53 protein-coding genes and 6 pseudogenes (2 of these 59 running past the window's edge) are annotated in these 57,671 nt (G+C 31.4%); 6 read left to right on the top strand and 53 right to left on the bottom strand.

Going from position 1 to position 57,671, the window contains the following annotated elements:
* Together topA and dprA are read right to left on the bottom strand one after the other, a co-directional pair.
* Positions 1–852 carry the 5' portion of a type I DNA topoisomerase gene (gene topA / locus RCG18_RS28345; RefSeq protein WP_308039317.1) on the bottom strand. It extends 1,287 nt beyond the left edge of the window, so only the first 852 of its 2,139 coding nucleotides appear in the window; it begins with the start codon at positions 850–852; the stop codon falls past the left edge of the window.
* A gap of 347 nt (positions 853–1,199) precedes the next feature.
* Positions 1,200–2,288, bottom strand: coding sequence for a DNA-processing protein DprA (gene dprA / locus RCG18_RS28350; RefSeq protein ID WP_308039318.1), 1,089 nt, complete (start codon positions 2,286–2,288; stop codon positions 1,200–1,202).
* A 342-nt stretch (positions 2,289–2,630) separates the two neighbouring features.
* Here dprA and RCG18_RS28355 point away from each other — a divergent pair, with 342 nt between their 5' ends.
* Both RCG18_RS28355 and RCG18_RS28360 read left to right on the top strand, forming a co-directional pair.
* Positions 2,631–3,434, top strand: coding sequence for an MBL fold metallo-hydrolase (locus RCG18_RS28355; RefSeq protein ID WP_308039319.1), 804 nt, complete (start codon positions 2,631–2,633; stop codon positions 3,432–3,434).
* Between the two features lie 20 nt (positions 3,435–3,454).
* A complete protein-coding gene (locus tag RCG18_RS28360) occupies positions 3,455–4,273 on the top strand; it encodes a TIM barrel protein (RefSeq protein ID WP_308039320.1) in 819 nt (272 codons plus the stop codon).
* A gap of 258 nt (positions 4,274–4,531) precedes the next feature.
* Here the strand turns inward: RCG18_RS28360 and RCG18_RS28365 are convergent, their stop codons facing one another.
* Entirely contained in the window at positions 4,532–6,055 is a 1,524-nt protein-coding gene (locus RCG18_RS28365; RefSeq protein WP_308039321.1) for a YifB family Mg chelatase-like AAA ATPase, read from the bottom strand.
* 439 nt (positions 6,056–6,494) lie between these two features.
* On the opposite strand from RCG18_RS28365, the gene RCG18_RS28370 reads away from it, so the two are divergent.
* The gene (locus tag RCG18_RS28370) at positions 6,495–6,863 is read left to right on the top strand and encodes a YraN family protein (RefSeq protein ID WP_308039322.1); all 369 of its coding nucleotides are present in this window, start codon (positions 6,495–6,497) and stop codon (positions 6,861–6,863) included.
* Positions 6,864–7,028: 165 nt separating this feature from the next.
* On the opposite strand, the gene RCG18_RS28375 is transcribed toward RCG18_RS28370, so the two are convergent.
* The 22 genes and pseudogenes from RCG18_RS28375 to pta form a co-directional block, all read right to left on the bottom strand.
* Complete coding sequence (locus RCG18_RS28375; RefSeq protein ID WP_374119002.1) at positions 7,029–7,889, bottom strand: ribonuclease HII; 861 nt, start codon at positions 7,887–7,889, stop codon at positions 7,029–7,031.
* Between the two features lie 58 nt (positions 7,890–7,947).
* Positions 7,948–8,790 carry a ribosome biogenesis GTPase YlqF gene (gene ylqF / locus RCG18_RS28380; RefSeq protein ID WP_308039323.1) on the bottom strand — a complete coding sequence of 281 codons (843 nt, stop codon included), beginning with the start codon at positions 8,788–8,790 and terminating at the stop codon, positions 7,948–7,950.
* Between the two features lie 22 nt (positions 8,791–8,812).
* On the bottom strand, positions 8,813–9,361 hold the full coding sequence (gene lepB, locus RCG18_RS28385) for a signal peptidase I (protein WP_308039324.1): 549 nt from the start codon (positions 9,359–9,361) through the stop codon (positions 8,813–8,815).
* 50 nt (positions 9,362–9,411) lie between these two features.
* Positions 9,412–9,759 carry a 50S ribosomal protein L19 gene (gene rplS, locus RCG18_RS28390; RefSeq protein WP_178910772.1) on the bottom strand — a complete coding sequence of 116 codons (348 nt, stop codon included), beginning with the start codon at positions 9,757–9,759 and terminating at the stop codon, positions 9,412–9,414.
* 175 nt (positions 9,760–9,934) lie between these two features.
* A complete protein-coding gene (gene trmD, locus RCG18_RS28395) occupies positions 9,935–10,666 on the bottom strand; it encodes a tRNA (guanosine(37)-N1)-methyltransferase TrmD (protein ID WP_308039325.1) in 732 nt (243 codons plus the stop codon).
* Positions 10,657–11,145 (bottom strand): ribosome maturation factor RimM, encoded by a 489-nt coding sequence (gene rimM / locus RCG18_RS28400; RefSeq protein WP_308039326.1) that lies wholly within the window; start codon positions 11,143–11,145, stop codon positions 10,657–10,659. Before rimM ends, trmD begins: the two co-directional genes overlap by 10 nt.
* Before the next feature lie 466 nt (positions 11,146–11,611).
* A complete protein-coding gene (locus tag RCG18_RS28405; RefSeq protein WP_178910769.1) occupies positions 11,612–11,839 on the bottom strand; it encodes a KH domain-containing protein in 228 nt (75 codons plus the stop codon).
* A gap of 18 nt (positions 11,840–11,857) precedes the next feature.
* The gene (gene rpsP / locus RCG18_RS28410) at positions 11,858–12,103 is read right to left on the bottom strand and encodes a 30S ribosomal protein S16 (RefSeq protein ID WP_308039327.1); all 246 of its coding nucleotides are present in this window, start codon (positions 12,101–12,103) and stop codon (positions 11,858–11,860) included.
* Positions 12,104–12,169: 66 nt separating this feature from the next.
* Positions 12,170–13,518: pseudogene (ffh, locus tag RCG18_RS28415) on the bottom strand (signal recognition particle protein).
* Between the two features lie 10 nt (positions 13,519–13,528).
* Complete coding sequence (locus RCG18_RS28420) at positions 13,529–13,870, bottom strand: putative DNA-binding protein (protein WP_308039328.1); 342 nt, start codon at positions 13,868–13,870, stop codon at positions 13,529–13,531.
* Positions 13,871–14,041: 171 nt separating this feature from the next.
* Positions 14,042–14,953: a signal recognition particle-docking protein FtsY gene (gene ftsY / locus RCG18_RS28425; protein ID WP_308039329.1), complete on the bottom strand. Its 912-nt coding sequence runs from the start codon at positions 14,951–14,953 to the stop codon at positions 14,042–14,044.
* Between the two features lie 90 nt (positions 14,954–15,043).
* Positions 15,044–18,608, bottom strand: a pseudogene (smc, locus tag RCG18_RS28430) (chromosome segregation protein SMC).
* A gap of 14 nt (positions 18,609–18,622) precedes the next feature.
* Positions 18,623–18,721, bottom strand: a complete 99-nt coding sequence (locus RCG18_RS28435) for a DUF4044 domain-containing protein (RefSeq protein WP_308039330.1) — start codon at positions 18,719–18,721, stop codon at positions 18,623–18,625.
* A 146-nt stretch (positions 18,722–18,867) separates the two neighbouring features.
* Positions 18,868–19,128 (bottom strand): stage V sporulation protein S, encoded by a 261-nt coding sequence (locus tag RCG18_RS28440; protein ID WP_218318998.1) that lies wholly within the window; start codon positions 19,126–19,128, stop codon positions 18,868–18,870.
* Positions 19,129–19,175: 47 nt separating this feature from the next.
* On the bottom strand, positions 19,176–20,264 hold the full coding sequence (locus RCG18_RS28445) for a radical SAM protein (RefSeq protein WP_308039331.1): 1,089 nt from the start codon (positions 20,262–20,264) through the stop codon (positions 19,176–19,178).
* On the bottom strand, positions 20,257–20,964 hold the full coding sequence (gene rnc, locus RCG18_RS28450; protein ID WP_308039332.1) for a ribonuclease III: 708 nt from the start codon (positions 20,962–20,964) through the stop codon (positions 20,257–20,259). Before rnc ends, RCG18_RS28445 begins: the two co-directional genes overlap by 8 nt.
* A gap of 127 nt (positions 20,965–21,091) precedes the next feature.
* Positions 21,092–21,322 (bottom strand): acyl carrier protein, encoded by a 231-nt coding sequence (gene acpP / locus RCG18_RS28455; RefSeq protein ID WP_308039333.1) that lies wholly within the window; start codon positions 21,320–21,322, stop codon positions 21,092–21,094.
* Positions 21,323–21,484: 162 nt separating this feature from the next.
* Entirely contained in the window at positions 21,485–22,501 is a 1,017-nt protein-coding gene (gene plsX, locus RCG18_RS28460) for a phosphate acyltransferase PlsX (RefSeq protein WP_308039334.1), read from the bottom strand.
* A gap of 201 nt (positions 22,502–22,702) precedes the next feature.
* Positions 22,703–22,885 carry a 50S ribosomal protein L32 gene (gene rpmF, locus RCG18_RS28465; protein ID WP_178910758.1) on the bottom strand — a complete coding sequence of 61 codons (183 nt, stop codon included), beginning with the start codon at positions 22,883–22,885 and terminating at the stop codon, positions 22,703–22,705.
* 14 nt (positions 22,886–22,899) lie between these two features.
* Positions 22,900–23,403 carry a DUF177 domain-containing protein gene (locus RCG18_RS28470; RefSeq protein WP_308039335.1) on the bottom strand — a complete coding sequence of 168 codons (504 nt, stop codon included), beginning with the start codon at positions 23,401–23,403 and terminating at the stop codon, positions 22,900–22,902.
* Positions 23,404–23,500: 97 nt separating this feature from the next.
* The gene (locus RCG18_RS28475; RefSeq protein WP_308039336.1) at positions 23,501–24,700 is read right to left on the bottom strand and encodes an acetate kinase; all 1,200 of its coding nucleotides are present in this window, start codon (positions 24,698–24,700) and stop codon (positions 23,501–23,503) included.
* A gap of 60 nt (positions 24,701–24,760) precedes the next feature.
* Positions 24,761–25,767, bottom strand: a pseudogene (gene pta, locus RCG18_RS28480) (phosphate acetyltransferase).
* A 576-nt stretch (positions 25,768–26,343) separates the two neighbouring features.
* Here pta and RCG18_RS28485 point away from each other — a divergent pair.
* Both RCG18_RS28485 and ylbJ read left to right on the top strand, forming a co-directional pair.
* A complete protein-coding gene (locus RCG18_RS28485) occupies positions 26,344–27,570 on the top strand; it encodes a nucleotidyltransferase (RefSeq protein ID WP_308039337.1) in 1,227 nt (408 codons plus the stop codon).
* A gap of 295 nt (positions 27,571–27,865) precedes the next feature.
* Entirely contained in the window at positions 27,866–29,035 is a 1,170-nt protein-coding gene (gene ylbJ / locus RCG18_RS28490) for a sporulation integral membrane protein YlbJ (protein ID WP_308039338.1), read from the top strand.
* On the opposite strand, the gene RCG18_RS28495 is transcribed toward ylbJ, so the two are convergent.
* From RCG18_RS28495 to RCG18_RS28520, 6 genes and pseudogenes are all read right to left on the bottom strand, one after another.
* Positions 29,018–29,542 (bottom strand): ATPase, encoded by a 525-nt coding sequence (locus RCG18_RS28495; RefSeq protein ID WP_308039339.1) that lies wholly within the window; start codon positions 29,540–29,542, stop codon positions 29,018–29,020. The genes ylbJ and RCG18_RS28495 overlap by 18 nt on opposite strands.
* Before the next feature lie 11 nt (positions 29,543–29,553).
* The gene (gene coaD, locus RCG18_RS28500) at positions 29,554–30,036 is read right to left on the bottom strand and encodes a pantetheine-phosphate adenylyltransferase (RefSeq protein ID WP_308039340.1); all 483 of its coding nucleotides are present in this window, start codon (positions 30,034–30,036) and stop codon (positions 29,554–29,556) included.
* Between the two features lie 5 nt (positions 30,037–30,041).
* Positions 30,042–30,602 carry a 16S rRNA (guanine(966)-N(2))-methyltransferase RsmD gene (rsmD, locus tag RCG18_RS28505; RefSeq protein ID WP_308039341.1) on the bottom strand — a complete coding sequence of 187 codons (561 nt, stop codon included), beginning with the start codon at positions 30,600–30,602 and terminating at the stop codon, positions 30,042–30,044.
* Between the two features lie 489 nt (positions 30,603–31,091).
* A pseudogene (recG, locus tag RCG18_RS28510) lies at positions 31,092–33,133 on the bottom strand (ATP-dependent DNA helicase RecG).
* Positions 33,134–33,274: 141 nt separating this feature from the next.
* Positions 33,275–34,936: a DAK2 domain-containing protein gene (locus tag RCG18_RS28515; protein WP_308039342.1), complete on the bottom strand. Its 1,662-nt coding sequence runs from the start codon at positions 34,934–34,936 to the stop codon at positions 33,275–33,277.
* 16 nt (positions 34,937–34,952) lie between these two features.
* Positions 34,953–35,303, bottom strand: coding sequence for an Asp23/Gls24 family envelope stress response protein (locus RCG18_RS28520; RefSeq protein ID WP_308039343.1), 351 nt, complete (start codon positions 35,301–35,303; stop codon positions 34,953–34,955).
* Between the two features lie 205 nt (positions 35,304–35,508).
* On the opposite strand from RCG18_RS28520, the gene rpmB reads away from it, so the two are divergent.
* Positions 35,509–35,700 (top strand): 50S ribosomal protein L28, encoded by a 192-nt coding sequence (gene rpmB / locus RCG18_RS28525; protein WP_066619969.1) that lies wholly within the window; start codon positions 35,509–35,511, stop codon positions 35,698–35,700.
* 1,135 nt (positions 35,701–36,835) lie between these two features.
* On the opposite strand, the gene RCG18_RS28530 is transcribed toward rpmB, so the two are convergent.
* From RCG18_RS28530 to der, 22 genes and pseudogenes are all read right to left on the bottom strand, one after another.
* A complete protein-coding gene (locus RCG18_RS28530; protein WP_308039344.1) occupies positions 36,836–37,393 on the bottom strand; it encodes an N-acetylmuramoyl-L-alanine amidase in 558 nt (185 codons plus the stop codon).
* A 197-nt stretch (positions 37,394–37,590) separates the two neighbouring features.
* On the bottom strand, positions 37,591–37,758 hold the full coding sequence (locus RCG18_RS28535; RefSeq protein WP_308039345.1) for a hypothetical protein: 168 nt from the start codon (positions 37,756–37,758) through the stop codon (positions 37,591–37,593).
* A 187-nt stretch (positions 37,759–37,945) separates the two neighbouring features.
* Complete coding sequence (locus RCG18_RS28540) at positions 37,946–38,584, bottom strand: thiamine diphosphokinase (protein WP_308039346.1); 639 nt, start codon at positions 38,582–38,584, stop codon at positions 37,946–37,948.
* Position 38,585: 1 nt separating this feature from the next.
* Entirely contained in the window at positions 38,586–39,236 is a 651-nt protein-coding gene (rpe, locus tag RCG18_RS28545) for a ribulose-phosphate 3-epimerase (RefSeq protein ID WP_308039347.1), read from the bottom strand.
* Positions 39,230–40,099 (bottom strand): ribosome small subunit-dependent GTPase A, encoded by an 870-nt coding sequence (gene rsgA / locus RCG18_RS28550; protein ID WP_308039349.1) that lies wholly within the window; start codon positions 40,097–40,099, stop codon positions 39,230–39,232. Before rsgA ends, rpe begins: the two co-directional genes overlap by 7 nt.
* A gap of 123 nt (positions 40,100–40,222) precedes the next feature.
* Positions 40,223–42,124, bottom strand: a complete 1,902-nt coding sequence (gene pknB, locus RCG18_RS28555) for a Stk1 family PASTA domain-containing Ser/Thr kinase (RefSeq protein WP_308039350.1) — start codon at positions 42,122–42,124, stop codon at positions 40,223–40,225.
* Complete coding sequence (locus RCG18_RS28560; protein WP_308039351.1) at positions 42,099–42,842, bottom strand: Stp1/IreP family PP2C-type Ser/Thr phosphatase; 744 nt, start codon at positions 42,840–42,842, stop codon at positions 42,099–42,101. Before RCG18_RS28560 ends, pknB begins: the two co-directional genes overlap by 26 nt.
* Before the next feature lie 3 nt (positions 42,843–42,845).
* Positions 42,846–43,892, bottom strand: a complete 1,047-nt coding sequence (gene rlmN, locus RCG18_RS28565; RefSeq protein WP_308039352.1) for a 23S rRNA (adenine(2503)-C(2))-methyltransferase RlmN — start codon at positions 43,890–43,892, stop codon at positions 42,846–42,848.
* Positions 43,893–43,901: 9 nt separating this feature from the next.
* On the bottom strand, positions 43,902–45,230 hold the full coding sequence (rsmB, locus tag RCG18_RS28570) for a 16S rRNA (cytosine(967)-C(5))-methyltransferase RsmB (RefSeq protein WP_308039353.1): 1,329 nt from the start codon (positions 45,228–45,230) through the stop codon (positions 43,902–43,904).
* A 29-nt stretch (positions 45,231–45,259) separates the two neighbouring features.
* Positions 45,260–45,936: pseudogene (locus RCG18_RS28575) on the bottom strand (zinc metallopeptidase).
* 31 nt (positions 45,937–45,967) lie between these two features.
* On the bottom strand, positions 45,968–46,897 hold the full coding sequence (fmt, locus tag RCG18_RS28580) for a methionyl-tRNA formyltransferase (protein ID WP_308039354.1): 930 nt from the start codon (positions 46,895–46,897) through the stop codon (positions 45,968–45,970).
* Between the two features lie 3 nt (positions 46,898–46,900).
* Complete coding sequence (gene def, locus RCG18_RS28585) at positions 46,901–47,356, bottom strand: peptide deformylase (RefSeq protein WP_308039355.1); 456 nt, start codon at positions 47,354–47,356, stop codon at positions 46,901–46,903.
* Between the two features lie 17 nt (positions 47,357–47,373).
* A pseudogene (gene priA / locus RCG18_RS28590) lies at positions 47,374–49,574 on the bottom strand (primosomal protein N').
* 101 nt (positions 49,575–49,675) lie between these two features.
* The gene (coaBC, locus tag RCG18_RS28595; protein WP_308039356.1) at positions 49,676–50,866 is read right to left on the bottom strand and encodes a bifunctional phosphopantothenoylcysteine decarboxylase/phosphopantothenate--cysteine ligase CoaBC; all 1,191 of its coding nucleotides are present in this window, start codon (positions 50,864–50,866) and stop codon (positions 49,676–49,678) included.
* On the bottom strand, positions 50,866–51,084 hold the full coding sequence (gene rpoZ / locus RCG18_RS28600; RefSeq protein WP_308039357.1) for a DNA-directed RNA polymerase subunit omega: 219 nt from the start codon (positions 51,082–51,084) through the stop codon (positions 50,866–50,868). Before rpoZ ends, coaBC begins: the two co-directional genes overlap by 1 nt.
* Positions 51,065–51,688, bottom strand: coding sequence for a guanylate kinase (gene gmk, locus RCG18_RS28605; RefSeq protein ID WP_308039358.1), 624 nt, complete (start codon positions 51,686–51,688; stop codon positions 51,065–51,067). The genes rpoZ and gmk overlap by 20 nt, the downstream gene beginning before the upstream one ends.
* A complete protein-coding gene (gene remA / locus RCG18_RS28610; protein ID WP_178908399.1) occupies positions 51,688–51,960 on the bottom strand; it encodes an extracellular matrix/biofilm regulator RemA in 273 nt (90 codons plus the stop codon). The genes gmk and remA overlap by 1 nt, the downstream gene beginning before the upstream one ends.
* Before the next feature lie 17 nt (positions 51,961–51,977).
* Positions 51,978–52,856, bottom strand: a complete 879-nt coding sequence (locus tag RCG18_RS28615) for a YicC/YloC family endoribonuclease (RefSeq protein WP_308039359.1) — start codon at positions 52,854–52,856, stop codon at positions 51,978–51,980.
* A 187-nt stretch (positions 52,857–53,043) separates the two neighbouring features.
* A complete protein-coding gene (locus RCG18_RS28620; RefSeq protein WP_308039361.1) occupies positions 53,044–54,033 on the bottom strand; it encodes an asparaginase in 990 nt (329 codons plus the stop codon).
* Between the two features lie 387 nt (positions 54,034–54,420).
* Complete coding sequence (gene spoIVA, locus RCG18_RS28625; RefSeq protein ID WP_308039362.1) at positions 54,421–55,899, bottom strand: stage IV sporulation protein A; 1,479 nt, start codon at positions 55,897–55,899, stop codon at positions 54,421–54,423.
* A gap of 136 nt (positions 55,900–56,035) precedes the next feature.
* Positions 56,036–57,034 carry an NAD(P)H-dependent glycerol-3-phosphate dehydrogenase gene (locus RCG18_RS28630; RefSeq protein WP_308039363.1) on the bottom strand — a complete coding sequence of 333 codons (999 nt, stop codon included), beginning with the start codon at positions 57,032–57,034 and terminating at the stop codon, positions 56,036–56,038.
* Positions 57,035–57,036: 2 nt separating this feature from the next.
* A protein-coding gene (gene der, locus RCG18_RS28635; RefSeq protein ID WP_308039364.1) for a ribosome biogenesis GTPase Der crosses the window boundary here: on the bottom strand, positions 57,037–57,671 show its 3' end. Its footprint extends 682 nt past the window's final position; only the last 635 of its 1,317 coding nucleotides appear in the window; its start codon lies beyond the right edge, outside the window — the gene reads right to left on this strand; it ends in the stop codon at positions 57,037–57,039.

Raw genomic sequence — 57,671 nt, forward strand, 5'->3', positions numbered from 1 at the left:
ATACAGTTGTTGTGCAATTGACATAGTTCGTTTTGTTGCAAAATTCATTTTCTTATAAGCATCTTGTTGTAGAGTACTTGTAGTAAAAGGTGGTAAAGGATTTTTATTTTTAGAAGTCCTTTTAATACTCTTTACTATAAATTCTCCATTTTCTAGTTCTTTTATTATTTTATCTACTTCTTCTTTATTGTTAATTTCAATTTTTTTCTTACCTAAGGTAGTAAGTCTGACGTTAAAAGCTTTTTTAGTATCTGCCTTATGAAGTGCACATTCAACTGTCCAATACTCTTTAGGTATAAAGTCTAATATTTCTTTTTCCCTATCACATATCATTCTTAATGCAACAGATTGAACTCTTCCTGCACTTAGCCCCCATTTTACTTTTCTCCAAAGTATAGGACTAATTTTGTAACCAACTAGTCTATCTAAAACTCTTCGAGCTTGTTGAGCATTTACTAAATTAACGTTTATTTCTCTTGGCTCTTTTATAGCACTTTTTATTGCATTTTTGGTAATTTCATGAAATTCTATTCTGCATTTTTCTTCTTCGTTTAGCTTAAGTATATGTGCTAAATGCCATGAAATTGCTTCTCCTTCTCTATCAGGGTCCGTTGCCAAATATACTTTTTCACTTTTCTTAGCTTCTTTTTTTAATTTATCTAATAATTCTCCCTTACCTCTTATAGTTATATATTTAGGATTGTATTCATTATCTATATCAACTCCCAATTGACTTTTAGGAAGATCTCTTACATGTCCCATAGATGCTTCTACTACGTAATTTTTACCTAAATATTTTCCTATGGTTTTTGCCTTTGCTGGTGATTCAACTATAACTAATTTTTGTCCCATTTTGTACTCCGATAAATAATAAATTTCACCGAAGTGTTTGCACCCCCTTATTTTGAAATAGTCGTACTATTATATATTTTCTTTACATTTACTAAATACTATTCTCTATTTAAGCAAATATACCTTATTTTATCCGATGTCTATCGCCACTAACACTCCAGCACACTCTGTGTAAGCGATCATCTCAAAATCAGCCTGAAATCAAAAATCCTGTTTATATCATGGCTCATAATATTAATATTTACGCCTTATCCACATATAATCTAATGTTCACTAAGTTTTTAGATACATTTACCGAGCAAAAGTAATATAGCTAAATTTAAATTTTACTCTACATGTTAAGTTAGTCAGATCTTACTTTCTACTTTTACATAATAGTTTCCTGGAAGACATAATATTTCATCTTCAAGCTGCAATTCAAATAATACCTCATATAATTGTTTTATGTCAATATTTGTTCTTTTAAATATATCATCTACATGTATAGGTTCATTAGTTAAAATATTATAAATTTGTCTTTGCAAGCCGCTTTTCTTCAAGGTATTCGTCTTATTATTTACTCTATACTGAATATTTAAAATTTGAAATAAATCTTCAAAATTTGTAAAAGGATATGCTCCATCTCTAATTAGTTTATTAGTTCCTTTGCTTATCTCTGAAAAAATGGAGCCCGGTACTGCTACTATATCTTTTCCTTGTTCCAGTGCCAATCCTGCTGTAATTAAAGAGCCACTCTTTTCCGCTGCTTCTACAACAATTATCAAATCACTTAAACCACTAATAATCCTATTTCTTATAGGGAAATTGCGGCTGAGTGGCATTGTTCCTGGTAAAAATTCCGAAATTACACATCCATTTTCCAATATATCCTCATATAACTTTTTATTTTCTCTAGGATATACTACATCAACACCTGAGCCTAATACTGCGCAAGTGTAGCCTTTATTTTCCACTGAAGCTCTATGTGCATAAGCATCAATTCCTTTTGCCATTCCACTTATAATATTTATATTATAAGCAGAAATCTCTTTACTTATAATGGTTGCTGCATTTCTGCCATAAATACTACAATTTCTAGCCCCTATAATTCCCACACTTAAATTTTTATTAAGTCTTTCTATGTTACCTTTATAAAACAATACTGCAGGTGCATCTATTTGATTTTTTAATTTATTTGGATATTTATTATTATAAAAATTTATACTATCAATGCCTTTATCTTTAATTACTTTTAGTAAATCTTCTAATGACCTTTTATTCCATGCTTTTTTTAAATAATATTTAATCTTTTCATGCTCCATGTTTATATCTATATTTTTCCCCTCATAATTGCTATAGTACCATATTTCTTCTAAACTATTAAAATTCTCAATTAAACTTAACTTAATTTTATTTGATAAATTTACTGAGCAAAACCATAAATCGTATATGTCCATTTTTTCTCCTTTCTTGAATATGTTATATCATACATATCCAGAAACAATAAGTCAGTATGTCAAATTTGCGACCTACTGCATCAATAAACCCACTGATAGTAAACTATCTCCAAACTCTATTTACTTATCAATCGCAAAGTATGCTATAACTTTTGATTTGTTATCTTTCAGATGCTTAAAATTCTTGTCAGAATTTCCTACTTTTATTCAATTTATTTTATAGATTAAATATACAAAAACAAATATTGTAGTTTTATATTTATTTCTATGTTATATTATTATTTGTTTATTAAAATCAACTTATAGATTTGTAATATTTACTACATGAAGGGAGATTGGATTGTGGAAAAAATAGTTATACTAGGTACTGGATCTGCTATGGTTACTAAATGTTACAATACATGTTTTACCCTGTCTAATGGAGATGAACACTTTCTTGTAGATACAGGTGGGGGAAACACTATACTTTCAAACTTAGAAAAGGCTGATATATCCGTGAGCAAAATTCATAATGTTTTTATATCTCACAGCCATAATGATCACATCACCGGAATAGTATGGATAATCAGAGCTGTTGCTCAACAGATATTAAATGGTAATTATGAAGGTAATTTATATGTTTATTGTCATAAAGAAGTGATCAGTATAATTAGAACAATAAGTAACTTACTACTTCAAAAAAAGTTTATTCAATATATTGATAACAGGATATTCTTCGAAGAAATTTCAGACAATTCTTTTAGAAAAATAATAGATTGGGACACAAGATTCTTTGATATTAAGAGTAATAAACAGCTTCAATTTGGCTTTACTACAAATTTAATTAGTGGAAAAACTCTTACTTTTTTAGGTGATGAACCTTATAATGATAAATTATATAACTACAGCTGTGGCGTAGATTATCTTATCCACGAAGCTTTTTGTTTATATTCACAGAAAGAACTATTTAAGCCTTATGAAAAGTTTCACTCTACAGTAAAGGATGCCTGTGAAAATGCATCAAAATTAAATGTAAAAAATATAATTTTAATTCACACTGAAGATAAAAATTTGCCAAAACGAAAAGAACTTTATTCTGAGGAAGGCAGGCAATTCTTTGATGGAAACATTATCGTACCAAATGATTTAGAAACATTATATTTTTAGTTTTGAAAGGAGGATTTATAATGGATAAGCTGTTATTTGGAATATCTGGTATTCCAATTGGAGATGGTTCACAAAAATTTAATTATATTTCTGCTATTAGTTATTTAAAATCTATAGGCCTTGACGCAATGGAGCTTCCATTTGTACGTTCAGTTAACGTTACTGAAAAAAATAAAGATTTGATATTAGCTGCAAAATTAGAAAATGACTTCTATCTTTCAGCTCATGGTTCTTATTATATCAATTTAAATGCTGACGAAGGAGATAAGCAATCACAATCTATGGAAAGAATACTAAAAGGCAGTGATGGTATTTCAAAGGTTGGTGGGAAAAGTCTAATTTTCCATGCTGGTTATTATTTAAAAGACTCTAAAGAAGAAACATACAATACTATAAAGGAAAATCTTCTTAAACTACCTTATAATGGAGTTGATTATAGATTGGAAACTACAGGAAAAGGGACTCAGTTTGGAAGTCTTGAAGAGCTAGTTTCTATTTGCAAAGAAGTTCCTAGCTGTAAATTATGTATAGACTTTTCTCATATACATGCAAGGTATAACGGAAGCTTAAAAAGCTATGATGATTTTGCTGAAATCCTAAATTACATACAGCAGGAGTTAGGCGAATCAGCATTAAAAGATTTACACATGCATATGTCTGGAATAAATTATAGTATAAAAGGAGAGCGAAATCATCTTCCCTTTCTTGAAAGTGATTTTAACTTTGTTGATTGCTTAAAGGCTTTAAAAGATTTTGATGTAAAAGGATGTATAATCTGCGAGAGTCCTATACTTGAAAATGATGCACTTTTATTAAAAGAAACCTATAAAAAGTTATAATAATTTCTTTTTATATTCAAAAAAAATTTTCAAAATATTCATAGAAATATAACATACTTTTATCCGATGACTACCCGCTCTAATACTCCCCCTTCTCAAAGTGGGAGTAAAGAGTGGCTACGTCCCTGGATAACGATTTCTAAGCATCAGATGGAGTTAAAACTCTATCTGATGCCAAGAACTCTGTTTATCTTATTAAAAGTTGTATTTCATATTAAGTAAAAAAATTATTTAGGCACAGTTCATTTGTGACTGTGCTTAAATAATCTTTTCATTTAAAAATCTTCTATATTGAAGTGCTTCTATAATATCGCTTTCTTGTATAGATTCTCTTCCATTTAAATCAGCTATAGTTCTAGATACTTTTAATATTCTACTGTATGCTCTAGTACTTAGGTTATATTTATCATAAATTTTTTCTATAATTTTATTAGTTTTGCTATTTATCTTGCAGTATTTTCTTATAAGTCTACTATCCATTTGTGAATTACAATATATTTTTTCATTTTTAAACCTACTTTTTTGTATCTTCCTGGCTTTCTCAACTCTTAATCGGATATTTTTTGATGATTCTGCCTTATACTTAGACTTATTTTGAAGTTCATCGTATGAAAAAGTGTTTACAAATGTAAATAAATCTATTCTATCGAGCAGTGGACCTGATAACTTACTTATATATCTTCTTCTTTCGTATTCACTGCAGGTGCACTGTTTCATAGAACCATAAAAGCCGCACTGGCAAGGATTAGTAGAAATAACCGCCATAAAATTACTCGGATAAGTCACCGTTCCAGTCATCCTGCTTATTTTAATATTTCTATCTTCCATAGGCTGTCTTAATACTTCTAAAACGCTTTTTTTAAATTCTAAAACCTCATCTAAAAATAGTACACCATTTTGTGCTAAAGATACCTCTCCTGGCATTAAATTTCTGCCACCACCTACTAAAGCAGTGGTTGTAGTAGTGTGATGAGGGCTTCTAAAAGGTCTTTCGCAAATAAGTCCTCTATCTTTTTCTAAATTCCCCGATACACTATAAATTTTAGTTACCTCTAAGGCCTCATCGTAGCTTAAAGGAGGTAAAATGGTTGGTATTCTTTGTGCTATCATGGTTTTTCCACTTCCTGGCGGACCAATCATAACTATATTATGGTTGCCTGCCGCTGCTACTTCTACAGCCCTTTTACAACTTTCTTGTCCTATTACATCCTCAAAATCTAATCTGTTCTTAATTTTATATTTTTTATTTTTACAATAGTAAGGCATTAAATCTCTATATTTGATATATGAAACTACTTCTTTTAAATTCTCAAACGGGTATATTTGGGCTCCATTAATAATTGAAGATTCTTCAGCATTTTCCATGGGAATAACAAAATTGTTTATATTATTATTTTTGCTTTCTATTCCAATAGGCAATACCCCTTTAACCCCTTTAAGATCGCCATAAAGAGATAATTCTCCAATTATTAAGAAATCATTTGCATCATCAAAACTTATTTGTTCTGTGGCTATTAATATTCCTATAGCAATCGGTAAGTCAAATAGTGATCCTACTTTTTTTACATCTGCTGGAGCAAGGTTTATTATTATTCTCTTTATAGGGAATTCAAATCCTGAGTTTACTATAGCCGCCCTTACCCTTTCTTTTGATTCTTTAACAGACATATCTGCAAGTCCTACAATGTTAAAGCAGGGCAACCCTCTTTCAATGTCAACCTCTACAGATACCATAACACCTTCTATTCCTGTAAAGGTAGCAGCTTTAATTTTTACTGCCATAATATCACCTCTGTTAAAGCTTTGACATTTAAAATAGTTTATATACATAAAATCCATTTTTCTTGTATTCATGAAATTCTGTAGATATCCTATTACTATAAAAATAATCTATAATATGATTTTCCCTTGAGACATATCATATTTACAAATTAAATTAATATTGCTAAAATTAAAACATATTAGTAGTTCATACGCCTATAATAGATTTCTTGACTTTACATAGGATTTTATCTCATTATGAAGCTTAAAATCTTTACCTATTGGCACAACAGCTGCACCTTCTATTCATCCTATATAAGATGAGGTATTAGATTCGGTAGCCATCAGAAAAAATTTAACTAAAATATAGCACTTATCATTAAGGAAATTATTTACATATTGTGTTTAATTCATTAAAATATACATATAAGATATTAATCTTGATGAAAGGAGAGAATTTATGCATTCTTTTAACAAGGATATAGGATCCCTGGGCGAAGAGATTGCTGAAACTTACCTAAGGCAAATTGGCTATACAGTGCTAGATAGAAACTTTAGGTGTAAAATCGGTGAAATAGATATAATAGGAAAGGATGGAGATTATATCTGTTTTATTGAGGTGAAAACTCGATATGGCTCTATATATGGAAGCCCTTGCGAAGCAGTAAATTATTCGAAACAGAGAAGAATTTATAGAACTGCTGAAGCTTATATAATGAAAAAAAAACTTTTTAAGTTTAATTTTAGATTTGATGTTATAGAAATTATATTAAATAATTCTAATAACACTCCGTCCATTAGGCTCATAAAAGATGCTTTCCAAATATAAGTATCTTCTATATTTGTATAAAGCTAAAACAAATAGACTTAGCTTTAACTATAGTTTAAATATTATCATTATATGGAATGTTTTAAAAACACCTTAATATCTATTTTATGCTAACGCAATGAATGACACTTTAAATTTAAAAGTGTCATTCCTAAATTATAAATTCTATACTATATTTCTTAAAAAGCTCATTCTATGTATTTTACATGTACCTAATTTTTTTATTGCCTGAATATGTTCTTCAGTTCCATATCCTGCATTATTCTCAAAGCCATAGTGAGGATACATACCAGAATACTCCCTCATTAAATTATCCCTGTAGACTTTAGCTACTATAGAGGCAGCTGCTATACTAGCACTTCTAGCATCTCCTTTTATTATAAACTCATTATGTATGTTTAAATTTTTAACGGCATATCCATCTGATAATACAATATCCGGAGAAACTTTCAATCCTAAAACCGCTCTCCTGAGAACTTCATTATTACACCATGCTATACCTTTATCATCTATTTCAGCACTATTTAAGACAGCTACATTATAACTTACAGCCTTTTCTTTTATTATATTTGATAATGCTTCCCTATTTTTTGATGAAAGCTTTTTCGAATCCTTTATTCCTAAAATCAAATCATTATCTTCTTTGTAATTTAATTTTAGAACCACGGCAGCTGCAGCTATTGGCCCTGCTAATGGCCCTCTTCCGACCTCATCTACACCAGCTACATATATATACTTTCCGAAGCTTTTGTCAAATTCATACATATCTTTAACTCTAGAAATTTCATTTTCATTTTTTTCAATGAATTTTCCTAGACTTTCAGCTAAACTTACTACATTTTTTCTTGTATCCTTATTAAGACATTCTATAATTTTATATAACTTTTCTTTTCCAACTTCGGAATAATTATTTTTAATGTATGCTGCATAAGTCTTTATATTGTTAAAGTTTAGCTTACCAGCATTCTCAAATAAATCTTCTTCCATTTTACTAATTTCAATTTCATTAGCCACATTTGTATTCATAATTAAGAACTCTCCATTTGCTAAATTAAATACTTGAAAAATAACAAGTAATAGACCCTTAAGGTCTCTCCAATGATATAGCTCCTAGCTTTCCGCCTCTAAACTCATCTAAAAGCATTACTGCTACTCTATTATAGTCTATTTCTCCACCAGATATAACAGCTCCTCTTTTTCTTCCTATATTATTCATATTTTCTACGGCATCTTCACTTAGTTCATTAAGTTTATATCTAGTCATTAATCTATCAGCATAGTCAACTTGAAGCCTTCTAATGAGATTTAGAGCTAATTCTTCTATATCCATAATTTCGTCCTTAATAGCCCCTGTAAATGCTAAATTTAGCTGAGTTTCTTCACTTTCTAATTTTGGCCATAAGATTCCTGGTGTGTCCATCAACTCAATTCCAATTTTTGTTTTGATCCACTGTCTACTTCTCGTAACTCCAGGTCTATCACCTGTTTTAGCTATATTATTCTTAGCCATCTTATTAATGAATGAAGACTTTCCTACATTGGGAATACCTACAACCATTACTCTATCAACTATATTTACAATTCCCTTTGCCTTCATTCTTTCATGTTTTTCCTTTAGAAGGTCATTTAAAAGTGGTTTAATACCTTTTAATCCCTCTCCTGTAATACAATTTACTCCTGAAACTCTTATGTTTTCATTTGAAAGACTTTTAATCCATTCTTTAGTAATAGAACCTTCACTTAGATCACTTTTATTTAATAGTATTATTCTCGGCTTGTTTCCACATATATCATCTACATCTGGATTCTTACTTGATTTAACTATCCTGGCATCCCTAATTTCTATTACTGCATCTACCAGTTTTAAGTTTTCTTTTATTTCCCTTCTAGTCTTCGCCATATGTCCCGGGAACCAATTTATAGCCATTTTATTCTTCCTTTCTAATATCTTAAAGTTTTATAACCCCAAAGTATAAAAGCTCATTTAAAGCCAATTTTCCAAATCTGCTAAATGGATATATTCTCAATGCAGCTCTGCCAACTACCATTTTATAATCAACAAAGCCTACATCTGGGTATCTACTATCTCTACTATTATTTCTATTGTCCCCTAACACAAATACCGTATTCTGAGGAACTGTAACTTCATTAAAATCACGCATATTTTGTTCAAGTATATATGGTTCATCTTTAGGTTTGTCATTTATGTACAACTTATTATTCTCTATTTTGACTCTATCTCCACCTACTGCTATTACTCTTTTAATAAATTTTTCTTTTGGATCAGCAGGATACTTTATTACAACTATATCTCCTGGCTTTGGGGCCTTAAAGTAATAAGTTACCTTTTCTACAATAAGTCTATCCTTATTATTTAGAGTAGGATCCATTGAATGGCCATCGACACTTACAGTTTCAAATACAAATGTTATAATCAAAAAAGCTGCTATTATAGCTATAACTATAGACTTTCCGAGTTCAATTAATTCCTTTACCATAACCATACACCACCTTAATATACAAAAAGGGACTTTATTAAGCCCCGTTTTTACTTTAATATTTCTTTTACTTTTGCTGCCTTACCAACTCTGCTTCTTAAGTAGAATAGTTTAGCTCTTCTTACTTTACCTCTTCTTACTACTTCTATTTTTTCAACTGAAGGAGCATTAACTGGGAAAGTTTTTTCAACTCCAACATTGTAAGCTACTCTTCTTACTGTGAAAGTTTCTCTTAATCCACCATTTTGTCTCTTAAGAACTATTCCTTCGAAGATCTGTACTCTTTCTTTGTTTCCTTCTTTGATTCTTATATGAACCTTTACAGTATCTCCTACGTTGAATGCTGGTAAATCATTTCTAATTTGTTCTGCTTCGATTTGTCTTATTATTTCTAACATTGTGCATTACCTCCTAAATAATATTCGACGTTCTTGCCCAGCTGTTAAGCAAGCAGAGGACCGCCTGTGTAGCACAAAATTCATTTTATCATATAGGAATTTATTTTTCAATATAAAATTTAATTTTTTCCCAATGAATTTTAAAAAAATACATTAATAGTAAAAACTTGTTTAATTATAATGCTTTATTTTGACATTTAGACAATAATTTTTTATCTTCCTCTGATAACTTTAACTTCTTAAATAAATCTGGTCTTTTTTCCTTAGTTATTAAAAGTGATTGAAGGCGTCTCCACTTTCTTATATTTTCATGATGTCCAGATAGTAAAATCTCTGGAACACTTTCCTCCTCAAAACACTCCGGTCTTGTATACTGTGGATATTCAAGTAATCCACTATAAAAAGATTCCTCTGTATAGCTTTCACTGCTGGATAGAACTCCTGGTATAATTCTGCAAATACTATCTACTATAGGTATACAGGCCATTTCTCCTCCAGTAAGTACAAAATCACCTAAGGATATTTCCATATCTATGTATTTATACGTTCTTTCATCAATTCCTTCATAATGTCCACAGATAAATATGAGTTCGCTTTCTTTAGCAAGTTCCTTGGCCATATTCTGGTTAAAAGTTACTCCCCTTGGACCTAAAAAAATAACCTTACCTTTATTACTGTTCTTTACAGTTTTTATGCAGTCTACTATAGGCTGAGAAGCCATAACCATACCAGCCCCTCCGCCATAAGGGTAATCATCAACTTTTTTATGTTTATTAGTTGTGTAATCTCTAATATTAACTGCATTTACCTCTACAATACCTTTTTCTTTAGCCTTACCTATTATACTGTGGTTAAACACTTGAAACATTTCAGGAAATAGCGTTAATATATCTATTTTTACTGCCATGTTTCCACCGGTTTTATTGTTATTTTTTTATTTTCTACATCTATGTTAACCACAATCTCTTTTAAAACAGGAATTAATAGTTCTTTCCCCTCTTTTATCCAGTATACATCATTATTTTTTGTATGTATTACGTCGTAAATTTTCCCATAATCCACGCCATTTTCATCTACTACTGTGCATCCAATTATATCTGTAACAAAATATCTTCCTTCAGGTAGCTTAACAGCATCTTCTCTTGATACTTCTATATATTTCTCTTTATATTTAACAGCATCCTCTATAGAATCTATGCCTTCAATTTTTAGTATAGCCCTATCTACTTGAAGCTTGCACCAAACTACCTGTCTCTCTATCCCATTTATGTATATTTTTTTTAACTTTCTGAATCTCTTTATATCATCAGTTAAAGGGTATACTTTTACTTCTCCATTCAATCCATGCGTATTTATTATTTGTCCAACAGTTATAAACTGTTTCATAAAATCCTTTCCTCCTTTTAGTGGTCACACTGGGTAGTTTTACTCGTTTCCCTTCGGGTACTGGGTAACTTAATATTTTCGCTTCCGCTCACAAGTTACTCGTAAAAATTTATTTAGAACTTTTACCTAGCAAAATTACCCGTTAAAGTCCATTTAGGACTTTAACCTCCTAATCTATTTATTTAAAACTATAATCATATATTGTTGATTTTTACTTATATTATACTTACTTTATATTTAAAACTGCTCATTATTCATTTAAGGCATCTGAAAGAAAATATCAAATCAAAGATGCGACGGATATTTTGTGCCAGACAAAGAAGCAGTTTCCGCAGATAGTGAAACCTATCTAAGGGTTCTGCTGACGCAGTATGGCTCAAAATAGACTAGTATACTTGCTAGTTATTTTTTTGAAGATGCCTAAATGTGCTTAAATATAATAAAAGAGTTAGGTGCACCTAACTCTTTATATTATCTCAACAACAACCCTTTTATTTTCTTTTATAGCTGCTGCTTTAACAACAGTTCTTATAGCTTTAGCTATTCTTCCCTGTTTTCCAATTACTTTTCCCATATCATCTGGTGCAACTTTAAGTTCAAGAATTATTGATTGCTCACCAGCAATTTCGTTAACCTGAACCATTTCTGGGTTATCAACTAATGATTTAGCTATAATTTCAACTAATTCTCTCATTTAATACCCCTCCAGTTACTACTTATTTAATCCAGCTCTTACGAAAAGCTTTTTAACGATCTCAGTTGGTTGTGCACCATTCTTTAACCATTGTGCAGCTTTTTCTTCATCTACTTTTATAGTAGCTGGTTCAGTTATTGGATTGTAATAACCTATTTCTTCTACAAATCTACCATCTCTTGGAGATCTTGAATCTGCTACAACTATTCTATAAAATGGAGCTTTTTTAGCACCCATTCTTCTTAATCTTATCTTTACTGCCATTAATTTCACCTCCTTTTAAGGATATATAAATCTATATTTTTTAAATTAACTTATTTATTTCAGCCTTTAAAAAGGCATTTTACCAAAGAGACCTTTTTTAAATCCTTTTGCATTCCCTTCATTTGCTTCATCATTTTCTTCATATTCTCAAAGTCTTTTAGAAGCTTGTTAACTTGTTGTATAGTAGTACCTGAGCCTACAGCTATTCTCTTTTTTCTTGAAGGAGAACTACTTATTAAAGAAGGATTTCTTCTTTCCTTTATAGTCATTGAATTAATTATAGCTTCTATTTTAGCTAATTCCTTTTCACTTCCACTAAGATCTACATTTTGAAGTTCCTTAGTGTTTGCCCCTGGCATCATCTCAATTAACTTATTCAAAGGTCCTAACTTTTTCATTTGCTGCATTGAAGATAGGAAATCTTCTAGATTAAATTCTTGACTCATCATACGATTTCCTAATTTTTTAGCTTCTTCCTCATCTATAGACTGTTGAGCTTTCTCTATAAGTGATAATACATCACCCATTCCTAATATTCTAGATGCCATTCTATCTGGATAGAACACCTCGAAATCGCTCATTTTTTCTCCAACACCTATAAACTTAATAGGTTTTCCAGTCATAGCTTTTATTGATAAGGCAGCTCCACCTCTTGTATCTCCATCTAGTTTTGTCAATATTACACCAGTTAGATCTAATTGATCATTAAAACTATTGGCAACATTTACTGCATCTTGCCCTGTCATGGAGTCAACAACTAATAATATTTCACTAGGATTTATGTTTTCTTTTATATCTTTTAATTCATTCATTAATTCTTCATCTATATGAAGTCTACCTGCTGTGTCTATTATAACAACATTCAAGCTATTGTTTTTCGCATATTCCAATGCACCCTTTGATATATCTACTGGTGTAACTTTATCTCCCATGGTAAATACTGGTACATCTATTTGTTTTCCTACTACTTGAAGCTGTTTTATGGCTGCAGGCCTATATATGTCACAAGCTACGAGAAGCGGCTTTTTATTTTTCTTTCTAAGTTGAAGAGCAAGTTTTCCTGCCATTGTAGTTTTACCTGCCCCCTGAAGGCCTACTAACATTATGATAGTGGTTCCACTTGAAGAAAATTGAATTCCACTTTCACTACTTCCCATTAAATCTTTAAGCTCTTCATTAACTATTTTTATAACATGCTGACCCGGAGTCAAACTTTGGAAAACTTCTTCTCCAAGGCACTTTTCACTTACACTCTTTACGAAGTCTTTAACAACCTTATAATTAACGTCTGCTTCTAGAAGCGCTAATTTTACTTCTCGCATAGCGTCTTTTATATCTTTTTCAGAAAGCTTACCTTTGCCTCTAAGTTTTTTTAAGGTTTCCTGAAGCTTAGAAGCCAATCCTTCAAAAGCCATGCTATTCCTCCTAAATATTGTCAATTATATATTTTTTCATTTCATCTAATAACCTAGAATTCTCATTATTTTTTGTGTTTAATAAATCTATTGAATTTAAAAGAAATACCTTAACCTCTTCCATTTTTAGCTTTTGTTTCATCAATTCCAGCTTTTCTTCATACTGTAATAAAAGCTTATGACATCTTTTAATGACGTCATGTACTGCCTGTCTGCTGGTATTTGTTAATTCTGATATTTCAGCTAAAGATAAGTCATCATTGTAATATAGTTCCATTATATTTTTTTGTTTTTCTGTTAAAAGCTCACCATACAAATCTAATAGTATAGAGAGTTGAATTCTTTCTTCCATGAAGCACTATGCAATCATATAAATTGCAATTTCACTCCTTTAAATTTATTAAAACATTTAAAAATGTTTTACTCAACGAAATATATAATATCAAAGATTATATGTGCTGTCAAGTATTTTTACTTAACAGAGTAAAAATATTATTTAAGCTTATGGTATCTTCAAAAATAGCTAGAACAAAGCCTCTGCAAATTCCTTTGGATTGAATTCTTGCAGGTCCTCTATACTTTCTCCTACACCTATTAATTTTACAGGTATATTTAAACTGTGCTTTATAGATATTACAATACCACCTTTTGCAGTTCCATCAAGTTTTGTAAGAACTATTCCATCAATAGGACAAACCTCCATAAACTGTCTTGCCTGTTGAACTGCATTTTGACCAGTTGTGGCATCTAGTACTAATAAAGTTTGTTTGTCTGCTTCACCAAACTCCCTGTCAATTATTCTATTTATTTTTCCAAGTTCATCCATAAGATTTTTCTTGTTATGTAATCTTCCTGCTGTATCGCAAATAAGTACATCAGTTTTTCTTGCTTTAGCTGCCTGTACTGCATCAAAAACCACTGCTGCAGGGTCTGAACCTTCTTGATGCTTTATAATATCCACTCCTGCTCTTTTACTCCAAACTTCAAGTTGGTCTATAGCCGCAGCTCTGAATGTATCTGCTGCTGCCATTAGTACTTTATATCCTCCATCTTTCAGTTTTGAAGATATTTTACCAATAGAAGTGGTTTTACCAACACCATTTACCCCAATAACAAGAACAACTGCTGGAGTCTTATCTGGTTTTATAGTTCCATTTTCTTCTCCCAATATATCTACAATGACTTCCTTTAGGTATCCTTTAACAAGAGCCGGGTCTTTAACTTTGTTTTCTCTTATTTTTTCTTTTAGTTTTTCTATGATATGAAGACTTGTATCAACACCTATATCTGCGGTGATAAGTATCTCCTCTAGTTCTTCATATAATTCCTCGTCTATGGTCATAGCCCCACTTAATATGTCAGTTATCTTTTCTGTGAGATTATTTTTTGTCTTTGAGAGACCATCTTTTAATTTTTCAAAAAATCCACCGAACATTTTATATGCCTCCTAATCTACTATTAAGTTTTCTTGTTTATAATTGATATAAAGTTTAGATTTAATTTTTTATATGTGAATGTTCTTTATTTAAGATGCTTCTTTACTTAGGTCTACAGAAACTATCTTGGATATACCTTTCTCCTCCATAGTAACTCCGTACAGCGCATCACTTGCTTCCATTGTTCCTTTTCTATGGGTAATTACAATAAACTGGATGTTTTCTGAGAATTTCTTTAAGAATTCTGCATATCTTGCTACGTTCGCATCATCTAATGCTGCCTCTATTTCATCTAATATACAGAATGGAGTTGGCTTCATCTTTAGTATAGCAAAAAGTAGAGCTATAGCTGAAAGTCCCTTTTCTCCACCGGACATCAAATTAATATTTTGAAGTTTCTTTCCTGGAGGTTGAACTGTTATATCAATATTACCTGTTAGTTCATCTCCATCTGTTAATATTAGATCTGCACTTCCTCCTTTAAAAAGTTCCTTAAATGTTTCATTAAAATTCTCTCTAAGCTTATTAAAGTTCTCATTGAATACCACTCTCATCTTATCAGTCATCTCATTTATTACTCCAGCAAGCTCTTCCTTAGCTCTTATTAAGTCTTCTCTTTGAGTAGTCATAAAACTTACTTTTTCAGTTAGCTCTCTATATTCATCAATAGCTCCAACGTTAACTGTACCTAAAGCTGATATACCACTTTTTAAAGCAGTGATTTCTTTTTTAAACTCTTCCACATTTTCTATGTCTTTTTTGTATTCTAGAGCTTCTGCATAAGTAATTTCAAGTTCATCATTTAGTTTTGAGTACAAAGATTCCTTTTCAGCTGTTAACTTTGTAAGGAAAAGCTGCGCCTTATGTAATTCATCTTCTTTCTTGTTAATCACTAAGTTCAAGCTCTCCATATTATCAGTATCCAATTTAATTTTTTCTTTGATTTTTATAATCTCTATATCTTGCTCTTTAATTTTTTCTTCTAACTCTAAGATGTAATTCTCAATATTTTTTACTTTTTCTTTATTGTGTTCAATTTGACTTTTACACTTATTTATATTCTCTTCCGACTTTTTATTTTCATCTTCTATAAGTTTCTTTTTTGATTTAGCTCAGTTATGTCTAATAATAGTTTATCTAATGTTATATCTTTATTCGAAACACTTTCATCTATCTGAGCTTTCTTTATTTTTAAGTGTGTAAGACTTTCCTTAGAGCTATCGATTTCTTTAACCTTATCCGTTAGCTCTTCTTCAATCTCGGCAATCAAGTTATCATTCTCAACTTGGTTATTAGTTGCAGTTTCTAATTCTTTCTCTCTTGTAGACAGTTCTTCTATGTTTTCCTTTAATTTTTCATTTAACAGTTCTATTTCCCTATTAGATACTACTAAGTTTTCTTTTAGTTTACTGCTTTCGTTGTCAACAGCATTAATTTTACCTTTTAATTTAGTAACTTCGATGTTTTGAAAATAAATCTGATCCTTTAAATTTAAATTTTCTTCATCTAAAGCCTTAATATTGTTTCTATCGTTTTGTATTCTGGAACTTAAAGCAATGATTTTTTCACTTGTATCCTTTACTTTTAACTTAATATCTTCAATTTCTCTTTTTCTTCCAATTATATTTGCATTTTTGCTATGTAAACTTCCTCCTGTCATCGAGCCTCCAGGATTAACAACTTCCCCGGATAGGGTAACTATCTTAAAACTATAATTACTTATTTTCGCTATATGAAGCGCACTATCCATATTGCTACATATTATAGTTCTACCAAGTATATACTCTATTGCATTTGTAAAGACTTTGTCATAACTTATTAGCTCGCTAGCAATTCCTATATATCCATCTACATTCTGTATAGTGCTTGTTATAGATGCCTTTTTACCTTTAACAATAGTAAGCGGTAAAAAGGTAGCCCTACCAATATTATTTTCCTTTAAATATTTTATAAGATTTTTGCTATCTCTTCATTTTGGGTTATTATATCAGATATTGCTCCACCTAATGCTATTTCTACAGCTATTTCAAGTTCTTTTTTTACATTTATTACTTCACCTAAAACAAAACAACTATCTTTTCCTACAGATACTTTACCTTTGTTTACGTCTCCCATCAATGTTTTTACTGATCTATTGTATCCTTCATATTGCTTATCTAAATTTATAAGCATATTATGATTTGCTTCCAATCTACTATGAATATTATTCAATTCTTTAAGTTCTTTTTCTTTGTCAAATAACGTAGAATTTAATTTAGATATCTGCTGAGAATTAATTTTTATGTTATCTTGCAGGGCATCTATTTTTTGTTTTATCTCTTCAATCTGTTCTAAAAGTACTTCTTTAGTTTTTGTATTAATCTTAATTGAATGCAAATAGCTCTCACAAGAATTTTTTATATCTACAGCTTTTTCTGTAAGCATATCAATATCATTTTTTAACATTAAAATATTGTTCTTTAGGTTTGATATATTTCTAAGGTATTCTATCTGATCATCTTTTAATCTCTTTACTAGGCTTGTTTTATCTGAAATAGATGCATCTGTTAAGGCTATATCTTCTTCGTATTTATATATCTGTTTATTTATATCTTCTTGATTGCTTCTCAAAATACTTAGTTCTTTATCTTGAATATTCTTATCAGATATTATATTAGCTAACTTATTTTCGATCTCGTTAATTTCCTTTGAGCTTTTTTGTATATAATTATATAGATTTTCTAACCTTTCACCTAGTAGATTAGTTTCTGACTCTACCTCTTGCTTTTTTGACTTGTTATCATAATATTGTTTTTTATCATTTGAACTCTTTAGGTCTATAGACTCAAGTTTTTCATTCCAGATGTTAATCATTTTTTTAAATTCAGTAAGTTTTAGGTTTAATTCTTCTGTACTTGTATTCATTCCATTAATGGAATCTTCAGCAGAATTTATCTTTTCTTGAACCTTTCCTATCGAGTGAACAATTACATTTATTTCCTTATCCTTGAGCTCTTCCGATAACTTTATAAATTTTTTAGCCTTTTCATTTTCTATACGTAAAGGTTCTAATCTTTCCTCATAAGTACCTAGGATATCATCTATTCTAACAAGATTACTTTCTGTATTTTCTAGTTTTTTTTCTGCTTCTTCCTTTCTCCACTTAAACTTAACTATTCCTGCAGCTTCCTCTAAAAGACTTCTTCTCTCCTCAGGTCTTCCACTTAATACAGCTTCAATTTTACCCTGACCTATTATCGAATATCCTTCCTTACCTATTCCAGTGTCCATAAAAAGTTCATTGATATCCTTTAATCTACATTGAGTATTATTAATGTAATACTCACTTTCTCCGGAACGATAAAGCCTTCTAGAGATAGTAACGTCCGTATAGTCAAGTGCTAGATTTCTATCTTCGTTATCTAACGTGAGAGAAACCTGACAAAGTCCTACAGACTTTCTAAATTGAGTTCCTGCAAAAATTACATCTTCCATCTTGCCGCCTCTAAGGCTTTTTACGCTTTGTTCTCCAAGAACCCACCTTACTGCATCAGAAATATTACTTTTACCACTACCATTTGGGCCTACAATAGCCGTAACTCCATCTTTAAACATTAGTTCAGTCTTATCTGCAAAGGATTTAAAACCCCTTATCTCTATAGATTTTAAATACATAAATAGTACACTCCTTATCTCCCAAATAGCATCGGAAGCAAGCCAACTAAAAACATAAGCGCTACTATATACACCAACGCTTTTCTCATATTTTCTCTTGTCTTCTTTTTCATACTATAACACTCCTTTTTAACTTATATTATACATGTATTATAGAATTTACTTTATATAGTTTATATTATATTAATTAAAATATCAATTATAAAGTTCGGATAAAATAAAAACCCTGCTCATCACAGGGTTTTTTTATTAAACAAAGCTATCTTGGTTCAACTATAAATTTTATTGCTGTTCTTTCTTCACCTTCAATTGTTATTTCTGAAAAAGCAGGAACAACAACTAGATCTATCCCATTCGGAGCAACAAACCCCCTTGTAATTGCTATTGCCTTTACCGCTTGGTTAACTGCTCCTGCGCCTACTGCTTGAACCTCTGCTGTTGAGTTATCCCTCAATACGGCGGCTAAAGCTCCTGCTACTGATTTTGGCTGTGATTGAGCTGATACTTTTAATACTTCCATGTATAATTCCTCCCTACAAATATTGTTCTATTCATAGGAATATTATTCTATAAACTACTGAGATTTCCTTCTTTGTACTTTCTTATCATATATTCATAAATCGACATTTCCATGATCTTTTCTTCTTGTTTTAAAATTAAATTCCCTCTCTGTATACTTTTATCCTGAACGACATCAACATTTGTTGTCTTTAATTGTTTCTTCATGTCATTAAAAAATTTCTTTTTATTTGCATAAAGTTTAGATAAATCCTTATCATTAACTATAATTATAAACTTACCATTAAAATCCTTAGAAGCTTTCTCTAGAATCATATCGTTATAAAGACTACCTTCTACCAACTCTCTAAAAGCTGGATGAAACGGTCCTGCAACTAATTCTCCACCTTCGTTTATTTCTTCTGTAGGTTGAAGCCCTACCCTAATAACCTTTATAGTATTAGCTACAACCATTGAATAAACTATTTTAGCAACATTCACAGCTTCATCAAGATTATAGGGCTTATATATTCCGTTGTTGAACATGCTCTCCATCGGTGTATTTTTTATAACTAGAGCTGGATAAATTCTATAAATATCTGGACTCATAGCAATAGACTTTTTTGCAGTTTCTACGTCTTTCTCCAAGTTATCCCCTGGAAGACCAAGCATTATCTGATGACCAAGTATAAAACCATATTGTTTTATAAGCCTAGAAGCTCTAATTACATCCTCTTCTGAATGGCCTCTACCAGACTTTAATAATACTTCTTTATCTAAAGATTGGATTCCTAACTCTATTATATCTACAGAATAATTTTTAAGATTAGTCAATATTTCATCGTCAATATAATCCGGTCTTGTAGATAAATGTATAAAATCTATATCTCCTCTATCTTTATATTCTTTAGCTATAGCCAAAAGTTCTTTCTGCTTCCCTATGCTTATCGCTGTGAAGGTCCCTCCGAAAAAGGATACCTCTATAACAGAATTTTTTCTATTCATAGTTTTAAGATACTGATCTATTGTATCTCTAGCAAACTTAGCATCTACCTTTTCAGTGATGCCTGTGATTGTACCTTGGTTGCAAAATACACAATTATGGGGACACCCCTCATGTGGTACAAATATAGGTATTATATAATGACGCTTACTCATTCTCTTCCTCCAAAGTCTTCAATGCTTCTTGTGCGGCATTTTGCTCTGACTCCTTTTTGCTGTAGCCAACACCGCTACCTAGAATTGTTCCATCTACAGACACCTCTGTATAGAACTTTCTTCTATGAGGTGGACCTTCATGCTTTATTAAAGAATACTCTATACATACATCCCCATTTTGCTGCATAACTTCCTGAAGTTTAGTCTTATAATCTAGTATTATTTTATTCTTTATAGCCTTTTCTATAATATCTTTAAAATTATCAATAATAAACTTTTTAGCTTTTTCAAACCCATTATCAACGTAAACCGCCGCTATTATTGCTTCCACACAGTCTGCAAGTATAGAAATTCTTTCTCTACCTCCTGTAAGCTCTTCTCCTTTACTCATTCTGATGTATTTTCCAACTCCCCATTTCTTTGCTATTTCATAAAGTGAGTTTTCACATACTATAAGAGCTCTTCGTTTTGTAAGCTCTCCTTCTGATTTATTTGAGTAATTAGTAAATAAAAATTCAGATATACATAGTTGAAGTACAGAATCACCTAAAAATTCTAATCTTTCATTAAACTTTACATTCTTTTTCCCATTCGCATAGGAACTGTGAGTCACAGCCTCTCTTAAAAGATCTTTATCTTGTATATTAATATCTAATTTTTTTTCTAATTCCTCTAAAAACATTTTCCCATTGCTTACCATAATACTACTCCCTCTGAAGTTTATTCTTCAGTCTGCTTTTAAAGATAAACAAATTCAAGAATAAACTGCATATATAATTTATTAGACAAATTTAAAGCCCCGTATAAAACGGGACTTTTTTGAAGTATTATTCTTCAGTGTGAGCCTTTATGTACTCAACTACATCGCTAACAGTAGTTATCTTCTCAGCATCTTCGTCTGGTATCTCTAAATCAAACTCTGTTTCCAAAGCCATTATTAATTCAACTATATCAAGTGAATCTGCACCTAAATCATCAATAAAAGATGATTCCATAGTTACCTCTTCAACGTCAATACCAAGTTGCTCTGATATTAGGTTTTTAATCTTATCAAACATATTTGTCTCACCTCCTAAAAGCTTTATACATAAATAATATTACATAACTTATGCACCGTCAATATAAATAGTGCTAAATTTATTATTCTAAATTATCAAATATTAATACGTTTGTTTTTTTATTCTTTAAATTCCAATTACAACTCTTTTTTAAATTATATACTACATTTCTTTTATATTATCAATTTGAGGTATATTCTCCAATTCGGTTTTTATTTTTTCAATTATATTATTATCATAACAATTTAAAGCCTGCCTTATGGCATTTTTAAATGCCTTACTATCTGAGCTTCCATGAGCTTTTATACAAATTCCCTTCGACCCTAAAAATGCTGATCCACCATGTTCAGAGTAGTCGAGTTTTTTCTTTAATCCTTTAAAAACAGGTTTTAACAATACAGCTCCTATTTTAGCAGTTAAGGATTCCATTATTTCTTGCTTTAACATACCCAGTATATTTAAAGCTACGCCTTCATACATTTTTAATATGGTATTACCTACAAATCCATCACAAACCAATATATTTACATCTCCACTTGATACTTCTCTAGGCTCAACATTGCCAACAAAGTTAAAATCTGTTTTCTTTAATATACCATGAACCGCTTTGGTTAGCTCATTGCCTTTTTCTTCTTCAGTTCCTATATTCACCAAACCTATAGTTGGATTTTTTATACCTAATACACTTTCAAAGTAGATTTTTCCCATCAATGCAAATTGAACCAAATACTGAGGCTTACAGTCCACATTGGCACCAGCATCTACCACCATGAAAGCAGCATTTTTCCCTGGCATTATTGGAGCTAATGCTACTCTATCAATCCCCTTTATTCTGCCAACAATTAAGGTCGCTCCTGTCATTAATGCCCCTGTGCTTCCTGCTGATATAACAGCGTCAGCCTTTCCTTCTTTCACTAATTCTAGTGCTTTAACCAAGCTTGAGTCCTTCTTTTTCCTTATAGCCATAACAGGCGCTTCATTTGTACTTATTACTTCACTGGTGTTTAATACACTAATCCTATCTTCAGGATATTGATATTTAGACAACTCTGCTTTAATTAGTTCTTCTTTACCTGTAATAATTATATTTACATTATACTCTTTTGTCGCTTGAATACATCCTTCTACCACAGCAGCGGGAGCAAAATCTCCACCCATACCATCAACCGCAACTATCATAGTTTCACATCCCTTTTTAATTTAGTTAAAATTCATCTTCTGCTTAATAATAACATAAATTTCTATTTTAAAAAAGATTATAGATATCTAACTTCTATAATTGACTTAACTAAGGTATCTCTATGAATACCTTTAATAAGTTAATCACTCAAGTCGGATATCTATACGTAAAAAAGAAAGTCTATACGACTTTCTTTCCTCTTATTGTTCAGTTGAAACAACTTCTTTGCCCTTATAATATCCACAACTCTTGCACACTCTATGCGCAAGTTTCATTTCATGACACTGAGGACATTCAACTATTCCTGGTAGGCTTAGTTTAACGTTTGCCGCTCTTCTTGAGTCTCTTCTAGCTTTTGAAAATCTTCTCGCTGGATTTCCCACAGTACTACACCTCCTTAATCAGTCAAAAACATATCTTTCAGTTTTGCCAATCTAGGATCAATGACATCTTTCGTACAATTGCATGTAGAAAAATTCAGATTTATACCGCATTGTTGGCATAAGCCCTTGCAGTCTTCTCTGCAAAGTCTTTTGATTGGCAGAGTTACTATAATATTATTTTCTATAATCTCTGTGATATCTATTGTATCACTATCTATAAAGATGACATCATCATCTTTATTTGCCCCATCGTTAGTTGTAAGCTTCTCTTCAATATCTAAGTCTACAGCATAACCAAATTTTTCAAGGCATCTTGAACATGATAATTCTAAAACAGTATTTGCTGTTCCAGTTAAGGTTATAATATCTTCTACCTTAACTAGTATACCATCAAATTTAATCGGCTGCAAAAAATTAATTTGTTCTCTTCCATCAAAAAAACTTGCTTCATCAAGCTCTAAATGGACTTTTTTATTGGCTGTTTGTTTTTTTAATAAATCAGATATATCCAATTTCATAATGCTCACCTCTATATATTAGCCACAATTTATTATATAGAGATGAGCATTAAAAGTCAAGATTTATTTATTTTTTGTCAGATAATGAAATATTTTATTATTTTGCGCTTTCAACTATTTCCTTTGTATCTCTAGCTATCATAAGCTCTTCATCTGTTGGTATAACAAATACTTTAACTTTTGAATCAGCAGTACTTATTTCTGTAGCTTTTCCTCTAACATTGTTTTTCTCAGCATCAATGTTAATTCCCAAATATTGTAATCCATCACAGATTTCTGCTCTACTTGTTATTGAGTTTTCTCCAAGACCTGCAGTAAATACTATACAATCTACTCCATTAAGTGCTGCTGCATATGCACCAATTGAAGTTCTTACTCTATAGTGGAATACATCTAAAGCAAGCTCTGCTCTCTTATTTCCATCTTTTGCAGCATTTTCTATATCTCTAAAGTCACTGCTTACGCCTGATACGCCAAGAACACCTGACTTCTTATTCATTAAGTTATCTACTTCTTCAATGCTCATACCAGTTTCTTTTACTAAGAAAGGTACTATAGCTGGATCTATATCTCCGCATCTAGTTCCCATAGCCACACCTGCAAGAGGAGTGAATCCCATTGTAGTATCAACTGATTTTCCACCTTTTACTGCTGATAAACTAGCTCCATTTCCTAAATGGCAAGTTATAATTTTTAAGTCTTCTATATTTTTACCCATCATTTGAGCAGCTGTCATTGAAACAAATCTGTGTGAAGTACCGTGGAAACCGTACTTTCTTATGCCATACTGTTTATATAATTCATATGGTAATGCATAAATAAACGCTTCTTCTGGTAAAGTTTGATGGAATGCTGTATCAAATACTCCTACCATTGGTGTACTTGGCATTAACTCTCTGCAAGCATTTATTCCTATTATGTTTGGTGGGTTATGTAGTGGAGCTAATTTTACACATTCTTGTAAAGCTTCCATAACATTTTCATCAATTAATACTGATCCCGCATATTTTTCTCCACCATGAACAACTCTGTGTCCTACTGCTGATATTTCTGACATATCACTTATTACACCATGCTCTTTGTCAACAAGAGCATCAAGTACTAGTTTTATAGCTACTTTATGGTCTTTCATTGGTTGTTCTATTACATACTTTTCATCATTAACTTTTTGAGTTAATATTGAACCTTCGATACCTATTCTTTCTACTAGACCTTTTGCTAATGCATTTTCATTTTCCATATTTATTAACTGATATTTTAAAGATGAGCTTCCACAGTTTATTACTAATACTTTCATTCTTACCTTCTCCCTTCGGCTAGTTAAACTTTAATCTATTTGTAAAAATTTAGCTATTAATTATTTTGCTTGATCTTGCGCTTGGATTGCAGTTATAGCTACAACATTCACTATGTCATCTGCACTACATCCTCTTGATAAATCATTTATAGGTTTAGCAAATCCTTGGCATACAGGTCCTATAGCATCAGCACCTGCAAATCTTTGTACTAACTTATATCCTATATTACCTGCTTGTAAGTCTGGGAATACTAAAACATTAGCTTTACCAGCAACTTTGCTGTTTGGAGCCTTTAAGTCAGCTACTTTCTTAACTATAGCAGCATCTAGTTGTAATTCTCCATCTATATCTAAATCAGGTCTCATTTCTTTAGCTAGTTCAGTAGCTCTTCTTACTTTATCTACTAATTCATGTTGCGCACTTCCCATAGTTGAGAACGATAACATTGCAACTCTTGGCTCCATTCCACAAAGAGTTTTAGCAGTTTCAGCTGTGCTTATTGCTATTGATGCTAGCTCTTCAGCAGTTGGACATGGGTTTACTGCACAATCTGCAAAAGAAGCATACCATTTTCACCATATTGACAGTTAGGTACTTCCATTATAAATGTACTTGATACTACAGATATTCCTGGTGCAGTTTTGATTATTTGAAGTCCTGGTCTTAATAAATCTCCAGTAGTATGTATAGCTCCTGAAACTAATCCATCAGCATGACCTAATTTAACCATCATTGTTCCGAAATATAATGGGTCTCTAACGATTTTGTCTGCTTTTTCTAGAGTCATTCCTTTATTCTTTCTTAGCTCATAAAATCCATTAGCATATTCTTGAGTTTTATCTGAAGTTTCAGGATCAAGTACCTCAACGCCATCTAAACTTACTCCTAAACTTGCAGCCTTATCTCTAATTACCGTTTCAGATCCAACTAGAATAACATTAGCAAGACCTTCTTGCATTATTTTACCGCACGCCTGAAGATTTCTTTCTTCTTCACCTTCAGGTAAGACAATTCTTTTCTTGTCAGCTTGAGCTTTTGCCCAAACTTGTTTCATTAAATTTGACATGTTCGTCTCTCCCTCCAAAATAAAAATAAAAATGAAAATAAGCTAAAATTGCATACACTTATAATATAATCCTTTTTTAATGTACTTTTCAATAAAAAAATATAAATTTTAAATTTTTTTATTGAAAAAGTTTTTTATTAATAATTTCATATCTAACAGAAATACTATTTTTGTATTAATTTGTTGTAAGGTTATTGCAATGTTTTATTAACGATATTGCAATTTTTAAAATTTAATTAAAATTGCAAATATCTTGCCTTATTTTTTGCTATATACATAAATTATGATTTAGAAGATATTTATTTTTTATATTTATATTTGGCCTAGCTTTTTTACTTGATAATCAATAAAATAAATCTTGCTGATTAAAACAAAAATAAATATAATTATTTATAATTTGGTAATTTAGGAGGTTAAAGTCCTAAATGGACTTTAACGGGTAATTTTGCTAGGTAAAAGTTCTAAATGAACTTTTACGGGTAACTTGTGAGCGGAAGCGAAAATATTAAGTTACCCAGTACCCGAAGGGAGACGAGCAAAATTACCCAGTGTTCCGACTAAAAGGAGGATTGAACATTGAGTGTAACCGGTATTGTAGTTGAATATAACCCTTTTCACAAAGGACACTTACATCATATAAATGCGACTAAGGAGCTGACAGGTTGCTCCTATATTATTGCTGTAATGAGTGGCAATTTTGTTCAAAGAGGTGTTCCCGCTATGATTGACAAGTGGAGCAGAGCAAAGACTGCATTAATGAACGGAGTTGATCTTGTAATAGAACTTCCTTTAATATATAGCCTATCCTCCGCTGAATTTTTTTCTTTCGGTGCAGTAAGTCTTTTAAATAGTTTAGGAGTAGTGGATAATATATGTTTCGGAAGTGAATGTGGAGATTCTAAAGTTCTATATGATATAGCTAATATACTGTCCCATGAACCAGATGAGTATAAAGAAATTTTAAAACAAAAGCTTCAACTTGGATTAGCTTATCCAAGTGCTAGAAGCAAGGCTTTATTAGATTATATTGGTAGTTATGATGTTAATTTTTTGTCGAATTTTAATATTGAAGAAATTTTATCTTCCTCAAACAATATACTTGGAATAGAATATTGTAAAAGCCTTATAAGATTACAAAGTTCTATAAAACCATTCTCTATTCAAAGACAGGGCAGTGATTATAATAGTACATACTTTGAAAGTGAATTCTCCAGCGCATCATCAATAAGAAAACATATTAAAGATACTAGAAATATTAATGGCATTGAAAATTATGTACCTAAAAATACATATGATCTGCTACTTTCATTATTTGAAAGCAATTATACTTTTTCTTCTGAAGATTTAATGCTTCCATATATTAAATATAAATATATGCTATATAAAGATACCATAGAGCAACTTCCAGACGTATCTGAAGGTATTCACAATAGAATATATAAATTTTTAGAAGATGCTGAAAGCTATGAAAAGCTTATTAATTCTATCAAGACTAAAAGATACGCCTACTCACGTATTAGTAGGATTTTATGTCAATTCTTTATAGGTTTTGAAAATTTCAATACTTATGAATTAAGAAAGAGAAAATGTCCCTATGCTAGAATTTTAGGATTTAATAGTAACGGTCTAAGACTGTTAAAAAATATAAAAAAAGAATCTTTAATCCCTATATATACAAAAATTCCAAAGGATTTAGATGATATTCTTTCTTTAGATATACAAGGAACAAGGCTTTATAGCTTACTAAATAAAAATATAAATCCTAACTCCGATTATTTGATAAGTCCTATTATGTTTAAATAAATAGATATATTTTAACCGCCTATTAAAATTTGTGTTAATAATTAAATACTAAAAGTTAGAATAAGAAGTAAAAACTTTAAATATAATTTTAGTAAATTATATTTATTAAAATACATTTAACTTATATTCTGAACACTTTTATATGAAACTCCTTCTCCTTTCGTCGAATGAGTAAGCGATCATATCAAAATCAGCACTCTGTGTAAGCGACTATCTCAAAATCATAGATTTTGGATATCTGCTTAAGATTTTGTATGTCTGCTTAAACTTAATACAAAAAGTAGGTGGTTATAATTTGAAAATTTTATTTTATATAATAATTATACTTATTCTTATATTGACAATATATTTATTAAAAAACAAAAACATTTTTGTAACTATACTCTGTTCTCTGCTGATATTACAAATCATAGCAGCACCTAAGGTATGCATAGATGGGGTTATATCAGGAGCATTGCTCTTTTTTTACAAGGTTTTCCCATCTCTTTTTTCTTTTTTGGTAGTATCAAATATAATGCTAGCTTATGATGGGGTTCATATATATTCCAAAGTATTAGGAAACATCATATGCAAGCCTCTCAGGCTTCCTAAAAGCTGTAATTTCGTACTAATTATTAGTTTATTATGTGGTTATCCTTTAGGAGCAAAATATGCCTGTGACTTATATGAGAAAAATATTATAGATTTAAAAACCTGTGAAAGACTTCTTAATATAGCCTCAAATGCGAGTCCATTATTTGTTCTTGGTTCAGTAGGTATATCTATGCTTAAAAACTCCTATATAGGATATATATTACTTTTGTCAAACTTACTTTCTTGTATAATAATGGGCGTGGTTCTTCCTAATAGAGTTAAAATTAATATAAAGAATATCTATGAAGATAAGTTTACTTATTCAGATTCAAACATAGGAAATATTCTTAAATCAAGTATAGAGGGGGCTATCAGAACATGTTTATCCATAGGTGGGTTTGTAACTCTTTTTTCAGTTGTAAATAATATACTTAAGACAAATTATCTGTTTAACATGTTTATATATAATATATCAATTTTGACTCATATATCGAAAAATATAGTCGAAGGATTTGCCTTAGGAATAATCGAAATGACTAATGGATGTAGTTTAATTGCTGCCTCCAATACATCTATTACTATTAAAATTGCACTTGTAAGCTTTCTTTTTACATTCAGTGGTTTATCCATTATATCTCAGGTTTATTCCTTTACATACAAATTTGATATATCAATAAAAAAATATGCCTTGAGAAAAATTCTTCAAGGCTGTATATGTTCCATACTAAGCATAGTAATGTACGAAAATGGACTATTAAATTTTTCAGAACAGGCCTTTATGTATAATCATTTTACTCAAGCTAAAATGTCAGTTATATTTATAGTAACAATGTTAGCTCTAATATCTCCATGGTTTACTATTAGAATTAAAAATTTATTTCATCTCCCTTAGTTCCTTTACGTTTTGTCTAATTTCATTAGTTTTTAAGTTTACATTGCGCTCTAAATGAATAACAAATTCCTCCAGATCACCTTTTAAAACTTCTAGGAGTTGACTCTTCTTTGCAGTTATCTCTCTGTCTAAGTCATTTAAAATTGCATTCGCATAATCTCTAGCACCCAGTCTTACAGCCTTTGCATTTCTCTGAGCAGAAGCGATAATTTCTTCTGCTCTCACATTTGCTTCTCTAGTAATATCATGATTTTCAATTTGCTTTCTAAGGAGATTTAAATTTTCTTTTTTTAAGTTTTCTGCTTCCTGTATTGCTTCACTTAATATTCTTTCCTTTTCTTCGATAACCCATTGCGCCTTTTTCAATTCATCTGGCATATGATGAATTATTTTTTCTATTATTTCTAATGTTTCTTTTTTATCCACCACAACTTTGCCCATCATAGGAACCTTTGATGATGTTTCTATTATCTCATGAAGATATTCCAGTAATTTTATTACATCCATACTTTTCCCCCCTAAAGGCGGTTAACCTTTTTCATAATATCAGGTATTATTTCATCTGGAACTAAATCTTTAATGCATCCCCCAAACATAGCCACTTGCTTTACAGATGAGGAGCTTAAAAATGAATTTTTTGCACTTGTCATCATAAATACCGTTTCTATGTTCGGGTCTAATTTACTATTCATAAGAGACATTTGAAATTCATACTCAAAATCTGATACGGCACGAAGACCTTTTATTATAACTTTAGCACCTTTATTTTTCATAAAGTGAATTAAAAGTCCACTAAAACTTTCTACTTTCACATTTGGAATGTCTTTAACTGCTCTTTGAATCAATTCAACTCTTTCTTCAATATCAAAAAGGCCTTTTTTCTGAGGATTTACAAGTACTCCTACTGTCACTTCATCAAATACTTTAGCAGATCTTCTTATTATATCTAAATGTCCATTAGTTACTGGATCAAAACTCCCTGGATAAACTGCTGTTTTCATTATTATTAGTCCTCCTTATATCTGTAAAAACATACAGTCGTATTCCCGTATCTCCTGTGATCTACAAGAATAATTTTCTCTGTACCCTGGTACAGCTCCTCCTTGGTATCAATCTTAGTTACAATAAGGCCTTCTTTGTCTAATAATCCTTCTTTCTCTATTATCTCTACTGCCGGTGGAATTAGATTTTTTAAATAAGGCGGATCTAGGAAAATTATATCAAAAGTTATTTTTCTTTTCGAAAATTCCTCCAAAGCTTTATATGAATCCATATTGAGACATTTACATATTTGTCCAAAGTTTAAATTTTCAACATTTTTATTCAAAAATGAAAATGTAACTTTGTCTCTATCAACTAAATAACATTCCTTAGCTCCTCTGCTTGCTGCTTCTAACCCTAAGCTTCCTGTGCCTGAAAATACATCTACTACAGTAGCGCCGTAAACTCTATTTTGTATTATATTAAATATAGATTCCTTAATTCTATCTAAAGTAGGTCTGGTAGTATCCATGCCAACCGGTGACAAAATTTTTCTACCCTTTGCAAGACCTGCAATAATTCTCATGATTTTTCCTCCTTTTAGTGGTCACACTGGGTAATTTTGCTTGTTTCCCTTCGGGCACTGGGTAACTTAATATTTTCGCTTCCGCTCACAAGTTACCCGTAAAAATTCATTTAGAACTTTTACCTAGCAAAATTGCCCGTTAAAGTCCATTTAGGACTTTAACCTCCTAATTTTTCCTTGTTGTTTCTAAATTATAGTCATTTTACTATAATATTTTAACATATAAAATTATATTATACAAAATTTTTTACTTACCATGTAAAAATGTATCATAATTTGTATTCACTTAATCTACTATATTTACTCATAAGCAGACATCCAAAATCTTAAGTAGGCATCCAAAATCTATGATTTTGAGATGATCACTTACACAGAGTGCTGATTTTGAGATGATCGCTTAAGCAGAGAACTCAAATCTCTAATTTGAAATGAGCAGCTTACTCAGCAAGTACTCATTCGACAATAGTAGAAGGAGTTTCATTATAAACATTAGTTAAAACAAATAAATTTTGAGGTTTGCTCTATTTTTTTAAAGATTTCATTTTTAATTTTGATATCTTTTTCGTTATTGCTTTCAATAAGCTTTTTAGCTTCTAAATTAGCCATTTTTAGTATATCTATGTCTTCTGCAATATCGGAAAGTATAAGTCCATCTTCTCCATGCTGCCTAAAGCCAAATATTTCTCCTGATCCTCTAATTTTCAAATCCTGTTCTGCAATAAAGAAGCCATCGTTACTGCTTTTCATTATCTCCATTCTTCTTCTTATAATATCATTCTTAATATTCGATATTAATATACAATAAGACTTATGTTTCCCTCTTCCAACTCTTCCTCTTAATTGATGTAATTGTGCGAGTCCAAATCTTTCTGCATTTTCTATTATCATAAGTGTAGCATTAGGTACATTTATACCTACCTCTATGACTGTAGTAGATATAACAACTTTAACTTCCCCACTTTTAAATCTATTCATAACTTCATCTTTAACCTTAGGTGTCATTTTTCCATGAAGTATTTTCATAGGTATTTCTCTAAAGTAATCCTCTTTCAATTCATTATATAAGTTCTCTACGGAACTTAAGTCTAAATCTTCATTTTCTTCTACCAGAGGACAGACTACATAAACCTGCCTGCCCTTTTTTATTTCCTCTAGTGCAAAATTATATGCTTTATATTTTAAGTCTTCTTTCATATAATGTGTTTCTATTTTCTGTCTTCCTGGCGGAAGCTCATCAATCACAGATACATCCAAATCTCCGTAAAGGTATAAACTTAAAGTCCTAGGAATTGGCGTAGCAGTCATAACTAAAGTATCTACATTTTTACCTTTATTGGTCAATCTACTTCTCTGCATTACACCAAATCTGTGTTGTTCATCAGTAACTACCATTCCAAGATTTTCAAACTCAACATTATCTTCAATAAGAGCATGAGTACCTATTATTAAGTCTATATTGCCATCCTTCAAATCTCTTTTTATTTCTTCTTTATTTTTCTGAGTAGTGCTGCCACACAATAATTTAACATTGATATTGAAATCCTCAAATAATTTCTCTGCTTCAAAATAATGTTGAGTAGCTAATATTTCTGTAGGCGCCATGATAACAGCTTGGTAACCATTCTTTATTATATTAAATGCAGATATAAGAGCTACAACGGTTTTACCGCTTCCTACGTCACCTTGAACTAACCTATTCATCGGGCTTTCCTTTTTTGATCAATCAATATTTCCCTGATAACCCTATTTTGCGCCTTTGTTAAAGCATAGGGTAGTTTTTCTTTTAAGAACTTTAATTCGTCACTTATTTTAAAAGCTATACCTTTTTTATTTTCATTAAAATAGTCTTTAAGCATTAGTATTTTTAGTGAATATGTGAATAGCTCCTGGAATTTAAGCCTTCTTCTAGCTTCTTGTAGTTCTTTCATACTAGAAGGGTCGTGTATTACTCTTATTGCCCTATCTAAACTACATAGCTTATATCTATTTATTATCCATTCTGGAAGGTTTTCATCTATAACTACATCTTTGAGAACATAATTTACTAGTTTTGCTATTAAACTATTTGTTATTCCAGATTTGAGAGGGTATTTAGGCATTATCTTTTCAGAACTTTCTATATTTGTTCTATTCTTAACTAATGTTGGATTTATAATAGAAGTTTCGCCTTTAAAATCTTGTAGTTTTCCCATTATGGTATAATCACAATTTATTTTAAAATAATTTTTCATGTAAGGCTGGTTAAACCATTTTCCTTTAAATATATTATTGCCATCGTTAAAAATAACAGTAGAAATTGTTTTCCCATTTTTTGTTCTTATATCTTTATCTATTTTTACAACTTTACAATTGATTATTAATTTACCAATATTCTTTTCTCCGGTTAAAGAGTTGCAAGATGAAATCATCTCATAATCCCTTGGAAAATATAATAGTAAATCTAAAATACTGAAGATGCAGCATTTTTTTAAACTTTCTGCAGTTTTAGGTCCTACCCCTTTCAAGCAAGTTATATCACTATATATATTCAATGAAATCACTCCATTTTTAGAAATTATAAAGCTTTATATAGTAGCTTTATATTATTTAAATCAACTATTATACTAATTATCCATATCAATATACATCAAAACCATACAATTTGGCAAATAAAAAAAGCCTTAAGGCTTTTTTTATTCAACAGAAACTATAAAGTAATATAGCGGCTGATGTCCATTATAGTATTGTACATCAGCATTTTCATATTTTTCTTGAATATTTTCTATGAATTCTTTTACTTTTTCCTCTTCGCAATCCTGACCATAGAAAACTGTAATTAACTCGCTATCATCATCGACCATTGAGGAAATTATATTTTCACATACTTCAAAGATATCTTCTCCTACATCTTGTATCTTTCCTTCAACTAAACCTAATATATTACCTTCTTTTATAGTTTTACCATCCATCTCAGTGTCTCTTACAGCGTAAGTTACTGAACCAGTCTTTACTATATCTACGCCTTGTTCCATAGCTTGTATGTTATCATCAACACTTAAATCAGGGTTAAATACCGTAACCGCTGTTATACCTTCAGGTATTGTTTTAGTGGCAATAACATTTACATTTTTATCACTTATCTCTGCTGCTTGATTTGCTGCCATAATTATATTTTTATTATTTGGAAGAACAAAAATATTTTCTGCATTTATTTTATTTATACACTCAAGTATATCTTGAGTACTTGGATTCATCGTCTGTCCTCCTTCAATTACGAAGTCAACACCTAAATCCTCAAAAATATTTTTTATTCCATCGCCCATAGCCACTGATATAAATGCATATTTTTTTAATTCTGTATTCTCTAATTCGTGAGCTTCTTCACTTTCACTTGAAGTTGCTTTTTCGTTATAAGATTTATTTTCCACATTTAGTACATTTCTATGCTGCTCCCTCATGTTATCAATCTTAATTTTTGAGAGCTCACCTAACTTAATAGCTTTAGAAAGAACCATTCCAGGATCATTGGTATGTATATGAACTTTTACAATATCTTCATCTTTCACAACTACCATGGAATCTCCCATAGTCTCTAATTCAGATTTAAAGCTATCTACGGCTGTGCTATTTGAAAGAATAAAAAATTCAGTACAATAACCAAACTTGATATCCTGCTCAACTATATTTTTACTAGCTGGTCCAGCCACAGATTCATTAGTATCTGTAATATCAACTTTCTTCATATCTTCCTTTAAAACTTCATACATACCTTCGAGTATTATTAATAATCCCATTCCTCCTGCATCTACAACCTTTGCTTTTTTAAGCACTGGGAGCATTTCAGGGGTTTTATCTAAAATATGCCTGCTATACTCGCATACCTCTTTTAAAAGCGTTTCTACATCTTCACTATTTGATTTGACAGCACTTTCTCCTGCTGCTCTTATGATAGTAAGAATTGTTCCTTCCGTTGGTCTCATAACAGCCTTATAAGCTGATTTTGAACCTTCCATCAAACTATTTGCAAATTCTACAGAAGTAACCTCACTTTTTCCTTCTAGACCTTTTGCAATTCCTCTAAATATTTGTGAAAGTATTACGCCTGAGTTACCTCGTGCTCCCATTAGAGCTCCTTTAGCTAGCTTTTTAGCTATTTCCTCTATAGACTTATCTCTCATATTCTTAATTTCAGACACTGCACTTCTAAATGTCATAGACATATTCGTCCCCGTATCTCCGTCTGGTACAGGAAAAACATTTAATGAATTTACATAATCCTTTTGCATTTCCAGCTTATTGCTTGCATGGACAACCATATTGTAAAAACACTGGCCATCTATATTTAAGTACTTCATATTTGAAAACTACCTCCTAGACTCTAACACCTTGAACATTCACTGTAATATTTGAAACTTTAAGACCTGTATAATTCTCCACATTATATTTTACTTTTTGAATTATATTATTAGCAATAACTGATATTTTAGTTGAATATTGAACCATAATAAATAGCTCTATAGATAATCCGTCTTCTTTAGAACGAACTTTTACACCTTTGCTTAAGTTTTCACTCTTTATTAATTCCCATAGTCCATCTTTAGCATTTCTAGATGCCATTCCAACTACACCATAACACTCCATAGTTGAAACACCTACAATATTGGCAACCACTTCTTCTGAATAGCTTATAATTCCGTTCTCACTGGTGATGTTACCTATCATAATAAAATCCTCCTCCTGTCATAGACCATATAACATATTTTATATTAAATAAGAGATTTATTCAAGGAAATATATTATTTATAATGTTATTTTTACTATTTAATTTTATAATATACTTGCAAAAATTCTATGTTTTGTGGTAAAATAATTAATGTTTGAATTGAGAAGATATATTTCTTCACAATTTGTTAAGGAGGTGTTTATAATGTCAAGAAAGTGCGAAATATGCAATAAAGGCGTTGTATTTGGTGTACAATACAGCCACTCACACCGTCAATCAAAAAGAACTTGGGCTCCAAACATAAGAAAAGTTAAAGCTATAGTTGAAGGAACACCAAAAACTATACATGTTTGTACAAGATGCCTTCGTTCAGGAAAGGTTCAACGTGCAATATAGGGAATAAAAAATGCAGTTGTTTAAACAATTGCATTTTTGTTTCTTGCATTAATATTGTAATTTATTACATTACTTTACAATATTTAGCTCCTTTGCAATCCTAAAGTTGAACCTTAATTTAATATAGTAATCGTAATAACATTTTTATTAAATTTGTTATGCTCTAAATTCTTTACTTATTGAATCTAAACTTATAATACTTAGGCAATTCAAAGGAGCACATATTTTTATCTAATTATTTTAAGATGAAAGTTACATTAATTAAGATACATATAGATACAATTATTAAGCCTGAAACTATGTTTTTAGGCTTTTTTTCTTTATAATTGCTTCCTATTCTCTTCTAATAGTCATTATATCCTTTAATTATATTTTTATCCGATGTCTACCGCCACTTATATCCCAACGCACTCTGTGAAAGCGATTCGCACCAAATCAGCACGCTGTGTAAGCGATCATCTCAAAATCATAGATTTTGGATGCCTGCTTAACATTTGGGCTCTCTGCTTGCACTCTGTGAAAGCGATTCACACCAAATCAAAGATTTGGGTTCTCTGCTTTTCTTAAAGTTGGGGATATAAGTGGCGCTACGGCCCTGGATAACGGATTCTAAGCTTCAGATGGAGGTTAAATGCCTAAATGACATTTAACGGGCAGAATTGCCCAGTGGTCGTAGACAAAACTCCACCTGAAGCCAAGAATCCTGTTTATAACAAGACAATCTTAACTTAAACACTCTTTCAAGTTCTTCATATAATATTATTGTAATTTATGTATGAATTGATGACTGACCTCAATAAACAATTGCTATAAGAAAGAGGCAGTCCCAATAATTTAGGTGGCTGCCTCTTTCTTGTATAATCTTAAACTAAATTAAACCTCTGGCAAGCCTCTCACAGGCTTCTTCATATTAGGATCAACATCCATTGTAATAGGGTTTGCTGTTTTTGAATTTTGGCCTTTATTATCATTTTTTCTCTTTTTTCTCCTTTGGTTGGCATATCGTTGTCACCCCTTTTCAATATTAACTTGCCCACACTAGAAGATTTTAATACTAAATTATTTGAATGTCTCTTTCCATCTACAGCAGACCCTACTCTCCATTGTACACATATAAGCGCATATCCTTTATTCCCTATTTTCTGTCTAAATCCATTTTAGTATTGATTACACTTGAATATTTTCCAATTATGCCCTTTACTATTGCAGTTGCCATAGACTCAGGATTAAATCTATTCATATCTTCTTGCGAATCAACAAAACACCCTTCTATAAGTAAAGAAGTCATGGCAGTATTGTTTAAAACGTACAGATGATGTCCGTCAATTCCCTGAACCTTTACCCCTCTGTTTACAAATCCTAAAGAAACAATTTCCTTAAGAACATTCTCTGCGATACTTCTTCCACCTTCACTTCCAATCCATATCTCAGTCCCATGTCCACCACCTGCATTTTCATGAAGGCTTACATATAGATCTGCACCTGAATTATTTGCCTTATTAACTCTTTGCCATAGACTATCAGATACACTTAAACAATCAGTAGGTGTAACAACAATCACTTGATATCCAAATGACTGTAGTTTGGATACAACTCTTTTTCCTACATCAACTACCATAGTATTTTCATCGCCTATATATGATGCACCTGTGTCAGGATAACAGTTATGACCTATGTCTAAAGCAATTTTCATCTAATCACTCTCCCTTACTTTCATAATCATAATATGAAAATAACGAAAAATAGTGAACTTTACACATAAAAAATAAAACTCCTCTTCTATTGACAAGAGGAGTAAATTAATAACTATTTCTTTCTTTTAAAAAATTTTATAATGGCCGATAAAAATCCTGGAAGTTTAATAGTAATTATTTTCATAAGATATACCTCCTACTTATTATTCTCCATCAAGTACCATCCACAATAAATTAATGCCCCACCTACAGCTATTATCCATCCCCATACTGGGATAATAAAAGTTATTACTATTCCAACCCCAATTGATGCTATCGCTAACCCTATTTTTTTTCTTTTCTTTTTATAACATTTTTTTGACATATTATTATCCCTTAAAATTGCTCTATAATATTATATGCATTGACTCTCTTTATTGTTACATAATTTTAGTGATTTTTTAATGTTAGGATCTATTAAATATTTTTAAAGCATCTGAAAGAAATTAATAAAAGCAGCTGATAGTTATTATCAGCTACTCTTATTATAATATTGGTATATATTTATTTTACTAATCTTTACTATAAAATATAAGAATAGTTCCTTTTTCAAAAGAAATTTCAACTTCATTATCTAGAAATTGATTAGAAATTGTACGAGAATCTCCTAGTCCTAGGTTATAATCTACAAGTTTATATTTTGCACCTCTTATATTTAGATTTTCTACACACTCACAATATGCCTGAAGAGAAAAATCAGATCCTCTTTCTCCTTTTATTTTTGTTGACTTATTTGATATAGCAATTGTATTATGTTCATCCTTTATATATGCTTTAACATTTTGCTCTAAACACTTCTTGAGTATTCCTATATTACCCATCATATGATCTATTCTTGTACCTGTACATCCTAGAAATACAATTTCCGTTACTCCTAATTTTATAGCTTTGCTAAAAATAAATTCTGTATCCGTAAAGTCTTTGTCTTTTGGAACTTCTTCTACCTTACAATCCTTATGTTTTAAAAAAAAGTTTAAGGCATCTTTATCTATAGAATCAAAATCTCCCATAAGATAATTAGGTACTATTTGATGTTTATATAAAAAGTTACCCCCACTATCAGCACAGATTAAGTAATCACTATCCTTTAGTTCTTTATTTATTAGCTCATAAGATGGAGGAGTACCTCCAGACATCAAGACTGCTTTCATTTTAAAATTCCCCTTTTAAATCCTGTATGTTCTCTTCTATTTTTCCATCTTTAAATACTGCTGAACCGGCAACAACTACATTTGCCCCACAGTCTACAACTTCTTTTATATTGTCTTTTCCTACTCCTCCATCTACTTGAATCATAAGATTCTTGTTATACTTATTGCTCAATTCTTTAACTTCCCTAATTTTTTCTGAGCAATAATTTATGTATTTCTGTCCACCAAACCCTGGATTTACAGACATTATTAACACCATATCCAAAATAGGGATTAAATGTTTTATGCTTTCTACGGGGGTAGCAGGATTTAAAGCCACCGCTGCCTTAATACCAAAGCTTTTTATATAATTTATAGTTCTATCTATATGTCTATCAGCTTCATAATGTACTGTAATAATATCTGCACCGGCTTTTACAAAATCCTCTATATATCTTGCTGGCTCTTCAATCATCAAATGTACATCAAAAGTGAGATTTGTGATTTTTCTTACACTTTTCATTATAGGTACTCCAAAGGATATATTGGGTACAAACATTCCATCCATTACATCTATATGAATGAAATCCGCACCGTACTTTTCTAGACTTTTAATATCTTCTCCTAATTTAGAAAAATCTGCTGATAATATTGAAGGGGCTATCTTTACCATTGCTTATTCCTCCTGCTCATTATTTCCTCTAGTGTTTTTATGTAAAATTCATATCTTTTGTTATTTACCATACCATTAGTAACAGCTTCTTTTACAGCACACCCTGGCTCCTTAAAATGAATACATCCTGTAAACTTACAACAACCTATATAATCGGTAAATTCCGGAAAACAATCTTGCACTTTTTCCTTCGATAAAAAATCTAAATCTAAAGAAGAAAATCCAGGAGTATCTACAATAAAGCCTTCACCTATATCTATAAGTTCACTATGTCTTGTTGTATGTTTACCTCTGCGAAGCTTTTCACTTATTTCTCCTGTTTCCATAAGCTCTCTTCCTGCTATTGTATTTAAAATAGTTGATTTACCTACACCAGAGGGTCCACATAATACCGTTACATTATCTTTTAGCTTTTCTTTCACTGTTTGAATACCATATCCCTCTTTTGCCTTTAAGAAAATGATTTCATAACCTGCGCTTTTTATCATATCTACGATTTCATTTCTCTCTTCTTCAGATATTAAATCTAACTTGTTAAAACATACTATTACTTTTAAATTATTATACTCACAGTTTATTAAAAACTTATTTAGTAAGTCTTCATTTATTTCAGGGTTTTTTAAAGCAAATACAACTAAAGCTTGGGTGACATTTGCTACTGCTGGTCTGATCAGTTCGTTATCTCTAGGATAAATTTTATCTATAACGCCTTTTCCGTCTTTAATAGTAATTTCTACCTTATCTCCAACCATAGGAGTAAGTTCATTATGTCTAAACTTACCTCTTGCTTTACATTCAACTACTCCTTCATTTACCTTTATATAATAAAATCCACCTATTCCTTTTACTATAGTTCCTTGCATAAATCCTCCTATTATTAATTTTAGTAAAGAGTGAAGAATTAATAATCTTTATTGATTTTCTTTCACTCTTTACTTTCAATTTAAATCCAATGTAAATAAACTTCTCCGTAGAACCATATTTTATTATGGATTTTGTTTCCCACTGCCGGATGTATTTGTACCTGTATTATTTTGGCCGCCTTGATTAGTTCCTCCACTAGTTGAGCCTCCACCTGGCTGACTTCCTCCAGGTGTTGAGCCTCCACCTGGCTGATTTCCTCCAGGCGTTGAGCCTCCACCTGGCTGATTTCCTCCAGGCGTTGAACCCCCACCCTGGTCAGTTCCAGCACCAGGCTGATTTGGTTCTGCTTCTTTATATTCATAATAAGTTATGTTGACAGTTGCACCTTCTTTAACTTGTTGTTCTGATGGTACGCTTTGGCTTATTACCTTACCATCTTGAGATTTATCATTAGTTTTTACTGGACTCTTTGAAACCTTAAGGCCGGAATTAGTTATCAAAGCTGCTGCATCATCTACTGTTTTTCCCACTACATTAGGCACGTTAACATATTTAATTTCAGGTCCGCTACTTACCACTAAATTTATGCTAGTATCAGAGCTTGCATTGGAATCTGCTTCTGGATCTTGACTTATAACTGAATTCTTAGAAACACTATTACTATGTTGAGAGCTTACTTTACCTAATTTTAATCCACTATTGATTATAATATCCTTAGCTGCCGCTAAATCCAGATTTACTACACTTGGCACTCCTAACTTATCCTGTCCGCCACTTACGCTAACTCTAACTTCGGAATTTGCTTTTACTTTTGTACCTTCCGTAGGATAAACCCTAAGTACAGTTCCTTCTGGTCTATCACTTTTTTCTTTAGCACTAATTATAAATTTTAGCTTGCTTTCTTCTACGAGTTTTTTAGCATCGTCTTGGCTCTTTCCAACTATATTAGGCACTGTAGTTTCTTGAGCAGATACACCTGTCATTTTACTAAATGCAAAGTATCCTGATACAGCTCCTATAACTATTACAAGTATCGCAACAGCAATTCCTATTAGTGTTCTTCTTTTTTTAGCTCCAATTACATTTCTACGTTGCACTGGCTCATCATCATATTCATCATTATTTTTATAAGTATCATTTACTACTATGGGATCCATCACTCTTGTCATATCGTTATCTAAGGCCTTGGTGGCAATATTAAGACTTTGATTATTTTCTATTTTCTTTAAATCGCCAAGCATATCTTTCATATTTTGATATCTTCTTATCGGTTCCTTTTCCACACACTTTAAAATAAGCTTATTTAAACTTTCTGGTATTTTTTCATTCAATTGCTTTGGCGGTACTACAGGTTCCTGTATATGCTTTAAAGCAACAGATACCGGACTTTCTGCATCATAAGGCACTCTTCCTGTAACCATTTCATAAATTACTATTCCAAGAGAATATATATCTGTTCTACAGTCTACATAACTTCCTCTTGCCTGCTCAGGTGAAAAATAATGAGCTGATCCCATTACTTTACTAGAATTAGTTATTGTAACTGAATTAGATGCTTTTGCAATACCAAAATCCGTTACCTTAACTACACCCTCCTCAGTAACGAGAATATTATGAGGCTTTATATCTCTATGTACTATATTATTTCTATGAGCACAATCAAGAGCCTTTGCTATCTGAGAGGCAATATTAATAGCTCTAGGTGTATTTAATTTACCCTCCTCACATATTATCTCCTTTAGAGTCTTGCCTTTAACATATTCCATTACTATATAATTGATATCTTCTTGAGTACCGACATCATAAATATTTACAATATTGTTATCTGAAAGGCTTGCAACAGCAGTAGCTTCTCTTTTAAATTTTTCAACAAAATCTTTATCGCTAGAATATTCATCTTTCAAAACTTTTACAGCAACGAAGCGGTTTAACAAGTGGCATTTTGCTTTGTAAACTATAGCCATTCCGCCTTCTCCGACTTTTTCCAACAACTCATATCTATTCCCTAGCATGGTTCCTATCATCTTCACACTCTCCTTCAAATACGATAACTGATATATTATCTCTTCCACCTTTCAGCTTACTAAGTTCAATTAACTGCATACAAGCATCTTGATTATTATTATTCAATATTATATCATACATTTCACTATTATTAACTCCATTAGATAAACCGTCGCTACACAAAATTACCTTCAACACATCTGTTAAATCTATATTAAAGGTATCTATTTCCACAGATATATTTGTACCTAATGCTCTTGTTATTATATTTTTATTAGGATGGCTTACGGCTTCCTCTTCAGTAATACTTCCTTCATCAACTAATTGCTGAACTAATGAATGGTCTTTTGTTACTTTAGTTATGCCATTATACTTCATTATATAACAACAGCTGTCTCCAACATTAGCTACAACCATTTCCTTACCTTTTACTAAACAAGCCGTTATAGTTGTCCCCATTCCAACTAAACCATCATTACTTTTTGACAGCTCAAAAATTTGTTTATTTGCCATCTTTATACTTTCTATTAGAATACTTTTCATATCATCTAGATTACTTAAAGATTTTATGTAAGATATAGTAGCATCCACAGCTATCTTGCTCGCAACCTCTCCTGCATTATGGCCGCCCATTCCATCAGCAACAATGTAAATACCAAAATTCTCATCTTTGTAATATCCTACTGAATCTTCATTTATCTTTCTAACGTTACCTATGTCGGATAGCATCCCCACCATTTTCTACACCCCTTTTAAATCATTTTTAGATTCAAGATAACTTCTTCTTAGTTGCCCACAGGCAGCATTAATATCAGATCCCATTTCTCTTCTAATAGTAGTTTCTATTCCATGGCCTGATAACATTTCATAAAAATCTTTTACGTTACTTGAAGAAGATTTTTTAAATTCTCTTTCTTTTACCTCATTGACAGGTATTAAGTTCACATGGCATAATATTCCTTTTAAAAGCTGAATCAGTTGAGCTCCGCATTCTCTAGTATCATTAACTCCGTTAACAAGAGCATATTCAAAAGTTATTCTTCTGTTAGTTTTACTAATGTAATATTTACAAGCTTTTACTACTTCATCAATAGAATACTTATGCGCTATAGGCATCATCGTCTTTCTCAATTCATCATTTGGTGCGTGAAGAGATATAGCCAGAGTAATTTGCATATTTTTATCTGCCAACTCTAAGATTTTAGGTACTATCCCACAGGTTGAGAGAGTTATATGCCTCTGTCCTATATTTAGCCCATATTCAGCATTTACAGAATCCAAGAATTCCATTACATTATCATAGTTATCTAATGGTTCTCCACTTCCCATAAGTACTATATTCGATATTCTCTCGCCTATTTGCTCCTGAGACTTTAACACTTGTGCTAAAATCTCACCACTGCTTAGATTTCTAACTATACCTTCTAATGTTGAAGCACAGAATTTACATCCCATTCTGCAGCCTATTTGAGTAGAAACACATATAGAATTACCATGTTTATACTTCATTACTACCGACTCAATTATATTCCCATCTTTATATTTATAAAGAAATTTAAAAGTATCATCAAGCTTTGATTTATACATATGAACTGCTTCAGGTATTTCTATATAAAAGGAATTCTTTAATTTTTCTCTAGTATTTTTAGGAATGTTTGTCATTTGGTCAAAATCCCATATATTTTTATATATCCAGTCAAATATCTGTTTAGCTCTAAATTCACTCTCTTTATTTTCTTTCATCCATTGTTTTAATTTTTCAAGATTAAAATCAAGAATACTATACATCTATTACACCTACCTACGTTTTATCATTTTGGCAATGAAAAATCCATCCATATGCTTATCAGGCAGGATAGTCATGTATCCTTCTTTATGATAAATAATATTATCCGACTCTCCATAGTAAAGAGGTTCCAAACTAAATTCACTATGTTTTTTAATAAACCATCTTATATTTTCTTCATTTTCTTCTTTATTTAAAGTACAAGTAGAATAAATAAGCTTTCCTCCTGGTTTGACATACTTACAAGCATTTGTCATAATCTGTCTTTGAATTTCAATAAGTTCTTTCATTGCGCTCGTATTCTTATTCCACTTAATTTCAGGTTTTTTCCTTATTATCCCAAGACCTGAGCAAGGAACATCTATAAGCACTCTATCTGCTTTCTCTTCATATGTTATATCATATTTTGTGGCATCTAGAACATTACATTTAATGTTCTTTATTCCAAGTCGCTTGGCATTTTCTTCAATCATCGGCAATTTACTCAAATGGATATCAAACGCAAATACATCTCCAGTATTATTCATAATCTCAGCAATATGACATGTTTTACCTCCCGGTGCACTACATAAATCTAAAACAGTCATACCCTCTTCTACATCCATAGAAGGTGCAACTAACATTGCACTCTCATCTTGAACAGTTATTAATCCATTTTTGAACAATGGATTATCCTCCACATTTCTTCCTTTAGTTATCATGATAGCTTCTGGGCATATCTTCCCTTCTTCAATATCATACCCATTATCTTCTAATAACTTCCATGCATCTTCATACTCTGTTTTTAAATTGTTAACCCTTACTGTGATTGCAGGAATCATATTCAAACCATTTAGTATTCTTTCTGCATCTTCTGTGCCATACTGACTTATAAATAAATTTACTATCCATTTTGGAAATGAATATTTAAAACTTAGTTGTTCTGTATTGTTTTTTTCATTACAATAGTTTATATCCTTATTCCTCAAGTAATTTCTTAACACACCGTTAACAAGCCTAGAACCTTTAATTGAGTTTCTTTTCGCTAGTTCTACCGCTTCATTAACTACAGCAAATTCAGGGATTTTGTCTAAATATACCATCTGGTAAATAGATATTCTGAGAATGTTTAGAATATCTCCATCCATCTTTTCTAAGCCACTTTTTATATAATAATTCAATATGACATCAATAGTATACTTATACTTTAATGTCCCATATACTATCTCCGTAGCTAATGCTCTATCTTTATCATTTAAGTTTGATTTATTTAATTCTCTGCCTAATACAATATTAGAAAATGCACCTTTTTGCAGCACTTCACCTAATACCTTTACTGCTGTTCTTCTAGCGTTATCCATTATTTTACCTCTACTTCAAATTAATCTATTTAATCATTTCTTCTACTAATAACTATTAATCTCAACAGATTTGCTATAGCTGTTAATGCAGCAGCCACATATGTCATTGCCGCAGCACTTAATACTGATTTAGCCATTGAAAGTTCCTCTGAGTACAATATTCCTTTCGCATCTAAAATCTTAAGTGCTCTACTTGATGCATTAAACTCCACTGGCAGCGTTATAATTTGGAAAATCACTACCGCGGAAAATAGAAGTATTCCTATATTCACCAATCCTTTTAATCCAAAAATCAAACCTGCAGCAAATAATATCCATGAAATACTAGAGCCAAAGTTTGCTACGGGCACTATAGAATTTCTTATTATTAAAGGTGCATAATTCTTACTGTGTTGAATTGCATGGCCTGTTTCGTGTGCAGCAACACCTATAGCTGCTACAGAATTGCCATAAAAAACTTCTTGTGATAATCTCATGACTCTTTTGTAGGGTCATAGTGATCTGTAAGCTTACCTGGAATCACTTCTACAGGAACATTATATAATTCATTGCTATCTAAAAGAATTCTTGCAACTTGAGCCCCGCTATATCCATTGCGACTTCCATGTCTTGAATACTTTTCGAAAGTAGACGAAACCTTAAATTGAGCATAGGCCGCTATAATTAATGCAGGGATTAATATAATAAAGCTGCTATCAAAATACATAATTACTCCTCCATCCTCTACCTAATTTTAACTACTTAAGTATAATGCCATTCTTTAATTCATGACCCTTTATATATTCTCCTACCTTCATACTCTTTCCACCTGGAAATTGTACTTCTTGAATTAACAATGTACCCTTTCCACAAGCTACCTTTATCCCATCTTTCGAAACATCAATAACGTATCCTGGCTCGTGTTTAAACTCTTCATTCAATATCATAGCTTTAAAAATTTTCATATTTTGCTTATCATACTGAGTATATGCAATAGGCCAAGGATTTAAACCTCTTATCAGGTTTTTTATCTCATGGCTACTTAAATTCCAATCAATTTTTGACATGTTTTTGTCCAGCATACTTGCATATTTTGTAGGTGTTTCTCCTTGTTTTTCTCTAGTTATACTTCCATCAATTAGCCCTTTTAGAGTTCTTACAAGTAGTTCGCCTCCGTCTTCCATCATAATGTCATGAAGTTCTCCCTCAGTCATATCATCAGTTATTTCAACTTTGCTTTTCAGAAGCATATCTCCAGTGTCTAATCCTACATCCATAAACATAGTTGTATTTCCGCTTTCTTTTTCTCCATTTATTATAGCCCAATGTATTGGTGCTGCCCCTCTGTATTTTGGTAGAAGTGACCCATGAAGATTAATACATCCATGCTTTGGTATATCTAACACTTCCTTTGTAAGTATCTGTCCATAAGCTACAACTACAATAAAATCTGGTTCCATATCCTTTAATTTTTGCAAAGCATCAGTATCATTCTTCAACTTTTCAGGTTGAAACACAGGTATATTATTCTCCAATGCCACCTCCTTAACAGGTGAGATAGCTAACTTATTTCCCCTTCCTTTTGGTCTATCTGGTTGAGTAAAAACTGCTTTTACACCAAACTCTTCTATAAGGCTTTTTAAAGAAGGTACTGCAAAATCTGGAGTACCCATAAAAACTATATTCATATACTATTCTCTCCCTTCACTATCTATGGTTTTATCAACGAATAATATACCGTCTAGATGATCGATTTCATGACATAACGCTCTAGCAAGTAGTCCTTCTCCCTCTACTATAATCTCTTGCCCCTTTTCATCTAAAGCTTTTACCACTACTTTATTAGGCCTCTCTACCTCTCCTTGCTCACCAGGAACACTCAAGCATCCCTCAACATCTAGCTGACTTCCTTCTTTAAATATAATTTCAGGATTTATAAGTTTTATTATTCCCTCACCTACATCCACCACTATAATTCTCTTTAATATTCCAACCTGAGGTGCTGCAAGTCCTACCCCTTGAGCTTCATACATTGTTTCTTCCATATCTTTAATTAAAGTTAAAATTCTATCATTTATAGCTTCTACTTTTCTGCTTTTCTTTCTAAGTATTTCATCACCATATTTTCTTATGTTTCTTAAACCCATCTATTTCCCTCCATAATCTATAATAAATTACTTGGATTTACGTCAATGCTTACCCTTATATCATTATAAACATCTTTTAATAAATCATAAACTATTTTCCTTACATTTTCTCCAAATCCTCTTGTTATTTTACCCTTAAATATAATTTGCCACCTATAAAGCTCTTTTATTTTTGAAATTTGACAGGGACATGGTCCTAGCATTTTAATTGTATCATTTTTTTCTAACATATTTTTTAAATAAATACCAACATTTTGTATACTTTTTATTAAGATATTTTCATTTTTGCTACTCATATTAATAAGCAGTAAATCTGAAAAAGGTGGATAATCCATAGTATATCTTATATCTATTTCTTCCTTATAGAAATTGTCATAATCACTGCTGCAGGCATATTTAACACTATAATTCTCAGGATTATAGGTCTGAACTATAACCTTACCAGCTTTTTCTCCTCTACCTGCTCTTCCTGATACTTGAGTTATAAGCTGAAAGGTTCTTTCAGTGGAACGAAAATCTGGAAGATTTAATGATAAGTCTGCAGCAATTACCCCAACCAAAGTTACATTCTTAAAATCAAGACCTTTTGCCACCATTTGTGTACCAATTAGTATATCTGCCTCACCATTTTTAAATGTTTCGTATATTTCTTCATAGGAATTCTTACCTCTCGTTGTATCAAAGTCCATTCTTAAAGTTTTAGCACTCGGAAATATCTTATTTATTTCCTGCTCTATTTTTTCAGTTCCTACACCGAAATATTTTACATACTTACTTCCACATTTTGGGCAGGTATTAGGTATATAGTGCTTACTTCCACAGTAATGACATACTAATTTTCTTCCTTCGCTATGATAGGTAAGAGATATGTCACAATTGTTGCATTTAAACACAAAACCGCATTTTCTACAGGAAACAAAAGTTGAATGCCCTCTTCTATTTAAAAATAGAATTATTTGCTCTTTTTTAGTTAATCTATCCTCAATAGCCTTATGCAAACTTATGCTAAAAATAGATTTATTATTGCTTAATAGCTCTTCTCTCATATCTATAATTTCAACTTCTGGCATAATAGCTCCATCAGCTCTATTTTTTATAGATATTAATTTAAATTTATCTTTCTCACATTTATAATAAGTTTCAATAGATGGCGTAGCAGAACCCAAAACTAATTTACAATTGTCTATACTGCATTTAAGCTCGCCTATTTCCCTAGCATTATACTTTGGATTACTATCGGATTTATAACTTCCTTCATGCTCTTCATCTATTACAATAAGACCTAAATTTTTAAATGGAAGAAAGATAGCAGATCTAGCTCCTATTGCTACCTTTACTTTCCCCATTTTTACGCGAAGCCACTCATCATATCTCTCGCCATCGGATAGCTTGCTGTGAAATACACTTATGTTTCCTCCAAATCGCCCTTTAAATCTTTCTACCATTTGAGGTGTCAGTGCAATTTCAGGCACCAAAATAATAGATTCTTTATCTTCTTTAATCATTTCACTTACTAAATGCATATAAATTTCTGTTTTTCCACTACCAGTTACCCCATGTATAAGATATGTTTTCCTGTCAGATTTTAGTATTTCATCTACAGCTTTTTGCTGCTCTTCATTTAACACTTTTTTGAATATACATCATATTTCCTTGTGTTATATCTATTAACTATTTGCTCCTGACTTGTAAGAAATCCGTATTTCAACATAGTGTTTATTGAGGATAGTGATAGATTATATTCTTTACTTAATGAAGTTTTTGTGTACACGCCGCTATTCTGTTCAACAATTTTATATATTCCTATGTATGGCTCTTTTTCATATTTTTCTTCTAATGCTTTGCCTAAGTATACTAATGTTTCACTCTTATTCTTCATTCCTTTAAAGATACCTGTTGGTATAAAAACCTTTATACATTCAAGGTAAGTACAAAGATATTTTTCTCTCATCTCATTTATAATGATTAAATCTTTCTCAGTAAACAGTGGGAACTCTTCACATAGATATTGAATTTCTTTCATATTTCCTTTGCTGCCACAATCCTCATACAATCCAACTATAAATCCATCTATTTTTTTATTTCCCATTCCAAAGGGCACCTTTACTCTGTGTCCTATACTTAATTTATCAATTAAATCTTCTGGTATTCTATATGTAAAAACCTTATCTACTTGTATAGAAGTATTGTTAACTATGATTCCTGCATACCTATACACTTAATCACCCTTTTTATTGTTAAGTTTCTTTTTTGATAATACACTAAATAAGAGAGGCATTTTCTTACGAAAAATCGCAAGCTTCAGCCCCTCTTTCAAAATTACTTTTCATTTATTAAATCAAATAATTTCCTTGCTACCTGTCTTTTAGACATTTTTTCTAAAGAAATAATTTTTCCATCACGGTTAAGTATTGTTACCTTATTGTCGTCTGAAGCAAACCCCGTGTCTGAGGCTGTGATATCATTTGCTACAATGTAATCAAGATTTTTATTTTTTAGCTTTTTTTCAGCATTTTGCAATAAATCATTACTTTCAGCTGCAAATCCTACAAGTACTTGATGCTTCTTTAATTCTCCTAACTTTTTAAGTATATCACTATCTTTCATTAGGGTCAGCTCAAATTCGTCTGCAGCTTTCTTTATCTTTTTATCAGAATACTGCTTAGGTTTATAATCAGCGACTGCAGCAGCTTTAACTATGATATCTTGATCATTAAAATTTTCCAATACATTATCAAGCATCTCTGCATTAGTTTTTATATTAATTAATTTAACTCCAAAAGGAGCTTTAAGAGATGTTGCCCCTGATATTAAAGTTACCTCTGCACCTCTGTCCCTAGCTTCTTCTGCTATAGCATATCCCATTTTTCCTGAAGATCTATTGGTTATGTATCTGACAGGATCAATACTTGCTATAGTTGGTCCTGCAGTTACTAATACTTTCTTGCCTACTAAATCCTTTTTATCGTAAAGCATGCTATCAATACATTCTGCTATTACCTCAGTATCAGCTAGCTTACCTTCACCTTCATCTCCACAAGCTAATCTTCCACTAGTAGGTTTAATAAACTTATAACCATAGCTTTGAAGTTTGCTTATGTTGTCCTGTACAATAGGGTTGCTATACATATTTGTATTCATTGCAGCAGCAAAAATTACAGGTGCTTTAGTTGCCATAATGGTAGTTGATAAAAGATCATCTGCTATGCCATTCGCAACCTTACCTATAATATTTGCTGTAGCAGGAATTACTGCAATCAAGTCAGCTTTCTTTGCAAGAGATATGTGCTGAATTTCCCATGCTCTTGGCTCGCAAAACATATCATAGTTTACGATGTTTTGACTTAAAGTCTGAAAACTTAATGGATTTACAAACTTTGCAGCTGAATTGGTCATTATTACATGTATTTCGTAATTTTTCTTTTTTAATTTACTTATTACATCTAATGCCTTATATACAGCAATGCCACCTGTTACCCCTATAACTACTGTTTTTTTATCTTGAGCCATTATTTTATGCCTTCTCTAATAGTCTCGTATGTTATTGCTTCTTGGTTTATTTCATTAATTGATATAGTAACAGGTTTTGTTGAATTAGTTCTTACTAAAGGTTCCTCACCTTGAATTAACTGTCTTGCTCTTTTAGCTGTCATAGTAACTAATGTATATCTATTGTCAACTTTTTTTAGTAAATCTACTATTGATGGATTAATCATAGAGTTGTTCATGAATAATTCCCTCCTTTGAATCTAATATTTTGTCTTTAACTCTATCAACTCTGCATCTTTCAGCAACAATTATGCTATGTATTTTTTTTACTGCCTCTTCAACAGTATCGTTAACAACGGCATAATTGTATTTAGAAACGTAATTTATTTCTTTATATGCAGATTTAAATCTAGTCATAAGAGATTCAGGTGTTTCAGATCCCCTATTTATTATTCTGTTCTTAAGTTCTTCCATTGAAGGCGGAAGTATAAATATAAATACCCCTTCCGGATAGTTTTCTTTTACTTTTAAAGCTCCTTGAATATCTATTTCTAATATTACGTCTCTACCATTTTCAATGGCTTCTAAAGCATTTGACTTTGGTGTTCCATAATAATTACCATAAACCTCAGCATATTCTAAAAAATCATCAAAATCTATTCTTTTCTTAAATTCCTCTTTAGTCAAAAAGTAATAATTGGCACCATCTACTTCTCCCGTTCTAGGCTGTCTTGTAGTAGCTGAAACTGAAATCCAAAAATCATTTTCTTTCAGTAAAGCCTTACAAATGGTGCCCTTACCAGCGCCAGAAGGGCCGGATATTACAATTAAAAGTCCTTTCATTATTCATCAACCTCATTAGCTTCTTCTTCTTCTTTAGAGGATAATCTGTGTGCCACTGTTTCTGGCTGTACTGCTGAAAGTATAACATGATCACTATCTGTAATTATTACAGCTCTTGTTCTTCTTCCATAAGTAGCATCTATAAGCATTCCTCTATCTCTAGCTTCTTGAATTATTCTTTTAATTGGAGCAGATTCTGGACTAACTATAGCAACTAGTCTATTTGCTGACACAATATTCCCAAAGCCTATGTTTATTAATTTTATACTCATACATTTCCTCCTAATTGTTATTCAATGTTTTGAATTTGTTCTCTAATTTTTTCTATCTCATTTTTTATATTTAAAACAGAGTTAGTTATTTCTAAATCATTTGCCTTTGAACCAATAGTGTTGGTTTCTCTGTTCATTTCTTGTAATATAAAATCAAGTTTTCTTCCTATAGGTTCATCTAAATTAAAAGTCTCTCTTAGTTGTACTAAATGACTATTTAGTCTAACAATTTCTTCATCAATACATGCCTTATCACCAAATATAGCAACTTCCATAGCTATTCTGTTTTCATCCACTTGATAATCTTGAAGCAATTCCTTTAGTCTCCCATTAAGTTTTTCCTTATATTCAGATACTACAAAGGGAGACCTTTTCTCTATTTTATCCAAAGATTGTTTAATATAGTCACACTTTGATAGTATATCTTTTTTAAGTTTCAACCCTTCTTTTTCTCTCATTTCTACTAATAAACCTATAGCTTCTTTAAGAGGATTAGAAAGAGTTTCCCATATACTTTCCATATCTTCTTCTTCCTGCTTTAATATTACTACATCTGGGAATTTAGCAATAAGAGATATAGATAGTCCTTCCTTTATATCATACTTATCTTTTATTTTTTTTAAGCACTCAACATAACTGTCAGCTAAATTTTCATCAAGAACTGCTTTTACACCAATCTTTTCCTGTTTGTTTTGAGTAATAAAAACATCAACTTTTCCTCTGCTTATTTTCTCTAAAACTGTTTTTCTAATTTTATCTTCAAAGGATAGAAAGCTTTTAGGCATTTTTATATTTAAATCACAATATCTATGATTTACGCTTTTTATTTCTACTATAAAGCTTCGCCCATCTTGTTCCACACTTCCCCTTCCAAAGCCGGTCATACTTTTTATCATTATATTTCATCCTTCCGTCTTTCCTTGCTAATTCATACTAATTATACATAAATATTTATAATAATTGCAAGACAAATTTACATTTCATCAAATTTCATATATATTATTATCAAATTTAGCAAAGTATGTAGTTTAACTCCCCTATTTATTAAAAAAGATTATATCACAAAATGTTTACCATATATACTTATATATTATACAATCCCTTTTCAAAAATTTCTTTAATCTCTTTCTTATTGCTTGTCATTCCTAAAGCAAGCATTAACTTAATTCTAGCCTTTTGGCCTGGAAGATTATCTCCAAATATTACTCCAAGATTTCTTAATTCTTTTCCTCCACCAGTATATCCATAAGTGTCTAAAACTCTTCCTTCAAAACATCTTGAAACTAATACCACCATTATTCCTTTATTCAAAGCCCTTTTAATTCCATCTACCATCTTAGGTGGTATATTACCTCTTCCCATTCCTTCAATTACAATACCTTTATCTTCCTGATCAATGCAAAAATCTATAAATCTTGAGTCCATTCCTGAAACACACTTTATAAGACTGACATTAGTTTCAGCTATATCAGTATCTATGTGATGTCTTGTTAAATTATCTCTATAAAAAATAACCTGATTGTTATCCACTATTCCTAAAGGTCCAAAACCTGGGCTTTTAAAAGCGCTCAAACTCATAGAATTAGCCTTTGTTACCTCTGAGGCTGAATTCAGCTCTCCATTCATACATACTAAGACTCCTTTTCCTCGAGCTTCTTCTGAAATCGCAGTACATATTGATGCTGATAGATTTGCTGGACCATCATATCCAAGCTCTGAACTACTTCTCATAGCACCTGTAACTACAACTGGTTTATCATTTTGTATTGTTAAATCTAGAAGATACGCAGTTTCCTCTAATGAATCTGTACCATGGGTTACTACTACACCATCTATATCTTCTCTATCTAATAAATCCTTTACATATTTTGATAATTTCATCATATCATTAGGAGTTACAAATGGACTTGGTACATTAGAAAAATTATATGACTCTATATATGCATATTTTTCAATACCTGTTACCATAGCAACTATCTCTTCCCCACTAAGGCTTGGTACTGCTGCTTGAACTCTCGGATCTACCTTCATTGATATCGTCCCACCATTAAAAACTATAGCAACTCTTTTCATGAAAAATTCCTCCTTTTAGTCGGAACACTGAGTAGTTTAATCTACTCGCTTCCGCTCGCAAACTACTCGTTAAAGTCCATTTAGGACTTTAACCTCCTTAAAATCTCTTACCTTTCTATTATAATCTAATGGTGATCATTTTTCATGATTTTTATTATAATTTATCAATTTTGTTTAGATTTACTCGATTAATTGATATAATATTAATTCTGCAATATTAATTTTCTTATAAATAGAAAATACATAAAAATTTTTTAATAAAATGGATATTATATAGTATGCATTTTGGTCATATTGTTACCTTATATAGGGTTTCAAACATAATGAACTAACATCTATAAAGCCTATGAACTTTAAAGTTCACAGGCTTTATAGATTATATCTAAATTATAATATAATACAGATTAATCCTCCATTACCTTCGTTGATTATCTTTTGAAGAGTTCTCTGTATTTTTACCTGTACATCCTCAGGCATCTTGTATAACTTATTTTGCAACCCTTCTTTAACAAGTATTTCCAAAGACTTACCAAACATGTTACTCTGCCATATCTTAGAAGGGTCGTTTTCAAACTGTTCTAATAGAGACTTAACCATCTCTTCACTTTCTCTTTCCGTTCCCATTATAGGTGAAACTTCTGTCTCTATATCTGCCCTTATAAAATGAAGAGAAGGAGCACTAGCTTTTAATTTTATACCTGTTCTATTTCCTTGCTTCACTATTTCAGGCTCTTCTAGCTTCATTTCAGTAAGCTGAGGTGCTACTAAACCGTATCCAGTTTCTCTTACATCCCTTAAAGCTTCTGCTACTTTATCGTATTCAACCTTTGCCCTATGCATTTGTTTAACTGCCTCAAGTAAATCGCTTTCTCCACCTAGTTCACTTCCACAAACTTCACTTAATATTCTATAGAACATATCTTCTTTTGGTCTTAAATTTATCCTTGCAGTCCCTTCTCCCATATTAATTTCCTTAATATTAGATATTCCTAAAAATTCAACATCAGCAAATCCTTCTAATGATTTACCTATATCTCTAACTTTAAATATGTTTTTACACATATCTTTTACTAAATCTATAAAGTCTATCTTTAGCCAGTGTGCCGCTTCTAATTTTTCTATCCACTCAGGCATATCAATATTTATTTCTTTTATAGGGAATTCTTTAAGTACTCTTTGGAACACATTAGTTATATCATCCTCTTTCATATTAAGTACGTCCATCGTTTGAACAGGAACATCATATTTTTCCTCAAGTTCTCTTTTTAGGTCCATAGTTTCTGGATTATGAGGCTGTCCAGAGTTTAACACTATTATAAAAGGCTTATTTATTGCTTTTAACTCATTTACAACTCTTTCTTCGGCCTCCACGTATTCATCTCTACCTATGTCAGTAATTGAACCATCTGTAGTTACTACTAAACCTATTGTTGAATGTTCATTTATAACCTTCTTTGTCCCAATTTCTGCCGCTTCTTCAAAAGGTATTTCATAGTCATACCAAGGTGTAGTTACCATTTTAGCATTTTCACCTTCCATATAACCTAATGCATCTTTAACAATGTAACCTACACAATCTACCATTCTTACCTTAAACTTAGTATTCTCATTCAGACTTATTTCTATAGCTTCATTAGGTACAAATTTAGGCTCTGTTGTATGAATAGTTTTCCCTGATGCACTTTGTGGTAGCTCATCTTTTGCTCTTTGTTTCTTATAGTTATTTTCAATATTAGGTATTACCATTAACTCCATAAATCTCTTTATAAAGGTAGATTTACCTGTCCTTACAGGACCTACCACGCCAACATAAATGTCACCTTGAGTTCTTTCTGCAATATCTTTGTATATATCAAAGTTCTCCAAAATATTCCCCCCAGTAATCTAATATTAACAGTATATATATATTTGATATTGACAGACAATATTACTAAAATGAAATAAAAAATTAAAAGAACCTTTGCTAGCACTCTTAGAGTGGCTAATCAAAGATTCTTTATCATTAGTATACTTCATATTTTTTATCTCTTGTCATAAGCTCATGTACTTCATATTTGGGGTCCTTACCTTCAAATAATACTTTATACAAAGCATCAGTAATAGGCATTGAAACTTTCAGCTTTTCTTTTAACTCATAAAAAGCTTTACAAGCTTTTATACCTTCTACCACCATTCCAATTTCTTCTGTAGCCTCCATAGCGGTGGCCCCTCTACCAATTAATATTCCTGCTCTCCTATTTCTACTATGCATACTAGTGCAAGTAACAATTAAGTCTCCCATACCAGTAAGTCCGGCAAAGGTCTCTTTCTTGCCACCGAGTTTTGTCCCTATTCTTATTATTTCACTCATTCCTCTTGTCATAAGAGCAGCCTTCGTGTTGTCTCCATATCCAATACCATCTGATACTCCAGCAGCAAGAGCAATAATATTTTTAACTGCCCCTCCTATTTCTACTCCTGTTATGTCTTCGTTAGCATAAATTCTGAATTTATTTGTCATAAATAAATCCTGAACTTTTTCCGCATATTCCATATTCTCTGAAGTTACTACAACAGTAGTTGGTATATCCTGCGCAACTTCTTCTGCATGACTTGGACCTGACAGTATAACTATAGGGTTTTTAGGCAATTCTTCCTTAATAACTTGCGAAAGTCTTTCTTCACTTTCTTCTTCTATTCCTTTGGCTATGTTTACTATTACCTGATTGTTTGTTATAAAATTCTTAGCCTGTCTGCACACCTGCCTTATGGCATGTGATGGAACAGACAGCACAATGTAATCGCTGTCTGCAATGGCATCACTCATATTTTCAAGAGCCTCTACTCCAAAAGGAATTACTGTACCGTGTAAATATTTTATATTTTCTCTTTTTACGTTAATATCGTTTATCACTTCTTTTTTTCTATCCCAAATTTTAACCTGAATTCCTTTCTTAGCGAGCATCACAGCCAATGCCGTTCCAAAGCTCCCCCCGCCTAAAAAAGTAACTCCTGAACCCATAACTATTCCTTCCTTTCTCTAAACTCCAACTTTATACCTGTTCCTGTAAACTCAAAATTTTGTCTTAATTGATTTTCTAAATATCTTTCATAAGAAAAATGAATACAAGATTGATCATTTACAAAGAACACAAAAGTAGGTGGTTTTACGCCAGTCTGAGTCAAATAATAAATTTTAAGTCTTTTAGTTCCCATAATCGGTGGTTCTTTCATCATTACCGCTTTGCTTATTACATCATTTAACACACCTGTTTTTATTCTTTTTGTGTAGCTTTCATAACATTCTTTAACAGTTTCAAGCACCTTATGTACTCTCTGACCTGTAAGTGCAGATATAAATAAATATGTTGCATAAGGCATAAAAGATAGATTTGTTTTAATCATATTTTTAAATTCGTTCATTGTATTAGTATCTTTTTCTACAAGATCCCATTTGTTCACAATTACCATTATAGCCTTACTCATCTCATGTGCATATCCGATAATTTTCTCATCCTGCTCAGTTATGCCTTGTGTAGCATCAAGCATTAAAATACATACATCTGCTCTTTCAATAGCTGTATAAGTTCTTATAACACTATATCTTTCTATTTCTTCTTTAACCTTGCTTTTTCTTCTAAGACCAGCTGTATCTACAA

Source organism: Clostridium sp. OS1-26 (assembly GCF_030915445.1).
GTDB lineage: Bacteria > Bacillota > Clostridia > Clostridiales > Clostridiaceae > Clostridium_AM.

Coding starts and splice junctions, on each gene's coding strand:
- dprA (WP_308039318.1), bottom strand. CDS start 2,288: ATGGACATATACGATTTATGGTTTTGCTCAGTAAATTTATCAAATAAA.
- RCG18_RS28360 (WP_308039320.1), top strand. CDS start 3,455: ATGGATAAGCTGTTATTTGGAATATCTGGTATTCCAATTGGAGATGGT.
- RCG18_RS28365 (WP_308039321.1), bottom strand. CDS start 6,055: ATGGCAGTAAAAATTAAAGCTGCTACCTTTACAGGAATAGAAGGTGTT.
- RCG18_RS28370 (WP_308039322.1), top strand. CDS start 6,495: ATGCATTCTTTTAACAAGGATATAGGATCCCTGGGCGAAGAGATTGCT.
- RCG18_RS28375 (WP_374119002.1), bottom strand. CDS start 7,889: ATGAATACAAATGTGGCTAATGAAATTGAAATTAGTAAAATGGAAGAA.
- ylqF (WP_308039323.1), bottom strand. CDS start 8,790: ATGGCTATAAATTGGTTCCCGGGACATATGGCGAAGACTAGAAGGGAA.
- lepB (WP_308039324.1), bottom strand. CDS start 9,361: ATGGTAAAGGAATTAATTGAACTCGGAAAGTCTATAGTTATAGCTATA.
- rplS (WP_178910772.1), bottom strand. CDS start 9,759: ATGTTAGAAATAATAAGACAAATCGAAGCAGAACAAATTAGAAATGAT.
- trmD (WP_308039325.1), bottom strand. CDS start 10,666: ATGGCAGTAAAAATAGATATATTAACGCTATTTCCTGAAATGTTTCAA.
- rimM (WP_308039326.1), bottom strand. CDS start 11,145: ATGAAACAGTTTATAACTGTTGGACAAATAATAAATACGCATGGATTG.
- RCG18_RS28405 (WP_178910769.1), bottom strand. CDS start 11,839: ATGAGAGAATTAGTTGAAATTATAGCTAAATCATTAGTTGATAACCCA.
- rpsP (WP_308039327.1), bottom strand. CDS start 12,103: ATGGCAGTAAAGATAAGATTAAGAAGAATGGGTGCTAAAAAAGCTCCA.
- RCG18_RS28420 (WP_308039328.1), bottom strand. CDS start 13,870: ATGGAAGAAAGAATTCAACTCTCTATACTATTAGATTTGTATGGTGAG.
- ftsY (WP_308039329.1), bottom strand. CDS start 14,953: ATGTTCGGTGGATTTTTTGAAAAATTAAAAGATGGTCTCTCAAAGACA.
- RCG18_RS28435 (WP_308039330.1), bottom strand. CDS start 18,721: ATGAAAAAGAAGACAAGAGAAAATATGAGAAAAGCGTTGGTGTATATA.
- RCG18_RS28440 (WP_218318998.1), bottom strand. CDS start 19,128: ATGGAAGTATTAAAAGTATCAGCTCAATCACAGCCAAAATCAGTAGCA.
- RCG18_RS28445 (WP_308039331.1), bottom strand. CDS start 20,264: ATGAGTAAGCGTCATTATATAATACCTATATTTGTACCACATGAGGGG.
- rnc (WP_308039332.1), bottom strand. CDS start 20,964: ATGGTAAGCAATGGGAAAATGTTTTTAGAGGAATTAGAAAAAAAATTA.
- acpP (WP_308039333.1), bottom strand. CDS start 21,322: ATGTTTGATAAGATTAAAAACCTAATATCAGAGCAACTTGGTATTGAC.
- plsX (WP_308039334.1), bottom strand. CDS start 22,501: ATGATAGTTGCGGTTGATGGTATGGGTGGAGATTTTGCTCCCGCTGCT.
- RCG18_RS28470 (WP_308039335.1), bottom strand. CDS start 23,403: ATGAAATTGGATATATCTGATTTATTAAAAAAACAAACAGCCAATAAA.
- RCG18_RS28475 (WP_308039336.1), bottom strand. CDS start 24,700: ATGAAAGTATTAGTAATAAACTGTGGAAGCTCATCTTTAAAATATCAG.
- RCG18_RS28495 (WP_308039339.1), bottom strand. CDS start 29,542: ATGGATGTAATAAAATTACTGGAATATCTTCATGAGATAATAGAAACA.
- coaD (WP_308039340.1), bottom strand. CDS start 30,036: ATGAAAACAGCAGTTTATCCAGGGAGTTTTGATCCAGTAACTAATGGA.
- rsmD (WP_308039341.1), bottom strand. CDS start 30,602: ATGAGAATTATTGCAGGTCTTGCAAAGGGTAGAAAAATTTTGTCACCG.
- RCG18_RS28515 (WP_308039342.1), bottom strand. CDS start 34,936: ATGAAGTACTTAAATATAGATGGCCAGTGTTTTTACAATATGGTTGTC.
- RCG18_RS28520 (WP_308039343.1), bottom strand. CDS start 35,303: ATGATAGGTAACATCACCAGTGAGAACGGAATTATAAGCTATTCAGAA.
- rpmB (WP_066619969.1), top strand. CDS start 35,509: ATGTCAAGAAAGTGCGAAATATGCAATAAAGGCGTTGTATTTGGTGTA.
- RCG18_RS28530 (WP_308039344.1), bottom strand. CDS start 37,393: ATGAAAATTGCTTTAGACATAGGTCATAACTGTTATCCTGACACAGGT.
- RCG18_RS28535 (WP_308039345.1), bottom strand. CDS start 37,758: ATGTCAAAAAAATGTTATAAAAAGAAAAGAAAAAAAATAGGGTTAGCG.
- RCG18_RS28540 (WP_308039346.1), bottom strand. CDS start 38,584: ATGAAAGCAGTCTTGATGTCTGGAGGTACTCCTCCATCTTATGAGCTA.
- rpe (WP_308039347.1), bottom strand. CDS start 39,236: ATGGTAAAGATAGCCCCTTCAATATTATCAGCAGATTTTTCTAAATTA.
- rsgA (WP_308039349.1), bottom strand. CDS start 40,099: ATGCAAGGAACTATAGTAAAAGGAATAGGTGGATTTTATTATATAAAG.
- pknB (WP_308039350.1), bottom strand. CDS start 42,124: ATGATAGGAACCATGCTAGGGAATAGATATGAGTTGTTGGAAAAAGTC.
- RCG18_RS28560 (WP_308039351.1), bottom strand. CDS start 42,842: ATGGTGGGGATGCTATCCGACATAGGTAACGTTAGAAAGATAAATGAA.
- rlmN (WP_308039352.1), bottom strand. CDS start 43,892: ATGTATAGTATTCTTGATTTTAATCTTGAAAAATTAAAACAATGGATG.
- rsmB (WP_308039353.1), bottom strand. CDS start 45,230: ATGGATAACGCTAGAAGAACAGCAGTAAAGGTATTAGGTGAAGTGCTG.
- fmt (WP_308039354.1), bottom strand. CDS start 46,897: ATGAATATAGTTTTTATGGGTACTCCAGATTTTGCAGTACCTTCTTTA.
- def (WP_308039355.1), bottom strand. CDS start 47,356: ATGGGTTTAAGAAACATAAGAAAATATGGTGATGAAATACTTAGAAAG.
- coaBC (WP_308039356.1), bottom strand. CDS start 50,866: ATGGCTCAAGATAAAAAAACAGTAGTTATAGGGGTAACAGGTGGCATT.
- rpoZ (WP_308039357.1), bottom strand. CDS start 51,084: ATGAACAACTCTATGATTAATCCATCAATAGTAGATTTACTAAAAAAA.
- gmk (WP_308039358.1), bottom strand. CDS start 51,688: ATGAAAGGACTTTTAATTGTAATATCCGGCCCTTCTGGCGCTGGTAAG.
- remA (WP_178908399.1), bottom strand. CDS start 51,960: ATGAGTATAAAATTAATAAACATAGGCTTTGGGAATATTGTGTCAGCA.
- RCG18_RS28615 (WP_308039359.1), bottom strand. CDS start 52,856: ATGATAAAAAGTATGACCGGCTTTGGAAGGGGAAGTGTGGAACAAGAT.
- RCG18_RS28620 (WP_308039361.1), bottom strand. CDS start 54,033: ATGAAAAGAGTTGCTATAGTTTTTAATGGTGGGACGATATCAATGAAG.
- RCG18_RS28630 (WP_308039363.1), bottom strand. CDS start 57,034: ATGGGTTCAGGAGTTACTTTTTTAGGCGGGGGGAGCTTTGGAACGGCA.